This window comes from Massilioclostridium coli, assembly GCF_900095865.1.
Classification (GTDB): domain Bacteria; phylum Bacillota; class Clostridia; order Oscillospirales; family Ruminococcaceae; genus Massilioclostridium; species Massilioclostridium facile.
This window is the reverse complement of the sequence record NZ_FMIZ01000007.1, coordinates 403700-461370: the sequence shown is the minus strand read 5'-3', so window position 1 is coordinate 461370 and position 57671 is coordinate 403700. Positions and strand designations below refer to the sequence as shown.

Genomic DNA, 57671 nt, shown 5'->3' with positions numbered 1-57671 from the left:
ATCCAGTTCAATCACATCTTCCTCCACCAGTTCCTGGATTGAAATTTCTGTAGAGATTCCGTCACGGATTACCTTAGCCGTTGGCATAGATAAAAGGGATAGCTTATCCACCAGTTTTTTTGCATGAAATTCCTGTACAATACCAATTAAAGTATTAAGGGCAATAATCAAAATAAATACCATATTTGACCATGCCCCTACAAATGCCAACGCAATGGCAATAAGTAGGTTAAACAAGTTAAATAAAGTACAAATATTATCTTTTAAAATTTGTCCAGATGTTTTTGTAACTTTTTCCGGTTGGGTATTCTGTCTACCATTCTCTTTTTTGGTTTGAACCTGCCCGGCAGTAAGCCCTGTTGCAGGATTAGGGTAACATAAGTGATCCTGAGGTAACATCTGTATTTCCTCCTATTTTTAAACTGATACCAGTATAAGTGCTACTGTTAACAGTCTAATAAATCAATCTTAAACAATTTATAAACCAGTGTCGTAAAATACCAGCTGTTTTCTAAAATGATGATGGTTTTAATCCATCATTTTCATCTTCCAACAATACAAAAAATCGTTTAATCAAAAGAGGAAAATTCTTTTGATTGCAAACTATTACAATAGCTTTGAAAACAGCATCTAGCATTTTTCTGTTCTGAATAAAGGATTTCAAAGTTTATAAACAAGAACAATGAAAGCAGAGAAATTCGCCAATCATATTTTATTCCATCCCCACAGTATTTTTAGCCATATGTTTCTATCTATACAATAACCCTTCTAAGCAATCCAATTGTGCCATAGTTTGTCCTGTCTAAGTCCTGCTATAATAAAATCACAGGAATCATAGTAGCCAGGTAGTACAAATTGGTATACACTTTTTTATGGTATATAAGATGAATTGACGTACCATTTTTTTATCCACACAAAGGAAATTTGTAAAAAATCCAACTAAAAATCTGGCAATCATACAGGGTATATTCTAAATACTACACCGATTGGCTTAATCAAAAAACATATAATTTCAACCCTGACAATTCCTGTATACATTCGTATTATTTTAAAAATTAATAATAGCAAAGGAGTGAAAAAATAAGTTGTTTCAAAGAAAAGGGATTGATATCTCAAAATGGCAAGGAGATGTTGACTTTTCCAAAGTGAAAGCAGATGGAGTAGAATTTGCTATCCTCAGGGCAGGTTACGGAAAATTAGCTGACCAAAAAGACCCCAAGTTCGAACAAAACTATGCTAGTGCCAAAGCAGTAGGTATGCCAATTGGCGCATATCATTATACCTATGCCATCTCTATGATAGAAGCGGAGCAGGAAGCAAATGTTCTGTTAAACTGGCTAAAAGGAAAACAATTTGAATACCCTATATACTTCGATATCGAAGATACTAGTATCGTTTATCTAGGCAAGGATGTTTTGACCGATATTGTATGTACCTTCTGCGAAAAACTAGAACAGGCAGGATATTTTGTTGGTGTATACGCTAACAAAAACTGGCTAATGAACCATCTAGATTATAATCGTATCAAAAAATATACTATTTGGTTAGCACACTATACTACTGCTACAGACTATCCTAATCCACATGATATGTGGCAGTTCTCCAGTACGCAAAAGGTAAATGGGATTTCTGGAAAAGTAGACATGAACTATTGCTATAAAGATTTTCCAGCAATTATCAAGGCGGGTGGATACAATGGCTTTAGTGCAGGTACATCAGCCCCATCCCAGCCAGCAGGCACACAATACAGTGTCGGGGATGTAGTAACCGTATCCAGCTACTACGCATCTAGCACAGAGACAGACAGCAATAAAGCAGTAATCCCGTCCGATTGGAAAACAGGTACGATTACACGAATTGTAGAAGGCGCACGTAATCCATACTTACTGAATAACGGTAATTTAGGATGGTGTAATGATGGTGACATCAGAGGACGTGGGGACATTACAGGTAGTTCTGCCTCTCAATCTGTTACATACACGGTACAATCCGGTGACACCCTATCCGGCATTGCAGCAAAATACGGGACAAGCTACCAACATTTGGCTAGCATCAATGGTATTTCCAATCCAGATAAAATCTATGTTGGGCAAAAAATCAAAATCAAATAAAATTTCATCTTAAAACAATTCTGTGATAATTTCGCTGTAAAAACACTTCATTAAATATTATGATCTTTTTTAGTACATCATAAACTTTGCTGTTTTACTAGCAAACCAAAAACAGGCTGCCAGAAAATCATCTTGGCAGCCTGTTTTTATGCGATACCTTTTTATAAAAGTATCCTATTCAGTTGTATAAATATAGGAGACTATCTAGAAAGGTCCTCTACTCACTTTATTATATAGCAACACTATTTTACCAGAGCATCCGCTAAAGCTTCCATTGCCGCAGTAGAATCCTCTTTTAAGGTAGAACGGATACTAACAAATTCATCATAAATCGTAATATTTTTCATCCCTTCCAGTAAAGAACGCATAACCTTACCAGCGGAAGGGGCCCAAGAACCATTTTCAATCAGGGCAACTTTACGGTTTTGATAATTTTTTGCTTTGAGGTGGTGTAAGAATTCTTCCATACAAGGGAACACTCCTCCATCATAAGAGCATGCCGCCAATACCAAGCGATCATAACGGAAAGCATCTTCTACTGCTTCTGCCATATCATCACGGGTTAAATCGCACAAGGATACTTTTGGAGCACCTTTTTCTTTTAACATTTCAGCGAATTTTTTAATTGTTTTTGCGGTATTGCCATGGATCGAAGCATATGCAATAAAAATACCTTCGTCTTCTGGACGGTAGCTGCTCCAAATATCATATTTATTTAAGTAATGGGCTAAATTCTCTTTTAAAATAGGACCATGTAATGGGCAGATCATTTGAATATCCAATCTAGCTGCTTTCTTCAGCAGAGCCTGTACTTGCATGCCATATTTTCCTACAATATTGAAGTAATAACGGCGTGCTTCACAATCCCAATCTTCCTCTGTATCCAACGTCCCAAATTTTCCGAAACCATCTGCGGAAAACAAGATTTTTTCGGATTGTTCATAAGTTACCATTACTTCTGGCCAATGAACCATAGGTGCCATGAAGAACTGCAATGTATGGGAACCTACGTTTAAGGTATCTCCTTCTTTTACTGTAATCGCACGTGAAGAAATATCAATAGAAAAAAACTGAGATAACAATTGGAATGTTTTTGCATTTCCCACTACTTGCATATTAGGGTAACGTTCTGCTAACGCCTGAATATTCGCAGCGTGATCTGGTTCCATATGGGAAACCACCAAATAATCAACTGTCCGTCCATTTAAAGCATTTTCCAGGTTTTTGAACCATTCTTCTGTAGCACGCGCATCAACAGTATCCATCACTACAACTTTTTCATCCAAAATTACATAGGAATTATAGGAGATACCATTTGGCACAACATATTGGCTTTCAAATAAGTCAATGGTTTTATCATCTACTCCGATATAAACTACAGTGTCAGTGATTCGTGTATCTTTCATATTGCCCTCCTGTGAAATTTTTATATTTGTTATGCACCCCTTTTTCCCTGTTAAGGCAAAAAAAGGATTCTGTCTTATATTTCCTGTAATAGTATAGCATAAAACCGGATAGAAGTCGATTAAATTTTTTAAAAATAGGGTCACATTCTCTTTTCTTGTCAGTATAAAATAAGATTTTGCAAAAGATCCTATTGATATTGTTATTTTTGTGTCAATTAAAACAAACTATATCTTCCTCAAAATACATCTAAATAAATCCCATCTCTTCAATTCTTATTTAGTCTATTCTTATAACCAAAAAATATCCAATCTTTATAAATAGTATCCTAATAAAATTCACAAATTACAACTTGACATTTTGGTGAAAAAGAGTAAACTAGTTTACTAGGTTAACTAATTAGAGAGGTATCCTATGATATGAAAGAATTAAATTGGATTCAAATGTCGGATTATATGCACACCTTACAGGAGTTTACCCGCTTGGCTGTTTTAAAACAAACGGAATTAACCACCGCATCTGCTGGAGAAATGGATTTATTATCCCGGATTTATCTGCTAAAGTCCCCTGTAACTCCCTTACAGTTAAGCCAGCAGATGAAAATGAAAAAATCTTCAATCAGTCGTATTATCCATCATTTGCTGGAAAAAGAACTTATTATAAAACAAAAAAATGAGTTGGATGGTCGTAGTTATCATCTTATCCTTACACAAAAAGGCCAAGAGCAGTTAAAGCAACATTATGAGCAATTCTTAACCCCTATCTATTTACTGTATCGAAAAATGGGACAAGAACAGTTTTTAGAATTTATTAAAAATATACAAACTGCAACTTGTTTGCTACAAGAATAATATGATTTAGAAAGGACCCTTTTATGACATTTTATCAGCTATTACAGTTGGATCCACTTCCATTTAAAAAATTAATACAGGAAGCGAATAGTCGTCAGGAAAAAAGACGTTATATTTTTGCTTTTATTTTAAAGAATATTTTGGTTGTGCTATTTGCCATTGTGTTTATTGGAGGGGCCAACCTTATTTTTGGAAACGAAAATAGCTCTGTTGCAGTTGTTGTTTTTTGTATTTTATTGATGGTACGATTTGTAGATTTTGGCTATGAAATCAAGTCTTCTTTATTTTCCTTATTTCTTGTATTTTTTATTTTGACAGTTGGTCCAATTCTAGCAAACAGTGCAAATCCATATTGGAAACTATTGATTCATATGATATCCATTTCCTTATTAATGGTTTTAACTTGTTTGCGTCCATCCTACGGCAACCAGTCCATTTATGTTTTTGGATATTTGCTCATCCAAAATTATCCTGTAACCGGACAACTACTACAAATGCGCTGTCTTGAAATAGGAATTGGATTCGTTTTATGTGGGATTATATTTTATTGTAAACACCATAAAAAGCATTACGAAACCCATTTAGGCAATGTTTTTAAAAACTTTTCTCTATTTGATCCTACCTATCAATGGCAAATAAAAGTAGCACTTGGTGTATCCCTAGCAATGTTTATAGGAGATCTTGTCCATGTTCCTAGAACAATGTGGATCGGTTTTGCCGCATTAGCAGTTTTACAAATAGACCCTAAAAGTGTAAAACAACGATTAAAATTACGAGCACCTTCTGCGATTGTGGGAAGCCTTGTATTTGGGGTAATCTGTACTATTTTTCCACAAATCCTATCGATGTTGGGACCAATATCAGGGCTATTGATGGGATTTTGCGCAACCTATCAATGGAAAAACGCATTCAACTGTTTTGGCGCATTATTAGTTGCATCCAGTATTTTTGGATTATGGAATTCGATTTTTCTTCGTATACTGCTAAATATATTTGGAAGCTATTTTGCATTTGGTTTCCATTTACTCTATGATAAAATTATGATGTTATTTTCACAAACGAGAAAAAATCAATTGATATCCCAATAATACTCTCCCCTTTAATATTTGTATCGCCTTTAATCCATAAGTGCAATACAAATATTAAAGGGGTTTTTATTTTTCGTTCAAAATCCTCAAGCCAAAAATCATCTAAACATTTTATTTTCAATACTTTCCATATAAAACAACCCACACCATCATATTTTAATCTGTAAAATGATGGAAAATTCGGCATTGAAAACAAGAAATAGTTTATAATTATATATCTGCCTATCGCTTTAACAAAAAACAGCATTGGTTACCAATAAGTTTAGCCACTTTCGATCCAGCTTCAACAGATTATCAATAAATCATTTGACTTCCTTATATCTGCTACCTTACTATTATACAAATATCCCTTTTATTGAAAGCAAAAAGACCTGAGCACTTCTTAAAAGGCTCAGATCTTTTTTTATTATCTTATTTATTATCCAAGTACACTTAACAATACACCAGCTGCAACGGCAGAACCAATTACACCTGCAACGTTTGGACCCATCGCGTGCATTAACAAGAAGTTGGTTGGATTTGCTTGTTGACCAACTTTTTGGGAGACACGAGCAGCCATTGGAACTGCGGATACACCAGCAGAACCGATTAATGGGTTAACTTTACCTTTGGTTACAATGTACATTACTTTACCAAGCAATACACCGCATGCAGTGCCTAAGCAGAATGCAGCCAATCCAAGGCCTACAATTCCTAATGTTTTACCTGTTAGGAATACGTCTGCTGTAGCGGTTGCACCAACAGTAACACCCAAGAAGATTGTAATAATATTCATTAACTCATTTTGGGCTGTTTTTACTAAACGTTCTACAACGCCACTTTCCTTCATCAGGTTCCCCAACATCAAGCATCCCATCAATGGACCTGCGGAAGGAACTAACAAAGAAACAATTAAAGTTACAATAATCGGGAACAAGATTTTTTCGATTTTGGATACTGGTCGTAATTGTTCCATCACTACCATACGTTCTTTTTTGGTAGTTAAAGCTTTCATAATTGGTGGCTGAATAACCGGTACTAAAGCCATGTAAGAATAAGCTGCTACTGCAATAGAACCTAACAAATGCGGCGCCAACGTTTTCGCAACATAAATTGCGGTAGGACCATCCGCACCACCAATAATAGCGATTGCACCTGCTTCTTCCAGTGTATAGAATGGCAGTGCTGCTGCGACGATAAAGGTAAAGAAGATACCACCCTGAGCAGCTGCACCCAGTAAAAAGCTTTTTGGGTTGGCGATTAAAGGACCAAAGTCGGTCATACATCCAATACCAAGGAAAATTAATGGAGGATATACTCCTAGCTTAACCCCTAGATATAAGATATCCAATAGCCCACCATCGTGTAAAACCTGACCGTAATCTATTGTTGCAGTCTGATAAAATTCAGAATGGAACATTTCAATGCCAGGCAAATTTGTTAACAACATACCAAAAGCAATTGGCAACAAGAGTAATGGCTCAAACTGTTTTGCGATTGCTAGATAAATCAATACGCCGGAAATGACAAACATAATTAAAACTTTCCAGTCCAACTGTGCAAAACCAGAGTCAATCGCCAATTGTTTTAGCGTATCCAGAAAAACTTCCATTTGCTACCTCCATCATTATTTTACTAAAAATTTTGCCTTTTTCTTTATGTTAAAAAGGTCTTGTATTTTCAGTGATACCTGCCAAACGCCATACAGAGCGGTTGGTTACTGTATCTGCTTTACGGATACTTTTAATTGCCACAGGCTGGTCTGTATCCATAGCACATGCTACAGCAGCAGAAATAGCAGCAACTGTTTCCCCGGAAATACCAGCTTGTACTACAGGGGCTGCTGGTTTTGCTGGAACAATTGGTTTTACCGGTGGTTTTGGTGCAGTTTGAGATGGCTTATCAATCTTTTTATTAGTTGCTTTCATAATCGCACCCATAATAGAGATTGCAATAATCAACAAAATCAGGCCCAAAAATACTACAACCAATCCAGTAACGGTAATCGCGATAATGGTTCCCCAATCCATGAATCAACACTCCTTTACTAATTAATAATGAGTAGAGTTTGGTAAAAACTCGAAATCTCTTTCATTATACAACAAAATGGATTTCTTTTCAATATTTTAATGTCTTTTTCTTTCATAATTTTATCATTTTTTATCTTAATGCTATTCATAAAGTAAAAGAATCCTGCAAATTTTTTCATAATTCTTAGCATTTCCATTAAAATAGAATGATATTCTAAGATTCAACCAAAAAGGGACCGAATTTTTTATAAGGTACTGAATAAAAAAGAGATAAAAATTCTGTCCTATCGCTTTTTTCTATCTATGCGTGTCGTTTACAGTTGTTTGTACAAAAACGAAAGATTCTGCTTGTAGAAAATACTCACTCATGCTAAATCCAACTGCGTCATGAGAGGAAGTGCACTTTCAAAAAAATATATCTATGTGCAGAAAAATCCGACACACTGTAAAAGCATACCGAATTTTCTATGGCTTTCGGTTGATAGATTCGTCTTTTTCTCTCATTTACAGGCATTACTGTTATCGCCCATCCTCCCAAAATGACCGCTCATTCCCAAACAAATATCATGCATAGATTTGTGACAAATTCTTTTTTAAATTTATCTGTTTCCCCGTTTCCAATGTCCTCTCTTTTTGAAAATGAGGCAGAACTACCATTTCGGAATAACAAGGAACAAAACACCTTTTAAAAGAAAAATAGATGATCCTCTTTTCAAAAAGAAAGTGGAGTTTCTCTTGAATTTATTTTAGATTTATAACGTTTATTTCACTATGACAAAAATCCTATTTTCAGAATGAAGAGGAGAGTTCTTTCGGCATGACTTCCCTCTCCCTATGGCTAACTATGTTTCCTCGCTTCAGAAACATAGTGGATTTTCCTCTTGTCATATATGTTTCCATTAACTTTTACCGATAATAAAATTGGGTATCAATAAGCTATTATCTTCTTATACCTATGATAGAAAAAACGCTATCCTTAATATAGAGGAGACTTACCAATATATAATAGATGTGGTCCAAACATGTTTCTGCTTCTATTCCTTCCACATCTTTTGGCTACACAATTTTTTCAATATTTCTCCAATATCTTTTTTCAGTTGTGCGTATATCTCTTTCCTTCCATATTTCGGTGCAAATGCTATATAATATTCACAGCGATATTTTGAATGTGCCGTACTTTTTATTTTATTCCTCATTTGTCAAAAACCTCCTCTTGTTGTTTTAGTAATGCAATCACCAAACCACTACTTTATAACCAGGAGGTTTATATTTACTAAATTTTTCCTTCTTCTAGTTATAACTGGAGGTTTATTTTCACGCATAAATACGCCAGTCATGACCACCAGCTAAGCTGATGGCTTGAGTAAGGAAGGGAATAGTACTGGAGAGCATCTAAAGATGTACTGAAATATCTGTCTTTTGCATCACTAGCTCTGCCGCCCATAAACGGGCAATTTTCTTACAACAATAGTTTTTTCGTTACTATAAGATTGCTGTTAGTAACTCGCTTCGTTCAATGCTTAAAGCGAAAGCTTTTGGGCGAGAGCCTCCACCAGCATAGCCGGTGATTTCTATAACAATCAAAAAAGCCAAGTAGCTTTACTACTTGGCTTTTATTTGGTGCGCTGGAAGGGACTCGAACCCCTGACCTACTGGTTCGTAGCCAGTCACTCTATCCAGCTGAGCTACCAGCGCATTTGCGTCTCTCTCATAGCGCTTAATTATAATACCATATACAACGACAAAAGTCAAGCATTTTTTTATTTTTTTAGAGAAAATATTATTTCTCTATCTTTTTGCTAATTTTTATTTTAAATAAAACGTTTTTTTGTTATGCTATCCTCTAGTTTCAAAATACTAAGTTAATATCATGATATTCTTTTCCACAACATAACTGTTGACTTTTAGAACTGTTTTATAATAACAGTACCTCCTTTCTTGACACTTTCCTGGATTTATGGCAGAATAAAAAAGAAAAGGAAGTGATTATTATAAAAAAGCTTGTCATTTTTGATATGGATGGTACGTTAAATCAAACAGAACGATACGCAGTAGAGGCCTTCCATAAAGTGTTTGATGATATGGGAATACACGGAGTTACAGACCAACAAATTATTGACCAATTTGGCGCAATCTCTAAAGATGTATTAACACTGTTTTTAGGTAAAACGCCAACAGAAGAACAATATCAATTTTACCGCAACAAACTATGCGAATATGAAGATGAATTGATGTTACAATATGGCGCTCCTTATCCAGGTGTTCCAGAGATGCTAGACCGTTTACACCAGGCAGGCTATACAATCGCAGTGTGTTCCAACGCTTCTTTACATCATATTGAACATGTATCCCATGCAATTGGCATTACAGAAAAAATAGACCTGATGCAGCCAAGAATTCAATCCAATCCAAAATCTGTTTCATTAAAATACTTACTGGATCAGGAACAGCCTGATTGGGCTTGTATGGTCGGTGACCGTATTTTTGATTTAGAAGCAGCAAAAACGAACCATATTCCTTTTGTTGGATGTTTATATGGATTTGGACCAAATGAACTTTCCAAAGCCGATATTGTCGTAGAACATGCCAGCGAAATTGCCCAGGCAATTGAACAATTACAACAATAATATAACTCATTTTGAATTTTAATAGAATTTAATGCTACATAAAAAAACCGCTGTCCTCAATGAAATGGCTGGACAGCGGTTTTTTAGATACTTTGATTAATCTACTGATTTTAAACTCTCTACCATAGAAATTTTCTTTAATTTTCTGGACATTACCAAGTTTACCAAGATAGAGAACAAAATGGTTAATAAAATGGAATAGATGTAACTCATAAAGTGAACTGTTCGTCCAAACATAACCATATCCACTTCCACTGTTTGAATGACAAACAGATGCAGGAATACGCCAAATACCAACCCTACTGCTACCCCAAGTATCGTTAACAAAGTGGTTTCCCGATAGACATAGGCGCTTACTTCACGGTCATAGAACCCCAGCACTTTTATAGTTGCCAGTTCCCTCTGTCGTTCTGTAATATTAATGTTGGTCAGGTTGTATAGTACGACAAATGCCAATAATCCTGCGCAAATAATCAATACTAAAATAACATAATCAAGGCTTTGAATTGTTTTCGCGAACTGTTGGCTAATATTATCCAAAAACTGTACCGTACTGATATCAGGCTGCTGCAATAAATCCTCCGAAATTTTTTCATGCTCTTGTTCATCATCAGAAGCGCAAATTGCTAAAACCTGATTGTTTGCTGGCAATTCCCCCATTGTGTCTTCATATAGCTCAGGCGCAATATAGATGTAATGGGAAACATAGTTTTCTGTAACACCAGTAATGGTAAACTCCTTTTGCTGATTTTGGCTGTTTTCCAGATGAATTTTATCTCCAACCCCCAGATCAAACAGTTTGGACATTTTTTCTGTAATTACTACAGAATCCTGGTTAAATTCTACTTCTTTTTTCCCAAGACGAGTCTGTAACGTAACCATATCTGTCAATTTATCCGTTTGTTCTGGTATCAATAAATTTACATTTAATGTGGTATTATTCTCAGTAAGCTCCATTGCCTTGCTATAAATGGGAAGATAGGTAGAAAAATACTCCGCATCCTGTAGTTTCTCCCTTGTTTCCTGACTGACTTCATCTTTTAAAGAAATCGTCATATCATAATGATAAATTTTACCATATTGATTGTCTATGACACCGGAAACAGAATCCTTTACACCAAAGCCAGTCAGAAGTAAGGCGGTACATCCCGCTATTCCAATTACTGTCATAAAAAGGCGTTTTTTATACCGGAATAAGTTCCTTGCGGTTACTTTATGGGAAAAGCTGAGATGGGACCAAATAGGTGTAATCCGTTCCAGTAAAATACGCTTTCCGGCCTTAGGCGCCTTGGGAAGCATCAAAGAAGCTGGTGTTTCGGACAAGGAGGAACGGCATGCAAAGAAGGTAGCCCCCAATGTACACAATGCCGCAGCGAAACCTCCTATCAGGGAAAATTTCAGCGAGATTGGAGCAATAATCCCCGGTGCAGTGTATAAAATCCGATAAGAATTCCAACATACAACAGGCAATACCTTCGAACAAACAATAATCCCCACAACACTGCCTAAAACTGTCGCCAAAGCCGCATAAATCAAGTATTTGGACATAATTTTAAGGTTACTATAGCCCAGGGCTTTGTAAGTGCCAATCACTACACGCTCTTCTTCTACCATACGGGTCATCGTTGTTAATGCAACCAGTGCTGCCACCAAGAAAAAGATAATGGGGAATACTTTGGACAACGAGTCAAAACGATCCGCATCGCCTTCAAAGCTGGCAAACCCTACGTTGGTATGGCGGTCCAATACATACCATTCCGGTTCTACAATGCTATCAATTTGCCGCTGTGCCTCGTCCAGTTTTGCTTGAGCCGCCTGAAATTCCGATTGTGCTTTTTCCGCGTTGGCGTTGTATTCTTCCCAACCAGAAGTCAATTCTGCTTCCGCGGATTCAATCTGTCCAGCTCCACTTTCATAAAGTTGTTTTGCCTGATCCAGCTGAGAATTTGCGGAACTCAATTGGTCTTTTGAAGTTTGCAGTTCTTGTTTTGCACCAGAAAACTGTGCATCCGCATCAGCCCGCTGCTTGGCCAACAACTGTTTTCCCTGTTCAATCTGGGCTGTTGCTTGGTCATATTGGTCAACCTGTGTTTGTAATTCCACAATCTTGTTTTCCAAAGAATCCGCTGTTTGTTGCAACTGGGCCGCTAACTCAGTATTACCTGTCTGATTTGCTTGATCTATTTGTTTCTGGATTCCCTCTTTAACCTTTGTTAAAACATCAATAGAACCCCGTGCAACCACAATTTCAGTGGAATGGCTATTAAGTTCTGATTCTGACCGATCCAATTCAGCCTGAGCGTCATCCAACTGTCGATACACTTCATCCTTTGTATCATAAAATTGAAAAACCCCATCAATATATTCCATTTGCCCTTGATAAAGCTGGTCGGAATGATCATCAATCTGTTTTTTGGCGCTTTCCAGATTGTCTTTTTGGGTTTGTAATTCCTGGTCTCCAGATTCTAACTGTTGCCTTGCTTGTGCTAGCTGCGCCTCTGTATCCTGTTTTGTTTGATTAAATTCAGCTTTTTGCTGATCCAATGTTTGCTGTGCTTCCTGTTTGATTTCTTCTAAACGAATCAGCGTCCGTTCTTTCGCCAACTCTTCCACTTTATTCGCTGCTTGTTCCACTAGATCATCGTATTCTTCTGTAAAAGCGGAAAGCTCAGCTGCTCCATTTACTGTCATAAAAATTTCAGTATAGGCTGGCTGGTTAAAATTATCTGAAAGTACGTACATAAATTGATCTAGCGTACCGCTGCCAATATCCGAACTACCTAGGGAAAAAGAAATATAGTAAGGGGATTCCACAATCCCAACAACTTGAAACTCTGTATGATTTAAGACCTCATTTAAATCCTGATCAGGATTGGTGACGGTTATGGTTTTCCCCAATAATTCTTCTGTGGAATACATCGTATTGGTACTAATAACACATTCCCCACCTTTTTCTGGCCAGCGTCCATCCGTCAAAATAGGACGGTTCATGCTATCCTCATCTTGAAAATCCTCTGCAAGGGAATGCACCCGGATGACAGTATCTTTTTGGTCAATTTTACTGTTAACATCCACTGTATAAGCCGGCATCACCTGGTCGATTTCCTCCAAGGATTCCAATGCTTCAATGTCGCCATCTGTAAACCCCATGGTAGAAATTCCATGAAGATCCATCACATGCTGTTCATCAAAATAATGGTCAATCGTCAGCCGCATATCAGGCGCTATACTACGCAAAGACGCATAAAACCCCGCTCCCAATGCCACGATAATAAATATGGCCCAGAAACGGCTCATAGAGCGTGTGATAGAACGGCGTATTTCTTTTGTAAACGCCTTAGTTCTCATCCTACCACTCAATCCTTTCTGCGGAAACTGGATTTGGGTTTAATTGCATGTCCACCACTTTCCCGCTGTTAATTTTAATAATACGGTCAGCCAAAGCGGTAAATGCCTGGTTATGGGTAATGACAATTACGGTTCTGCCAGTGTTCCGACAGGTATCCTGTAACAGTTTTAAAATTGCCTTCCCTGTTTTATAGTCCAATGCCCCCGTTGGTTCATCACACAGTAATAATTTTGGATTTTTTGCCAATGCACGGGCGATAGCAACACGTTGCTGCTCTCCACCGGAAAGTTGCGCTGGAAAGTTATTCATACGGTGCGATAATCCAACTTCTTCTAATACTTGACGGGCATCCAAAGGATTTTTGCAGATTTGGGAAGCCAGCTCTACGTTTTCCAACGCAGTTAAATTCTGCACCAAATTATAAAATTGGAATACAAACCCAATATCATACCTGCGGTATTCAATCAATTGTTTTGGCGTATAATTGCTGATCTGTTTTCCATCTAAGACAATGGTTCCCCCTGTACAAGTATCCATACCGCCCAACATATTTAATACTGTGGTTTTTCCTGCCCCACTAGGGCCAACAATAATGACAAATTCCCCTTTTTCTATTTCAAATGTAATGCCATCTGCTGCGGCTATGGTAGTTTCACCCATTCGATACAGTTTCGTTACCTCTTTAAATGTGACAAATGACATTTTATCCGCTCCTTCAACCTCAAAAACTGAGTTCTTCTTTATGTTATTATAGCATATTAAGGTAATCTATTTATCTTTTTTTCAAAAATAATTCATGAACTCTCGTATATTTCTTTATGAAATTGTAAATTTTTAAACAAAAATTCGTTATATTGTATACTATATAATTACAAAAATGTCGTTTAGAAATTTCATTTTTGATTTTTATTATTAGCTATCATATATAAACCAGCATCAAGACCACTGCTTGAACCGATGAATCGGTAGCTTGCATCCTCTAAAAGGATCTGCTACTGGTTTTACCCCAATAATGGGTGATATTGCATTACATGCACTGCTCTCTGTAAACGGGACAAAAATAGTACTATTTTAAAACTTCGCTATCCTTTTTGTACTGACTTTTCCTTTTCAGTTCACATAAAGTTCTCCCTTATCATTGTTGTATACTCTTTTTCTTTCCCCAGTAAAAATGGGGTTTTTCCACATCAAAAGACACCATAGAAAAAACCCTGAACAAAATTTGTTCAGGGTTTTGGTTTGCAATATTATACTGGATGAACTTTATTTGCTGCATCCAAGTGATCACCATCAATACCATATTTTTTATTGCGGCGGTTTTCAAAGAACTTTGTAGCAACTTGTCCAAACTGAGCATAGCTCAATACGTCTTCTTCTTGTTCTGTCCATTCTGCGCATTCTTTTCTCAATTTATCCAATTCTGGTTCCAACAGATCAGCAGGACGGCAAGTGATAGGTTCTTCCCCGCCACAGATTTTTTCTCTGAATTTTGGATCAATTGGGCATGGAGTTGTACCATATTCACCACGAACCAGACCTTTAAACTCTTTTGTAACCATTTTATAGCGTTCGCCCATGATTACATTGAATACAGCCTGTGTCCCTACAATCTGAGAGGTTGGTGTTACCAGTGGAGGCATACCGGAATCAGCACGCACTCTTGGTACTTCTTTTAATACATCGGTCAATTGATCTTCTTTTCCAGCTTGTTTCAATTGGGATAACAGATTGGATAACATACCACCTGGAACCTGGTAAATCAAAGCATTTACATCGGTAGCCAACATCTTTGGATCCAACAGACCGGAATCCAGGTATTTCTGTCTTAAAGTCATGAAATAATCGCGGATTTCACTCAACAGTACCAAATCCAAGCCGGTATCATATTCTGTGCCCTGGAATGCGGCAACAATGGATTCTGTTGGAGCATGAGAAGTACCCAGCGCCAATGGGGACATTGCAGTATCCACAATATCCACGCCAGCTTCTACTGCTTTCATGATACACATGGAAGCCAAACCAGAAGTATAGTGGGTATGCAGCTGGATTGGAATTTTAACCGCGGATTTTAAATCTTTAACCAAAGAAGCTGCCTCATATGGAGTTAACAGAGCAGCCATATCTTTGATACAGATAGAGTCAGCGCCTTCGGATTCAATCTGTTTTGCATAATTCATATAATACTCATGGGTAAATACTTCACCCAAAGTATAGGAAATTGCAACCTGTGCATGTGCGCCTTCTTTTTTAGCGGCTTTAATTGCGGTTCTCAAGTTTTTAATATCGTTTAACGCATCAAAAATACGAATAATATCAATTCCGTTTGCAATAGAACGTTGTACAAAATATTCCAAAACATCATCCGCATAGTGACGGTAACCTAACATATTCTGGCCACGGAACAACATTTGCAGTTTTGTATTTGGCATTTCACGTCTAATCACACGTAATCTTTCCCATGGGTCTTCATCTAAGAATCTCAAGCAAGCGTCAAAAGTAGCCCCACCCCAAACCTCACAGGAATGGAATCCTACCTTATCCATCTTACCTAAAATAGGAAGCATTTCATCAAGTCTCATACGAGTAGCGATCAAAGACTGGTGGGCATCACGCAAAACGGTTTCTGTAATTTTAACCTTTGCCATTGTTTCCCCTCCTTATTAATTAAGCAATTGTAGCAATAACATCGTTGGAGTTAACAGTGTCTCCTTTATTTACCAGAATAGAAGATACTGTACCGTCAACAGGAGCAACAATTTCATTTTCCATTTTCATTGCTTCCAAAATAACAATAACATCACCAGCTTTTACAGTAGCGCCTTGTGCTACTTTTACATCTAAGATAGTACCTGGCATTGGAGCGTTTACTTCAGCACCTTCTCCTTTTGCTGGTGCAGCTGCTGGAGCTGGAGTTGGTGCAGCCGCTGGAGCTGGTGCAGGAGCAGCAGCTTTTGGAGCTGGAGCTGGTGCAGCACCTGCTGCCACTTCATCAACAGTTACATCATATGCAGTACCATTTACAGTGATATTAAATCTTTTCATTAGAAATTCCTCCATAAATCAAGTTCAAATTTATTCAAAGCCATTCTATTACAGTGGCATGTTACCATGTTTTTTTGGTAATTTAGATACGCGTTTCCCTGCCAACATATCCAAAGCACAAATTACTGTGTTTCTGGTTTCTTCTGGCAAAATTACGTTATCTAAATAGCCATCTTTTGCAGCTTCAAAAGGAGAAGCCAAAGTGTTTTTATATTCTTCTACCAGTTCAGCTCTAGCAGCGGATAGGTTTTTTGCTCCTGCCAGTTTTTCATGCCATAGCAGTTCTACTGATGTTTCTGGTTTTAAAGCGGAAATCGATGCGCCAGCCCAAGCAACTGCAACATCTGCGTTGGAACTTTTACCAGCTAACATGGTATAAGCAGGTCCGTAAGCTTCTCCTGTTACAACACTTACTTTAGCGGTAGTTGCCTCTGCATAAGCATGGGCTAATTTCGCCATTTCACGGATGCTTCCAGCCAATTCTGTCGCCAAGGAAACTTCAAATCCTTTGGTATCTACAAAGGTCACAATTGGTAAGTTAAAGGCATCACAAAAACGCACAAAACGGGCTGCTTTATTTGCACCTGCTGCACAAATTGGAGTGGATTTATCAGTTGCTACCACACCAACTGGATTGCCGGCAATGGTAGCCAAAGCAGTAACCATACAAGCCCCAAACCCAGGCTGTAATTCTACCAGACTATCTACGTCAGCAACAGCATTGATTACTTCTTTTGCGGAACTATTTGCTGTAACAGCAACTTCGTTTGCAGCAAAATCAAAAATTGGAGCGATAGAAAGGTTATTGGATGGTAACATACCAATCACTTTACGCGCAGATTCGATTGCGGCAGCGTCATCAGCAGCTACCAAATGAACCGCACCGGAAGCTTCTGCTGCTTTTGCAGTACCAGCCAAGGCAGCATCTTCCCCATTGGCGGCAGCTGTAAATGGTGCTGTTAAAAAGAATTCTGCTTTTTCAGACATAATCACAACGTCAGCGCTGCATGCGATCATTGCCATATTTCCTGCACAAGTACCTAATACCAAAGAAATTTGAGGAACAACGCCGGAAAGGTTATTTACTGCCAGCATAATTTCGCCATAAGCGCCCAGGGCATCCATCCCCTCGGTTAATTTAGCGCCGTTGGAATCATAAATACCAACTACTGGAGAACCAGTTTTTGCTGCCAAATCATAGATTTTTTTAATTTTTTTAGCGTGGGCTGCTGTAACCGCACCGGACTCTGCTGTAATATCTTGAGAAAACGCATAAACAGGGTTCCCATCAACATAACCATAGCCTGTTACAACACCGCAAGCTTGGCCGTCAGCGGCAGTAGCAAATGCGTCCAGTTCAACAAAACTGCTTTCATCAAACAAAGAGGCTAATCTTTCTTTGGCTGGAGCGGTTTCATTCATTTTTTTCCGGAAATCAGCGAGCTTCTGCATTTTGATTTCTGAACTCATTTTTGTTCCTCCATTCTAAAATTTTCTAACACTATAAATACGAATGGTGGCAATTCTTTTAAAATTCCAATAGAATCTTAATATAAAACGCCATTCTTCGCCATTTTAACTATTAAATATTATACCTTAATGTGATAAAAATAACAAGCCTTTCCCAGAAAAAAAGTAAAAATATCGGGGAAAACCATTTACTCTTTTCTAGTTATAGTAATTTGTAATATTTTATCATTGCACTTATTTTTTCTCCCGTTCAACATTTTTATAAACCGATATGAAATACCAATAAATATAGCTGACCTCACTGATTTAAAATGTATTAAAAAATAACCACTCTAAATCTATTGGTTTTCCTATTACAGTAACTCCTCTTTCCTACCGTATATCGCTCAAACCTTACACAGATTACTATTTTATAACAATATTCCAATATTTATTTAAATTTATAATACCATCTCTTTATAAATTTAAATTTTATCTCGAAAAAATATATATTAACTCAGCAGTTTCAATTTTGCCTTGTTCTTTATTGCGAGTATTGGTTACCATATTATCTAAATTACATAATTAACAGTTAGTCTACAACCGTTTTACCAAATAAAGCAATCGCCATCTTATTTGCTGCATATCACACCTACCAATAAATCAGTAGTCTATACTATTGAGTTTCTTACAAACGATTACAAAGTATTTTTTCAAAACTCCGCTACGAAATAAAAACTTTTTAAGGCTGAGATGACTACATTGGACAGTAAAAAAAGGGATATGGCAAATAAGCCATATCCCCTAACGATTATGGGCGTTTTATTGCGGTGCGTAGTGCTTTCAATTCTTCGGTAGTCAAATCACGATAGGTTCCTGGTTTTAACATGCCAAGCTTGATTGGACCCATTGCGGTACGTTTTAAACGGGCCACCTCTAAACCAACAGCTTCCATCATTTTACGGATTTGCCTGTTTCTCCCTTCCCGGATGATTACCTCTAATACAACACGATTTGGTTCTTTGCTCAATACCAGCACTTGAGCAGGAGCCGTTTTCCTTCCGTCAATTACAACACCTTCTGCTAACTGTGCAGCCTGTTCATCTGTAATATCCGGTCGAACTGTAACACGGTAAGTTTTTGTCACGTGCCGGCTTGGATGCATCATATCATTGGCAAAATTCCCATCATTAGTAAATAGCAACAGCCCTTCGGAATTCACGTCCAAACGCCCAACTGGGTAAAGGCGCTCCTCAATATCATCAATCAAATCAGCAACGCATCTGCGGCCTTTTTCATCCGACATAGTAGTCACATACCCACGGGGCTTATACATCATAATATAGCGATAAGAACGTTTCCGTTCCAAATAGATCTTTTCATCATCAACGGTAACCAAATCTTTATAAGGGTTGGCTTTATCCCCTATACCTGCGGTTCTGCCATTTACTTTTACCCGTTTTTGGGCAATCAATTCTTCCGCTTTCCTACGGGAACAAAACCCGCTTTCCGCAATAATCTTTTGTAGTCTAACCTTTTCCAAACAACTTCCTCCAATTTAACATTTTATCCAAATAAGGCGGAAACCCAATTACAAAACCGCTGCCATTGGGCTTTGCATTTCTCCCAAAAACTCATATCAGGCGGAGTTGTGTCTTGTACTACAGCTCCATTTGCTGTAAGAGGGGTTTCCCCAATCTGTTTGCCATCCAGCCGATAAACAATCGAACCCAATACTTCTCCAGAAGTAATAGGAGCATAATAAAACTGCTTTAAATGGATTTCTGATTCCACTAGGGCCAATTCTTCCTGTGTTAGGTTACATTGGATTGGCTGCGCCGCCAGTTCTACACAGGAAGACATTCCCCCTACCACTGTTGCTTTTGAAAGCTCCGGTATCGGCAATTCCACCAACTGAGAAACGGAAAATCCATAATCCAGCATCTGCTTATGATCCTGCCAATCATTTGGTGCCTTTAATGTGACAGCAATCAACTGGATTCCATCCCGCTCTGCCGCAGATACCAAACATCTGCCAGATTTTTTTGTAAAACCGGTTTTTACACCAATGGCTCCTTGGTATTCTTTTAATAGCCGGTTGTGGTTAGTCATCCAACGAGTATAAGGTGGATTTCCATACTCCACTTTCGCCTTATACGAAGAGCAGATTTCTAAAAAATCAGCATTTTTTAATGCTTCCTGTGCCAACTTTGCCATGTCTGCTGCTGTGGAATAGTGATCATCTTGATCCAATCCAGAAGGGGTAGAAAAATGGGTATTTTCCATCCCTATCTGTTTTGCTCGTTGGTTCATCAATTCTGTAAAGCCTTCGATAGAACCTCCAATATGTACTGCCGCCATATTAGCGGCATCGTTGCCAGACTGCAACAACATCCCATAGGCAAGCGCACGCAAAGAAACCTGGTCTCCGGATTGCAGCCCCATGGAACTTCCTTCCACCTGGATTGCTTTATCATCCACAGTAAAATATTCATCTAAATTTTCCTGTTCCAAGGTGAGCAAAGCCGTCATTATTTTAGTAGTACTTGCCATGGAAAGCTGTTCATTTTCATTTTTAGCATACAACACTCGACCTGTATCCGCAGCAATTAAAATTGCCGCATGGGCGGAAACACTGGGTTGCCCTGCTGATACAGGAAAAGGAAACAAAAACAAGGCAGCAAGTGTCACTGCCAGAAACCGCTTTAATTTTATCATCATATCACCTGCATTTACCAAGTCTTTTTTAGTGTATGCAGGAAATAGATTGTCCTAACTCAAAAACGGATTATTTTTCGTCTGTATCCTCTTTTTTCTTGGAGAACATGCTAGAAAACTTCTCCAGCAAGCCTGGAACAGCCTCAATAATGTGTCCAGCAGTAGAATCGCCATCGCTCATCTGCAATAGCTTAACATCACCTTGGAAAACTACCAAAAATGCTAATGGCTGAATTGAAATCCCGGCACCAGCTCCACCGCCAAATAAGTCTCGGTCCCTTTTGTTTGGAAAATCTGAACCACCTGATCCAAACCCAAAACTTACTTTAGAAACAGGGATAATTACTGTGCCATCCGGTGTGATAATCGGATCTCCAATAATCGTATTGACATCAATCATTTCCCTGATTTTTTCCATGGATGTGCCTAACATTCCCTCGATTGGATGTTGACTCATTTTGAACACCGCCTTTTTCTGTTTGTGATTTTTGTATTGTTTGTTTTAAATATAGCCATAAATAGCGTAAAATAAACGCCAAAGCTGCATACACACGCAAATTTAATTGTCCACTGATCTTTGTCAACGGTTTTTGCTGCCAAAAATCTGGTTCTATCCGTAACGATTTTAACTCAATTTTTAATATGTTTCTGCATACAGCCAGACAGCCACTGACGATACCCCACATTCTTCCGTAAGAAATTGCAGTCTCTGCCGCATCCTCTTCTGCTACCCGAATATAAATCCGTAAATTTGTCACATGGAACCTGCGGATCAACTTTTTGAACGGCTCTGGCAATGGGCGAATAAAATCCAATATCATCTCAATTTTATCCAAAATAGACTGCTTTTCTTTGGAGGGCTTGTCTTGTTTTGATTCATTCTGGTGGGTATTTTTTGTTTCAGGAGAGGAAAGCTGTTTCCCTTTTTGCTTATTGTTTCTTTCATAAAAATCCTTGCTTTGCCCTATATCAGGAGGCTTCCTTTCTTCTTCAGCAAAGCTCGTCTTTTTTTTCTGAACTGTTTCCGCTTGATTTGATGAAGCAGGTTCTTCCTCATCCTCACTGGAAAATAGCTTCTTTTTAAAAAATAGTATTTTTAAAGAAATCTGGTACTCTTCATTTTCCAACCAAAACGACAAAGAAACCTTTATAGACAATAATAGCAGGAGAAACAGCAAAACGCAAAGCAAAATTATTTTCCACATTGCTACCGCCCCCTGTCTCTGAGGTTATATCTGATCTTCTTACTCCTGTTCTACTGTTTCTTCCAGTTGTTTTACAGCTGGAAGATCATCCAACGTTTTCAAATCAAATGTCCGTAAAAACACATCGGTTGTCCGATAAGAAATCGGCCGCCCAGGAAGATCAAGGCGTCCTGCTTCTTCTACCAGACCCTTTTCCACTAAATTATTGACAATCTGCCCGCTATTTACACCACGAACCTGCTCAATAAATCCCTTGGTTACTGGCTGATTATAGGCAATAATAGCCAAAACTTCCATAGAAACCGGAGAAAGTGGCAAATCCCTTTTCACCGCAATTGCCTTTTTAATCTCTTGAGCAAACGCTTTTTTGGTACACAATTGAACATGGTCATCCATCTGTATTAATTCAATGCCACGGTTTTTTCGCTGATATTGCTTTTGCAGCTCTTCCATCTGCTGCCAACAGGCAGCCTTATCAATCCCCAAAATTTCGGCCAACTTGGAAACTGGCATTGGGTCCCCATAGGCAAATAGAATTGCCTCTATCCTTGCCTGATAACTTACCATATGTGTTTGAATATATTGTTCCATCCAATCCTCCTATGGTTTAAGACTGTTGCTGCCTGGTACGGTCAAATAAAACATATTGGTTATCCGAACTTATCCTAATCCGTTTTGATTTAATCAGTTCCAACATGGCCAAAAAGGTTGCCACCATTTCGGAACGTTCTCCGCTGGCAAAAAAGTCCTGGTAGGGCATTTTTCCATTTCGATATAAATGGCGTAGCACATACATAACACGGGAAGTAATTGACACCACTTTATGTTCTACAATCCCGCTAAACGCAGATTTTGGCGGAGGCTTTAGCCGTTTCACCTTATTTAATACCACCTGATACATAAGCCGGATTTCTTCTGGTTCATGGCGGTGGCTATACGATTCTGTTGAAGATTCTAATTTTTCTGGAGTCCTAGAAAAAATCTGCCCCCATAAACTCAATTGAGATAGTTGTTGGGCAGCTAACTTGACCATTTGTAATTCCAACAGCTGGCCTGTTAATTCCCGTTTTAGTTGCTCCTCCTCTTCTTTATCTTCTGGCAACAAAGAACAGGTTTTCATATAAACTAAGCGGGCGGCCATTTCTAAAAACTCACTGGTAACCTCCATATCTGCTGCTTTCATATCGTTAATATAGTTTAAATATTGCTCTAATAAGCTGGAGATTTCAATATCATAAATATTTAATTTATGTTTGCTGATTAAATGCAACAATAAGTCCATTGGACCTTCAAATTTTTCCAGTTTAAATTGTAGTTTTTCCATACAATCCCCGTCTATAGCTTGAACAATATCCGTAACACAATTTCTACAAATCCTGTTAAGTGTATTAACAGGTTAGCAATGACACTTTGCAGCCAGGAAAGAGGTCCCTGCAATGCTCCAACCAAAAGTAATACAACTATAATTATCATACCATAACGCTCATATTTAAGCAATGTAAAATAGGTGCGTTGTGGCAGGAATACCCCTAAAATTTTAAACCCATCATTTGGCGGAATAGGCAACAGGTTAAAGATCATTAAGGTAATATTAATCAATACTGCGCTATAAAAAACTGTGCGTAAAACATACAATACCATACTGCCCGGCATTACCGCATAAGCATAAAAACAAATTTTATAACCAATCATCGCAAAAAATGCCAAGATGAAATTGGACAATGGCCCGGCAAGGGAAACCAGCACAATATCCCGTTTTGGTTTTTTAAAATACCTTGGGTCAATCGGCACTGGTTTCGCCCATCCAACATGGACCAAAAACAGCGCAATTGTACCAAACAAATCAAAATGTTTAAACGGGTTTAAGGTTAAACGCCCGGCATTTTTGGCAGTTGGATCCCCCAACCAGTAAGCGACCAACCCATGGGAAACCTCATGGACAGGAATGGAGGTAAACAATACTAGAGCAAATGCTAGAAGCTGAATTAAATATTCCAATGCTTGTGATTGTGTTAACATGAAAAAACACCCCATAAAGAGATTTGGCACCCTCCAATGGATGAAGAGTGCCAATCAATAAAAACTGAATCATTAGATTGCGCGGTTAACTTTATTAGAACGCAAGCAACGGGTGCAAGCATAAATGTGGCATGGTTTACCATCAACTATAGCTTTTACGCGTTTTACATTCGGTTTCCAAGTTCTGTTTGAACGTCTGTGTGAGTGGGAAACCTTAATTCCGAAAGTGACACCTTTTCCGCAGATATCGCATTTTGCCATGGATTCGCACCTCCTTAGCCTTATCCTTAAATTCATACACAATGAATTTATATTAGCATATTTTGTTTAAAAATGCAAGTATTTTTTTCATTTTTGTTATTACAGCTACAAATTATAGCACATAAAACAATAAATGTCAAATAGAATGGCTGTCAAACCAAATTTTTTCGCTTTCGTGTTTGGTCGGGCGACCCATTAAATCATTCAAAGCTTTCTGGGTATTCTTTCCTTTGTACAATACCTGGTAGAGTTCCTCTGTAATCGGCATATCTACCTGATATGTTTTCGCCAAATCATGGCCGGTTTTGGTGGCAATATAGCCTTCCACTGTCATCCCTACCCGTTCAATTGCCTCCTTGGCGGATAATCCTTTCCCTATCAGGATACCTGCCCGCCGGTTACGGCTGTGCATACTGGTACAGGTAACAATCAAGTCGCCAATTCCAGATAACCCCGCAAAGGTCTCTGGTTTTGCCCCTAAAGCTGTCCCCAATCGGGAAATCTCTGTAATTCCCCTGGTCATCAAAGCGGCTTTTGTATTATCTCCCAAATCCAAACCATCACAAACACCAGCGCAAAGGGCGATGATGTTTTTCAACGCTCCTCCAATCTCTACTCCAATGATATCCTCATTGACATAGATACGCAGGGTATTTGTTGTTAAAGTATCCTGAACCAATTCTGCCGCATGGATATTGGTGGAAGCTGCCACAATCGTCGTTGGCACCCCTCTAGCAATTTCTTCTGCATGGGAAGGTCCGGACAATGCCACAAAATCATGGTTTGGAATTTCTTCGCAGATTACCTGGGATAGACGTTTTAAGGTACCATCTTCAAAGCCTTTCGCAACATTCACTAAAACTGTATCTTTTCCCACCTGTGGAGCGACGGTTTTTGCCACACTCCGCATATAGACAGAAGCAACAGCAAAAATCACGAATTCACTTCCCGCAATGTCCTGGATATCAGTCGTCAAATTAATCTGTGGGTTTACCGGAATCCCTGGCAATAATCTTTTATTTTCTCCATGCTGGCGGATATCCTCAATTTCGCTGGGGACCGCAGACCACAATGTTACATCATGCCCACACTGGTCTGCAGTAACAGCCAAAGAAGTTCCAAAACCTCCTGCACCGATAATTGCTATTTTTGCCATAACAAAAACCTCCCCTTTTCATCATTTAATTCACCTGTTTGAACATTATTATGAAAATTTATTTCATCTTTCCTTTTTGACCGATTTTTGGCTCTTCTCCTGCCAGCAAACGCTTGATATTGCCACGATGGAGATACACTACCAGTCCGCCAATCGCCAAAGAGAACGCCGTATGTAACACAATTGTTGTAATATCATAACCCTGTATAATGCGGGTAACACAAGTTACAATTGGGTAAGCAATCGACGCACTAATAGAAGATATCGAAATAATTTTTGTTCCAATAAATACAATCAAAAAGATAAGGAAGATGATTCCAAAGGTCAACGGGTCAATCATTATTAAAATACCCGAAGTAACCAGAATCCCTTTTCCGCCTTTAAAGCCATAGTAAATCGGGAACACATGCCCTAAAAACGCACATAATCCGGCAATATATCCACCCAAAACAAACTGTGGAACTCCTCCTACCAGCCAAAACAGCAGCCTTGCTATTAGGATAGCAACCATTCCTTTGGTCAAATCTCCAATTAAGGTAAATAAAGCAGGTAATTTTCCAAAAGTACGCAGCATATTGGTCATACCGGCGTTCCCGCTCCCATAGTCACGGATATCCTTATGGTAAAATACTTTTGAAATAACAAGGGCGAAATTAATGCTGCCAATGAAATAAGCAACAATGGCAGACAATACAATTGAAAGGATAAAAAGTGGGGTCATTTCCATAATATTTTATTTATCTCCTCGTTCACGAACTATAAACCGGATTGGTGTCCCCACCAACCCAAAGGTTTCACGGATTTGGTTTTCCAAATAACGCTGATAAGAAAAATGGAATAAATCCGCCCGATTAACAAACGCAACAAAGGTTGGTGGCTTTGTGGAAGGTTGGGTCATATAGTAAATTTTCAAACGTTTTCCCTTATCAGAAGGCGGCTGCACACGGGCAGTACAATACGCCAACAAATCGTTTAACATACCAGTGGAAACCCTCATGCTATTCTGTGATGCTACATTTTGAATCAAAGCGAATAAATCCTGCACCCTTTGCCCTGTTTTAGCGGAAATAAAAATGAATGGTACATAGGACATAAAACTAAAATCATTCTTTAATTTTTTGGTAAACTCATTCATAGTATGGGTATCTTTCTCCAGCGCATCCCATTTATTGATGGCCACGATACAGCCTTTTCCCTGCTCATGGGCATATCCCGCAATTTTTGAGTCCTGTTCCGTAAACCCAACGGTTGCGTCAATCATAATCACACATACATCAGAACGGTCCACTGCCATATGCGCCCGTAATACACTATATTTTTCTATCTGATCCAATACTTTGGATTTTCGCCGGATTCCTGCTGTATCAATAAACACAAATTTTCCATCTTTATTTTCGATTACAGTATCCACAGCATCCCGGGTCGTACCAGCAATATCTGAAACAATCACCCGGTCTTCCCCGGCAATTTTATTGATCAAAGAGGATTTTCCAGCGTTTGGTTTTCCCACTACCGCTACTTTGATTACATCCTCTTCATAATCTTCTTCCATATCTTCTGGCATATGCTCAAACACAGCGTCCAACAAATCTCCAGTTCCATGACCATGGGCAGCGGATACTTGAATTGGTTCTCCTAACCCCAAGTTATAAAACTCATAAAATTCCATAGGAGGTTCCCCAAGAGAATCACATTTGTTCACACAGAGCACAACTGGTTTTCCACTTTTTAACAGCATACTGGCAACATCCTGGTCAGTAGCAGTGACACCGCACCGAAGGTCTGTCACCAAAATAATCACCTGTGCACTTTGAATTGCTAACTCTGCCTGACGACGCATCTGAGATAAAATCACATCATCTGTATTTGGCTCAATACCACCAGTATCAACCAACAAAAATTTTTTGTTTAACCATTCGCATTCCGAATAAATACGGTCCCTGGTAACACCTGGGGTGTCATCTACAATGGACATACGTTGCCCAATCAATTTATTAAACAGTGTGGATTTGCCTACATTTGGCCTTCCCACTACTGCGACAATCGGCATGGACATAATAACACTCCTTTACAAACATTCTCCAGTGATCTTATTAATAAAATCATAACCATCATTGTTGATAAATTCCACCGGAATCTTTAATGCTTCTGATACCTGCTCCGGCGTCATATCATCCAAGAAATGGATATCATCATTATCCAGCATACAGCTTGGCAAAAGCAGGCGATCACCTAATTCTTTCCCTTGCAATTGGTTCACTAAATCTCCACCGGTAATCAACCCTGCTACTACAATTTGATGCCCAAAACAGTCGTTTTTAACAGCATATACATTACAGTTTAAATTATGCCATTTTTGTTTCAGTTCGTCAACCAGGTGGCTGATAAAAGGATAAGCAGCCATTCCAGTAGCAATAGAACAATTTATCTCCTGATCATTTGGTTGTAAATCCTGTATAGCATCATAGAATTCCTGCTTCATATAAGAAATCATTCCAATTCCGTTTTCCAGCTGATCAAATGCGCCATAATATTCTGCCGGAGGAATAGGACGTTTTGCTTTTAAAAAGAATTCATCCGCAGGATAGACAATCCGATCCCCATATTCCTCTAGCCATCGGTTGGAAAAAGATTCGATTAAGTCAATGGTATGAGCCGCAGACTGTTGTGTATATGGAATAAGAGGATATAGTTTGTCACGGTAATCGCTCAACCCCACCGGTACACAGGCAATACTCTGCAATGCAGGAATCAATTTTTCCAAATCAGTTAAAGAACGTTTTAACTCATCGCCATCATTGATCCCTGGGCACAATACCAACTGACAATTTAAAGAAATACCTGCATCCGCTAACTTGTTTAAATAACGAAGAACTTCGCCGGAACGGGGATTCGCCATCATTTTTACACGGAGTTCCGGATTTGTGGTATGGACAGAAACATTAATTGGGCTGATTTTCAGCCGGATAATACGGTCAATTTCTTCTTCCGTGATATTTGTCATGGTAATATAATTGCCAAATAAAAAGCTTAACCGGTCGTCGTCATCTTTGAAATAGAGAGGCTTTCTCATTCCTTTTGGTAACTGGTCAATAAAACAGAAGATACATTTATTTTTACAGCTGCGTTTTTTGTCCATCAAATAGGTTTCAAATTCCAGCCCCAAATCATCATATTCGTTGTTCTTCAATTTTACAAAGCGCTGTGTGCCATCTTTGGCTTGAATCAATAATTTCACTTTCGGGTCTGTTGCGTAAAAACGGTAATCCAGCACATCAGTAATGGTATGACCATTGACCGAAATCAGTTGTTCCCCTGGCTGAATTCCTGCGCGGCTGGCATAACTATTCGGTGTAATACCACTGATTGTCACGCTCATAAAAATCCAAACCTCCCTCTATCTTGATTTTCAACCGGTTTTTTATCCTGATTCCGAGTTTATAACCTGTTGCAATAAAAATAATAATAATTAAAAATACTATTCTTTTCGGAACCAGAATTATACGAAAAGAAAAGGTAGGGAAAGTGTATCTTCCCTACCCCTCTTGTTCAGGCTTATGCCTCTTTTTTAATTACTTCAACGCCTTTGTAGTAACCACAGTTACCACAAACTTTGTGAGGAGCTTTTAACTCTCCACATTGTGGACATTTAGAGAATGCAGGAGCATCCAGTTTCCACACGTTAGAACGTCTTTTATCACGTCTTGCTTTAGAGGTTTTTCTCTTTGGTACCGCCATCTTACAGCACCTCCTTCGCTGCAGTACTATGTTTCTATGTTTGGCCTTATCGGCTTACTGAAACTCTCCACACTTACATTCCGTTATATTTAAGTTCGCACCACAATTACAACATAACCCTTTACAATCTTCTTTACATAAAATTTTGGTTGGCAAGCTTAACGCAACGTCATTTAAAACAAGCTCGTCCAAATCCAAACGTGCGTTTTCCGCTACAATGTAATCATCATTTTGACCCGTCAGTTTCCGAACAATAATATGTTCAAATTCTTCTTCGTAATCAACCTGAAATTCATCCAAGCAACGGTCACACACAAAATTCGCAAGTGTGCTAACTGTCATTTGTAAGGTTACAATCCCAACCTGGTTTGTAATCTCGCCAACAACATGCACTGGATGCGGAAAAGGTTTGTTTTGATCCAACGTATATTCAGAAAGATCTAATTTGTAATCAATTCTTTTATGATCACCAATTACATCAAACAGTTGTCTCAAATCAATAATCATAGTGTCACCCCATAACGATACTAATATAGTATAGTAAAAACCGCTTCAATTGTCAAGTAGTTGCAACAGTTTTTTTAAAAATTTTTTCATATCACCAAAATAATTTGAAAATCAGAATCAAATGGGGAGATATATTTACACAAAAATAGCCCCGTAGCTTATTGCTCTACGGGAACTATTTTTACAGCTTGTGTTATGTTACAAATTGAAATTAAGCAAATTTTGTAACGGATTCTGGCAGTTCAGCACGGTCAGCAGATACAGTGAAGGTAATATTTACATCGGTGCAAATCTTATCGATTTCATCCAACATTTGTCCTAACAGGTCATAATCCCTGCCTACAATCCTTAAAATAGCATCCACATAAATATCAGTAATATCATAGTTACCAGCTAAAATACCAGCAATAAAGCCTTTAAATGCTTGAATATTTGTTACATCATAATGTAATGCGTTCACTAAACGAACTTTATGGTCTAATTCAAATGTATGCTGATCACTGTTGTCAATAAACACGATATCGCCATCGGTTTTTGAAACACATTCACGTACAGCTTCCAATAAGATTTTTGTTTTGCCGGAGCCCTTTTTGCCAAGTATTAATTTAATCATGGTGATTCCTCCCATTTTTATATTATTATAATACAGCACTGATGTGCCAAAATTATGCGTTGATAAAGTTTGTTTTGTACTTTGTATCATATTAGAACCAAGAGGGGGAAACCAACTGATTTGGCATCATCCACACATTTCTTCGCATGTTACAAAGACAAAACTGCTAAATAAAAATTAATCTAATTTTTTCAGCAATTCTTCCTGCATATCTTCATATCCTGGTTTTCCTAACAAGGCAAACATGTTTTTCTTGTAAGCCTCTACACCAGGCTGGTCAAATGGGTTAATACCCAACATATAGCCGGAAATTGCACATGCTTTTTCAAAGAAATAAATTAAATAGCCAAGTTCCTGTTCATTCATTTCAGGCACTTCCAAAATAATGTTTGGAACGCCACCTTCTTCGTGGGCAATTACAGTTCCTTCAAAGGCTTTGTGGTTTACCAAACTCATATTTTGATTTGCCAAGAAGTTTAATCCGTCAAAATTACTAGCATCCTCTTCGATGAATAAATCCTGTTTTGGTTTCTTAATATCCACAACAGTTTCAAACATCACCCGTGAACCATCCTGGATAAATTGTCCTAAACTGTGTAAATCTGTGGAGAAGGTTGCGGATGCTGGGAAAATTCCTTTATGGTCTTTGCCTTCACTTTCACCATACAGCTGTTTGTACCATTCTGCCATCATAGTAAACGCTGGATCATAGCTTACTAGCATTTCCACGCTTTTTCCTTTACGGTAAAGGATATTTCTCAGTACAGCGTAACGGTAACAGTCGTTTTTCTCAATATCACATACTGCATAATCTTCCCGTGCTTTTGCCGCACCTTCCATCAATGCTTTAATATCCGCCCCTGCCACAGCAATTGGCAGCAGGCCCACTGCAGTCAATACAGAAAAACGTCCACCTACATCATCTGGTACTACAAATTCTTCATAGCCTTGAGCATCGGATAATTCTTTTAATTTACCCCTTGCCTTATCTGTGGTAGCGTAAATACGTTTTTTTGCCTCTTCCACGCCATATTTATCTTCCAGATATTTTTTGAAAATACGGAACGCCAGCGCAGGTTCGGTTGTTGTTCCAGATTTGGAAATGATATTTACAGAAACATCTCTTCCTTCACAAATGGACAAAACCTCGTTTAAGTAGGTAGGGCTGATATTATTCCCTACAAAATAAATATCAGGTGTATCTTTTTTCAAGTTATTATAAAAAGGTGATTTTAAAAACTCAATTGCGGCACGTGCCCCCAAATAGGACCCCCCTATGCCGATGACAATCAATACATCAGAATCCTGTTTGATTTTTTCCGCTGCTGCCAAAATCCGGTCAAATTCCTCTTTATCATAATCCACCGGTAAATCAACCCAACCTAAAAAGTCGTTACCAAGACCGGTCTTATTTTTCAGCGTATCATGCGCTGCCTGGAGCTGTGGAATCATTCCAGCCAATTCATGATCAGCAATAAAATTTTTCACATGTTTTGTGTTTAATGTTAAGGCCATTCTTTTGCACCTCTATTTCTTGATTCATGTTTGGTTGTTGCTTCTATTTTACTATAAATTCCCCAAAAAATCAAGTGTAAAATCCAATAATTTTAATTATTTTCATAAAAAATAACGCAATAATTTTATGAAATCCTAACAGATTCTATTTTCTATTTTACAGAAGATTTTGTACTTTTTCAGTCCTCTATTCAGGTTTATGAAAAATAATAGATTAATTGATAGGATATCATATCTTTGTGAAAACAAACTGATGGTATTTTTATGGGTTTGTGAACAATACAAAAAAGCAGGCAAATATTTACTATAATTGCCTGCTAACTACCACTATGAAATTAATTTTAATAGTAGTTTTAGAAAAACAAATGGAAAGTCCAATTGGTTGATTTGGTTTTTCGCGTAAATCGGATATTCCGCCAACACATCACTGTTTAAATAGTAGATGATTTTTCCAACTTCCTGACCCTGCTTTACTGGCGCCTGCAGATCTTCTATTATAGTCACTTCAGAAGTAATATTGGTTTGATCTCCTTTTGATATCACCATAGATACCGTAGAGGGTAATTCTATTTCCACAAGGGATTGCTGACCATTGGACACAGGAATTTCTGGAATTTCCTGCTGACTTAAATCAGGGGTATAGACTTCATAAGACGCAAACCCATAATCCAGCAACGTACTAGCAGATTTAAACCGTTCCTTTGAGGTAGCTGATCCCATAGTAACTGCAATCAAAGTCATACCATTTCTAGTAGCGGTTGCGGACAAACAGGAACCTGCTCCATCGGTTGTTCCCGTTTTTAACCCATTACATCCTTCATAATACCGCACCAGTTTATTGGTATTGGTTAGCCCTGTTTTTCCATCCCGTAAACTGTCCATCCAGATAGAACTGTATTCCTTAATTTTTTCATGTTTGATGAGTTCAGCGGACATAATCGCCACATCTCTGGCAGTGGATAGATGTCCATCGGCATCCAATCCAGTTGCATTTTTAAAAGTAGTATTATTCATCCCTAGTTCTTTCGCGCGTTGGTTCATCTGTTCTACAAATGCTTCTTCTGTTCCACCCATATATTCTGCCAATGCCACAGCCGCGTCATTGGCGGAATTTACAGCAGTCGCTTTCAGCAAATCATGAACACTCATCGTTTCTCCTACTTCCAGCCAAATCTGTGTCCCTCCCATGGAATTAGCATGTTCACTGGTTGTCACCATGTCCTCCATGTGGATAGTTCCCTGCTCTAACCGCTCCATTAACAATAACATCACCATAATTTTGGTAATAGAAGCCGGTGGCATCTGTTCATCCGCATTTTGTTCCATTAAAACTTTTCCGCTGGATGCTTCCATTAAAACATAGGATTTTGCGGGAATATCCCCTATAGACTGTGCCGCAACAACATCTTCCTCCACTCCATCCGCTAATACAGGAATACCAAAAACAGAACAAAAAATGCCTAACGCCAATATTCCAGATAAAATCCGCTTTGTGATTGTCATGATTTCCACCTCAATCTTGCAAATTCTTGTACAACGATTCCATTTATGTATATGGTAATAAAAACAAAAATAGTAGTAGAAAATATTCTTCTATTTTGCATTTCACATTCATATAACTAGAGAAACAGCAGTAAGGAGGAAGATCACATGGAGCGACATGGTCAAGCTACACAATTGCCTTATCCACCAATACGGATAACAAAACAAAATAAATCATATGCCCAGGCAATGCTGGATAATATGGGCGGAAGAGTTTCAGAAATGTCAGCGGTCAGCCTTTATTTTTACAACCATCTGATTACTGAAAAATTTCCAGAAGTAGCGGAACTATTTCATAAAATCAGTGTTACAGAAATGCGACACCTGGAGATATTCGGTAAATTAGCATGTGCCTTGGGTGGGAATCCAAGGCTATGGAGCAGTAAACCCAATGGAAGGCATTATTGGTCCCCATCCTACAACACTTACAGTTTAGAGTTGCCGCAGTTACTCAAAAATGCCATCCAGTCTGAAAAACAAGCGATTGAAAAATATCAACGGCAGTCAGAACAAATTAAAGATTCCAATGTGGTAGAAAACCTACAACGGATTATTTTAGATGAAATGGAACATGTAGAATTACTGACAGCATGCTACCACAGTATCACAAAAGGTTAACCATATCCCATAGCTTACATAATTGATTCAAGGAATTTTGCCTGATATAACAATAAATATCTCACAACCTGTAAAGAAATGAAATCCTTCCTGCAATCAGGAAAAAAATCAAAAGCTTTGGCAAAAATTTTTCTATCTACAGCCTGCTATTCCATATCATTTCCGAAAATTTTTCTCTTTCTATGACAAAACAAGAATCTTATTTCGATCCAGCAGGCAACAAAAAGCCGCTGTCAATGGAACTCCATTCAACAGCGGCTTTTTTCTATTTCTTGTTATTATTTAAAATAATCTACGCCAGCTTTAAATAATTTTTGGTCTTTTTCACCTGGCACATTTTTACATACATTGGAACCAACACGTTCACTATGTCCCATTTTACCAAATACTCGACCATCAACAGAAGTAATTCCTTCAATCGCCAGTACAGAAGTATTTGGGTTAAATCGGATATCATAAGTTGGATTGCCTTCCAAATCCACATACTGGGTTGCAACCTGACCATTTGCGATCATTTCATCCAAAAGGTTTTGTGGCGCAATAAATCTACCTTCTCCATGAGAAATCGCAATACTGTGGATATCATCCACATTGGTATATGCCAGCCAAGGGGACTTGTTGGAAGCGATTCTTGTGCGGACCATCATGGATTGATGACGACCGATGGTATTAAAGGTTAAAGTTGGAGAATCCTCTTTTGGCTCTACAATTTCGCCATAAGGAACCAATCCTAATTTTACCAATGCCTGGAACCCATTACAAATACCTAACATCAAACCATCGCGGTTCTTCAACAGGTTGTGAACTTCTTCTTTAATGGATGGGTTACGGAAGAAAGAAGTGATAAATTTACCAGAACCATCTGGTTCGTCACCGCCGGAGAACCCACCTGGGATCATAATAATCTGAGAATTTTTAATGTGTTCCGTAAAGGTTTTTACTGATTCCTGGATACCCTGACTGCTCAGATTGTTGATGACAAACACCTCGGCTTCCGCACCAGCCTGCTCAAATTGACGTGCTGTATCATATTCGCAGTTTGTCCCTGGGAATACTGGGATCAGCACTCTTGGTTTCGCCACTTTAATAGATGGTGCTGGACGGGTTGTTGCAGCACAGGAAATTGGCTGTACTTTTTCCTGTTTTGTTTCAATTAAAGCTGGGAATACAGATTCCAGTTTCTGTTCATAAGCCTGCTGCAACTCTTCCATGGAAATAGTCACATCGCCACATACAACAGCAGCTTGTTCGGTTACGGTACCAATTACAGTAGTACCATCCACTGGACGGGATAATTCTAATACAAAACCACCATATACTGGATTAAACAACAGATTGTTGTCAATTTCTTTGGTGAATTGGAAACCAAGCTGGTTCCCTAATCCCATTTTCACAACAGCTTCCGCTACGCCGCCAAAGCCCAAAGCCCATGCGGAAACAACGCTGCCATCCGCAATCAAGCTTTCTACTTTTTTGAAAGTATTTTTAATCGAAGTATAATCTGGATTACCCTGTTCATCATAGGTTGGCAGTACAATCGCAACTTGATTACCAGCTTGTTTGAATTCAGGGGAAATCACTTTATTTGAATCCGCAACGGATACCGCAAAGGAAACCAGGGTTGGTGGAACATCAATATCTTCAAACGTACCGCTCATGGAATCCTTACCACCGATTGCGCCATAGCCCAGGTTTACCTGTGCTTTATAAGCACCCAGTAAAGCTGCCATTGGTTTTCCCCAGCGGGATGGATTGTTTTGGGTGCGCTCAAAGTATTCCTGGAAAGTCAGCCAGCATTTTTCTGTAGAACCACCCACCGCGATTGATTTCGCAACAGATTCAATTACCGCATACTGAGCACCGTAATAAGGGTCCTGAGAACTGATATATGGGTTAAAGCCCCATCCCATAATGGAAGCAGTGTTTGTATTGCCTTCTAATACAGGAAGCTTTGCCACCATAGCCTGGGTTTCGGTCATCTGGCGTTTTCCACCATATGGCATCAAAACAGTCCCTGCGCCGATGGTGGAGTCAAACCGTTCCACTAATCCTTTCTGGGAACAAATATTCAAGTCGGACAAGTGGGAAATCCAATCCTGTTTTGTATTCTGTTTATTGTGGACAGGAGCTACTTGGTGTTTTCCAATCTGGATATTGGTGTGTTTTTCTGCACCGTTAGAGTTTAAAAATTCACGGGAAAGGTCTACAATCTGTTTTCCTCTCCAGGTCATTTTCAGACGTGGCTGTTCTGTTACTACCGCAACTTTGGTTGCCATCAGGTTTTCTTTTTGTGCTTCCGCCATAAACGCTTCCACATCAGAAGCAGCTACCACAACGGCCATCCTTTCCTGGGATTCGGAAATTGCTAACTCTGTGCCATCCAAGCCTTCATATTTCTTTGGAACAGCATCCAAATCAATCTGCAATCCGTCAGCCAATTCCCCGATTGCAACTGACACACCACCAGCACCAAAGTCGTTACAACGTTTGATCATGCGGGTTACGGTTGGGTTGCGGAACAAGCGCTGTAATTTTCTTTCTTCTGGAGCGTTCCCCTTCTGTACTTCTGCCCCACAGCTTTCCAAAGAATGTGCTGTGTGGGATTTTGAGGAACCTGTCGCACCACCGCATCCATCACGGCCGGTTTTCCCACCCAATAAAATAATAACATCGGATGGGGATGGAACCAAGCGGATGACATTTTCCGCTGGAGCAGCACCAACAACAGCACCGATTTCCATCCTTTTTGCCACATAGCCTGGATGATATAATTCATGGACATGCCCAGTTGCCAAACCAATCTGGTTCCCGTAAGAACTATACCCATTAGCCGCGGTTGTAACAATTTTACGCTGTGGCAGTTTTCCTTCAATTGTCTGGTCAAATGGAACCAATGGGTCAGCTGCACCAGTTACCCTCATTGCCTGATAAACATAGGAACGTCCAGATAATGGGTCACGGATCGCACCACCCAAACAGGTAGCTGCGCCACCAAATGGTTCAATTTCAGTTGGATGGTTATGGGTTTCATTTTTAAACATCAGCAACCAGTCCTGCTGTTCCCCATCTACATCCACTTTAATTTTTACAGAACAGGCATTGATTTCCTCAGATTCATCCAAGTCAACCAAAATGCCTTCTTTTTTCAGTTTTTTCGCCGCAATGGTTGCCAGATCCATCAAACAGATTGGCTTATTGCTTCGGCCCAGTTCTTCTCTTGTTTTCAGGTAATCCTCATAGGTTTCCTGGATTACAGGATTTTCAATATCAGCCTGGTCAATAATCGTAGAAAAAGTAGTGTGACGGCAATGATCGGACCAATAGGTATCAATCATGCGGATTTCAGTAATAGTAGGGTCACGTTGTTCTGTCTCTGAAAAATATTTCTGGCAAAATTTAATATCATCTAAATCCATTGCCAAACCATAGTTGCTGATAAAATCAGCTAAACCTTGCTCATCCAAAGACCTAAAATCCGTTAATACAGCCACATCGCTTGGCAGGTCATATTTTATATTGAGTGTTTCATAACAATCCAGGGTTGCTTCGCGGCTTTCCACTGGGTTGATGATGTAATGTTTTATCTTATCTAGCTGCGCGTCACTGATGTTACCTTTTACAATATATACTTTAGAGGATTTTACAATAGGACGCACACCTTGAGCGAAAATCTGGATACACTGTTCGCAGGAATCCGCACGCTGGTCAAACTGCCCTGGCAAATACTCAGTAGCGAATACTTTTTCATCCGCTTGCAACTCTGGCAGTTCAGAATAAGTAATATCTACTTGGGGTTCTGAAAAAATAATATCCTTTGCCTGGTGAAAAACTTCTTCCGAAATTTCATCCGCGTCATAACGGTTGATAACACGGATACCTTGCAGTTCCGGCATCCCTAAAACGGATTTTAAGTCGCCAAGCAGACTTTTTGCCTCTACTGCAAATTCTGGTTTTTTCTCAACATAAATACGAAAAACTGACATTAGATACGCTCCTTTATTTTATTGTGACCACCAGTGGAGTTAATCGATCAATTCCCCCACACATTTATCGTCCAATACATCTATAATTTTAACACATTTTATCTGCCCACACAAGTTTTCATCCGTATTTATTCTTACTGGAGTATAATTTTTTGTATATCCTTCCATAATACCATTGTGGAAGGTTTCTACCAATACGGATTCTTGTTTTCCAACCTGGGTTTTTAAAAATTCCAAACGGGTTTCCCCTGTTACTTTTGCCATTAAAGCGGCGCGCCTTGCTTTTTCCGCATTGGATATCTGATCAGGCATTTTCGCCGCCCTGGTCCCTTGGCGGATCGAATAAGGGAACACATGGGCTTTCGCTAATTTGATAAACCGAGCATATTCCAGAGATTGCTGAAATTCTTCATCGGTTTCCCCCGCAAACCCCACCATAATATCCGTTGTAATCGAAGGGTTGTCAAACGCTTTCCGGATAGCTTCCACAATACGAGTATATTCTTTGGTATCATAGTGGCGGTTCATCCGTTTTAAGGTAGCGTCGCACCCACTTTGCAAGGATAAATGGAACTGAGGACAAAATTTTTCCATTTTCGCCATCTCATGGATATCTTCATCGGTTAACAATTCCGGTTCCAAAGAACCCAAACGGACCCTCTCAATTCCTGGAATAGAACAAGCCAATTGGATCGCGTCCAGCAAACGGACATTTTCCAGGTCACGGCCATAGGAGGAAAGGTTGATTCCTACCAACACCACTTCCAAATAACCATTAGCTGCCAAGTCAGTCAATTCCTGTTTTAAATCTTCCATCGTTTTAGAGCGCACTGGCCCTCGGGCAGTTGGAATAATACAATAGCTACAATAACGGTCACACCCATCCTCAATTTTCACAAAGGCTCTGGTGCGTTCCGTGAATTTCTTCACCGCCATTTTTTCAAATGGTTCCTGCCGTTGATGTGGAGTGATTTCAATGACACGCTCCCTTGTTTCCAAAAAGCGCTGTACCAGTTCTACCACTTTACTTCGGTTATAGGAACCTGTAATCACATCTGCCTCCGGTATTTGTTGATCCACATCCGGAAAAGCCTGAGGGAAACATCCTGTTAATACTACCACAGCATCTGGATTGTTCCGTTTAAACCGACGCAATGCCTGCCTTGCCTTCTTATCTCCGGAAGATGTAACTGTACAAGAATTCACAACATATACATCCGCTTCATCATCATAGTGGACTACATCATAGCCATTCTGATAAAATAAATCGGACATAATTTCAGTTTCGTATTGGTTGACCTTGCAACCTAAGGTATAAAAAGCAACTCTCAAATAATCATTCCTTTAACATTTAATAGAAAAAATAGCCTATCATTTTAAAACCAAACCAATTATCCTATAGGATATTGCTATTTACTGCGGTATACTTCGAAAAAATAATCGAAAAACACATAAAATCTACTCATAATTTATGTTTACTGATAGTATTATAGCTGATTTTATTTTTTTTTACAATTAGATAGTTGACTTAAAAATTGAGTGCTGTTATATTGTATTATGGTAATTTTATAAAGTAAAGATGTTTGGAGGTAACCAACATGCAATCAGTAACCATTATGTTAAATACTGTAACTGACGTAAAAACTTTTGTAAATGTAGTATCCAAATATGATTTTGATGTAGATTTGGTATCTGGCAGATACGCAATTGATGGAAAATCGATTATGGGTATTTTTAGTTTGGATTTATCAAAACCAATTAGAGTGGAAGTCCGCAGTGATGACGCTTCCGCATTTTTTGAGGAAATCAAACCTTTTATCAAAGAAGAAGCATAATAAAAATTCATACACAAAAACCCGGTTTATGTCATGGTGCATAAACCGGGTTTTATTTTATCCTCCTTAGAAAGATAAATATATCAATTTATAATTACAGAGGATACCTTATAGTATGGATATCGAAAAGTTTTCTTTTTGGAGAACCATTATATTATCCATCACGAATAAAACCTGTTTTCCCTAAAATATTAAAAACCTACAACGTTATAATCAGCACAGCCAAAAATAATTTTTTCAAAAAATAATATAAAAATCTTCTCCATCTTTCTTAATCAAATTGATACAATAGACAAAAAATCACCCGCAAAGCGGGTGAAAAAAGACTATTATCTTCTTATTTGGATACCTTTGTTTTATGTGGATGTTTTTTTCTCCGTTTTTCTAAATAAGCCATTAATTTTTTGTTTATTAAAATCCCAACTATAGCCAAACCACCAGCAACAGCAAACATAATGATGGAACCCCACAGGTTTTCTTGATAAATAGCTGCTCCTGCATAAGTGGAAGTAATAATAGATGGAATACGAGCAAAGGTAGAAATGAGAAAAAAATGGAGTGGTTTTAAATTCGTTAACGGTACAATATAAGTTAGCAAGTCCTTTGGTGTACCAGGGATAAAAAACAATAGGAAAACCAAAGGCCCTAATTTTTTAGTGTCATGAAGAAAACTCAATTTGTCCAATTTCTCTTGAGAAATAAAAAACTCTACAAACGGTCTGCCTAATAATTTTACTACATAATAAATAATTACTGTGCCAATAAAGATCCCCAACAAACACAAAATCAATCCTGGGATCGCTCCAAACAACAAACCAGATAGTACTTCTACTGGTTCCCCTGGAATAATAGCAAACACAACCTGCGCCGCTTGGATTCCCAACATGATAAACCATCCGGAAATCCCCATATTTTCAACTTCATTTTTGTACATTTCCCGTACGGCAGGGTCTTTTAGTTCCATTACTTTTGGAAATGCCCAAATGGTAAGTAAAACAGCAACCACTAAAAATAAAGTTAAAAACACTGCCTTTAAAATTAATTTATGATTCATTTTCTGACGCAAGGTTACACATCCTTCTTTATTTGCTTTTAACCGCTAAACAATACTAGCCAATTGTTTTTCAAAATACATTAATATGTGTTACAAAGATATATAAATATTCCTATTTTTATCAAAGGCATATAGCCAAATCCATTGAGCAAGTCAATGGGTTTGGCAAAAATAAGATTTGTTGTGATAAATGATTTAATGGTATTTCAATACAAATTATTACTATATTATAATTAAATAAATTGTACCTATCCACAAGCTTTTTGAATTAAGAAGATAATCAAAAATTATTTTATATGCTATGTTTATTATAGCACTGATCCATGAAAAAGCGATAGAAAAACTCTTACAAATTTCTTTCATTTTTAATTGTTTTGATCATATTTTGATATCGTTTTGTTTCCTGAAATACGATCGGGCTTAACCACACTAACGCAATCAGATTTGGTATCGCCATCAACCCATTTAGTGTATCAGAAACAGACCATACCAAAGAAAGATTTTGTACTGCTCCCCATATCATAAACCCTAAAAATACACAACGATATATGAAAATAGCAAATTTTTTGTGAAATAAGTATTCCATACATTTTTCACCATAATATGCCCATCCCAAAATACTGGAAAACGCAAAAAATACCATACAAATTGAAATTAGTCCCTGAGCTGAATCACCTATCACATTAGAAAAAGCAGTTAAGGTTAACGTGGAACCATTCTGTCCACTTAGCCAATCCCCTGAAGTTAACACAACCAAAGCGGTAATGGTACAGCTTACAATCGTATCAAAAAACACTTCAAACATTCCCCACATGCCCTGCTGAGCTGGGCTTTTTGCGTTGGCAGCAGCATGGGCAATGGGAGCAGACCCTAATCCCGCTTCGTTGGAAAAAACCCCTCTGGAAATACCAAAGCGGATTCCCTGCATAAATAAATATCCGGCGCTTCCTCCTAAAATAGAAGATGGGCAAAGAGCATATTGAAAAATTTCCTCAAATGCTTTTGGTATCTGACTTCTATTAAAAAACAGTACAAAAATTGCCAATCCTAAATAGAGAAAGGACATCAGTGGAACTAATTTTTCTGCTAAACTTCCTACTCGTTTGATCCCTCCTATAATAACAATTCCAACCAAAACAGCTAATATTACACCGCTAATCCAAGTTGGAATTCCAAAAGAACATTCTAGCGCCGTAGAGACAGCGTTAGATTGTGTCATATTCCCAATTCCAAACGAAGCAGCCACGCAGAACAGCGCAAATAATATGGCTGGGAATTTATATCCCATACCATATTGAATATAATACATGGGGCCACCAATATATTCCCCTTTTCCGTTTTTCTTTCGGTAATAAACCGCCAGCAATACCTCCGCATATTTGGTCATCATCCCCAAAATAGAACTGACCCACATCCAAAAAATAGCACCTGGACCTCCAGTAACAATCGCGGTGGATACCCCAACAATATTTCCTGTTCCTAATGTGCCAGCCAAAGCGGTTGATACTGCCTGAAAGGGGGTAATTCCTTGTTTTGATTTTGGTTTTTTTTCAAATAAACTTCCAATTGTTTCCCTACACATTCTTCCAAAATAGCGGATTTGAAAAAAACCAGTTCGGACAGAAAAATACAGCCCAATCCCCAATAAAAACAAAAGCATTACCGGACCCCAAACAATCCGACTTAATCCATTATTGATCTGTTCTAAAAGCCCCATATAATCCCCCCTTATCCCATATCTATTTCAGAAAGGGAAAGGGTAGTACAAAATTTAGGCTTTTGCTTATTTAGTATTCCCCTATGAAAAAGAAAAAACTATCTATATTTGATAATATAATAGGCTTGTCACAGCAGTTTATAAAAAATATCCCCGTCAATACGAATATCTGGGGCACCTTAGAATTCTATTCCTTCTCAAAATCTTCTTCAGGCTTTGATTCCATAACATTTTTTTGCAGTGCGACTATTGTATTCTTTCTGGGTTCGCCCTATTTTAAAATTACTTGAAAAAAAACGATTCTTTGATATAATGATATAGGATTTAGAAGTATAGCGGGTAAATTTACAGAAAAAGAGAGACGACATTTTCCCGCTTTACAGAGAATGCTTGAGGAGGAAATACTTTGAATAAAATCCAATCCAATTTTTGTCTTCTTTGCGTAACGCTTTGCTGGTCAACGGAGGTCATTCTGCTTAAAAATATTCCTGCTGAAATTCCATCCATTTCGATTACCGCCATGACTAATTTTATCGGCTGTCTGATTTTAATTGCCATCTTCTTTAAAAAAATCTTCCGGCCCATTACAAAAAAGAATCTTCTGCGTGTGGCTGGGTTAGGCATCTTGAATATGACCTATAACCTGCTGATGCTGTTTGGACTACAATATCTCAATGTTTCCACCGGTATTTTTACCCTGTCCATGACAACGGTTGTTCTTCCTGTTCTTCTTCTGCTCCGACGTCAGAAGATTCGAATCAACACTTGGCTTGGGGTAGGGCTCATATTGATAGGGATTCTGCTGGCGGTCAATCTGCACACTGACTTATCCCAGCTACCTGGAATCGGGATTATGTTGGTGGTATGCCTGCTTCGGGCTTGGTACATTATTAAACTCAACGAAGCGGCAAAAGAGATGGAGCCAATACAGCTGTCCGCCCTTATTTTAGGTGTGGTTGCAGTTCTATCCTTCCTCATATGGCTGTTTATCGAACCACGCACGGTTTTTGCTCTTTCCTACTCCTCCGAGATGCTCTCCAGCATTTTTGTTTACAGTTATTTTATCTGTGCTTTTGCTACCGTCATAAATATTTTTGCACAAAAGCAGGCGTCTGCCCGGACAGCTTCGGTGATCTATTCTCTAGAAATCGTCTTTTCCACCATCTTTTCCGCTACCCTTCCACCGATTCTGGTCGATCGTATTACACTAACACCCTCTTTGATAATTGGTTGCGTTCTGGTAGCACTAGGGGCTTTCCTATCTGAATTTGATGTAACCGCTTTTGTTGTGGCTTGGAAACGGAGGTGGTCCGCATGACACAAACTCAAAAAACACCTTTGGGACGAAAAATTGGTAGATTTCTGTTTTTGGTCCTAATACATATGCTTCTTTCTCTCCCGTTTAAAGTCATGATTATGATTCCCGGATTTACCGATATCCGGCCTGTCACCTGCCTGCAACCTATCTTCGGTCTGTTTTTCGGACAGACGGGGGCACTTGCTTTTGCGGTGGGTAATCTGATTTCTGATGTACTATCCGACAGCTTACAGTGGTCCTGTATTGCCGGTTTCATTGCCAACTACCTGTATGTGGTGATGATCTACAAATTATGGCACATGATTCGCAAAAAAGCCTTTTCCCTGCGTGACAGCCGCGATTTTCTTGCATATATTGTCATAATTCTTATCTCCGCCGTGGTTCTGACCGTTATGATCTCCTTTGGCGTTTATGCTGTTCAGCCTGAAGTAGATCTTGTCACCTTAATCGGCACGATTTTTTGTAACAACACGATTTTTCCGATCATTCTTGGTGCACCGATTATGATCATCATGCAGGAAGAATTCCATCTTCTCGACCTGTGGACTCGGCGCAAAAAAGAAGAGTCCGCAGACGGAAACTCGCCTGCGGAAAAATAATAAAAACAGATGTATATCATAGAAAATGGATCGCTATATTTCACATTTCAGCTCTCCACCCACTATAAAGTGGTGGAGACTTTTTGTTATATGGAGAAAACAGCGGGAAAAATCCCGCTGTTTATTTGAGATAATTAAAAACGAAAATAGGATGGAACACCGTTTTTATATTGTGGTGTATATTCCCCTTGAATCAGAGGTTCAATATATTCACGGATCGAATCAGAAACATCTGTACCGCCTTTGGTAATATATTTTCCTGGAACAGAACGCTGCTGGTTGGCAATCAAGTTAATATCACTAAGTCTGTATTCCAACTGGTATGGTGTATTGGAAATGCGGTGGAAGGTAACCATTTTTCCCGTTTCCCCTTTGGAAGCAGCCAGCACCCCCTCATATCCGGATTGGAAACTCTCATCAATATCCGTCTTAGAGAGTATATGGGCGGCACAACGTTGTAAGGTATTTAATTCGATGGCACGGGTTTTACAATGCAATACTTCTAACATATTGGTTAAAGCCTTTCCAGTACATTCCAACTGGCGGTGCCCAAACGCATCTACCTTTTTACTTGCCAATGAATCACAGATATAAGTACCTGTAGCATCCCGTAATCCTTCGGAAACCGCAATCACAACAGCATATTTCTGTGACATTTTTTCCTTTACATTATCCACAAACTGTTCCACATCAAATGGCCGTTCTGGCAAATAAATTAAATCTGGCCCATCACAGTCTTCCCCACGGGATAAACTGGATGCAGCGGTAAGCCACCCCGCATCACGTCCCATAATTTCCATAATTGTAACTGCTGGAAATGGATAAACTGACGCATCATAAATGACTTCTTTGGTAGCGGCAGCTATGTATTTAGCAGCACTTCCATATCCTGGCGTATGGTCTGTTAAAGGCAAATCATTGTCAATTGTTTTTGGAATACCAATAAAAGTAATATTGCTCCCTATTCTTGCTCCGTAAGAAGATAGTTTTTGGATGGTATCCATGGAATCATTCCCGCCAATATAGAAAAAATGAGAGATATCATATTTTTTTAAAATATCAAAAATTTTCTGGTATGTCTGCTCATCCTTTTCTACTTTAGGTAGTTTATATCGGCAGGACCCCAACGCAGAACTAGGCGTAATTTTTAATAACTGCACTTTGCTATCCGACCCCAACGTTTGGGACAAATTGATAAATTCCTCTTTTAATATGCCTTCAATCCCATGCCGCATGCCATAAATTTTTTCAGCACCCAAATCTTTTGCCGCTTGAAAAACACCAGCTAAACTGGCGTTAATCGCTGAAGTAGGTCCTCCAGATTGCCCTACTACAATGTTTCCAATTTTCATTTTTACGTCTCCTTATAACTTTCAGTGTTATTTATCTTTGTTGTAAAGGGGCTTGCACAACGGCATTGCTGCAATCCGCCCATAAATCCAAATATTATTTGGAGGATGCACCCACATTGCCATTCCTACAATTTTCCCTTTAAGACTGAAATAATCGTTGAATTGCCTGCCGGATATTTTGTACCGGTATCAATTCAATTTGGCTTTCCGCTGGCAATACCAAATTCTTCATACATTGTTTTGGCAATACACAGCGAGTAAAACCAAGCTTTTCTGCTTCTCTCACTCTTTGAACTGCCCCGCTCACAGTACGGATTTCCCCTGTTAATCCAATTTCCCCAAAGGCAATTAACTGGTCATCGAGCGGGATATCTCGCAAACTAGAAATTAACGTCAACGCAATGGCAAGGTCTGCCCCAGGTTCATCTAGTTTCAACCCCCCAATAATATTGATATATGTATCTAGACTTCCAAAAAAGTAGCCCGCTCTTTTCTCTAGTACCGCAATGATCAGTGCCATCCGATTATAATCAAATCCGGTGCATGTCCTACGTGGATTGCCAAAACCGGTTTTGGTTACCAATGCTTGTACTTCTGCCATAATTGGACGGGAACCTTCCATCACCGAAGCAACACAGGTACCGGATACTCCTGTTGGTCGCTCCGATAACAACAGCATAGAAGGATTTAGCACCTCATGCAATCCATCGTTTCCCATTTCAAACACAGCAATCTCATTCGTAGAACCATAACGGTTTTTCGCAGCCCTTAAAATACGGTAAGAAAGGTTATTTTCCCCTTCAAAATATAGTACAGCATCTACAATATGTTCTAGTACTTTTGGCCCCGCGATATTTCCATCTTTATTTACATGCCCTACAATCCAAATGGGAATATCCTCTGATTTCGCCAACCGCATTAAAGCATTGGTACATTCCCGCACTTGGGTGACACTACCTGGAGAGGAAGGAACTGCAGCCATGTTCATGGTTTGGATGGAATCTACCATTACTAAATCAGGTTGCTCCTTCATAATTGTACTGGCAACCGTATCTAAATCCGTTTCCGATACGATATATAAATTAGGGCAATTTACCCCTAACCGGTTTGCCCTTAACTTTAATTGGCGAACGCTTTCTTCTCCAGAAATATATAAAATTTCTAGCTGTTCCCCTAGTCTGCCACAAATCTGCAACAGCAAAGTGGATTTCCCGATTCCAGGGTCCCCTCCTAGTAAGACTAAGGAACCCTTTACAATCCCTCCACCCAATACATGGTCAAGTTCTTGAATCCCTGTATGATAGCGTACCTCATCCGTAACATCAATCTCAGTAATACTGGTAGGCGTAACCGCTGCCGCAGAAGAGATGGTAACCGTACGTTTTCCTGCTGGTTCTGGAGCAGATGTTTGTAATTCAAATGTATTCCAAGCACCACAGTTGGGACATCTTCCATTCCATTTTGGAGTTTGATATCCACATTCAGTGCAACAATATACTTCTTTTGTTTTTGCCAAAATGATCTCCTTTATCTAAATTTACACAGAAGCCTCATAAAAACGGAGGATTCCAGAATATAACGTAAACGCTACCTGTTTTTGATAGGTAGAGTCCAATAATTTTTTCGATTCTTCCGGGTTGGATAAAAACCCACATTCTGCTAACACTGCTACTGGTTTCGCATTCTGAATTAAATATACGCTGGAAGTAATCGGTTTTACCTGCCTGGTATTTTCCGGTTGTAAATTCGCTACAAATGCCTGCTGCAAAGACTCCGCTAACAATTTACTGGAGGCATTTTTTTCTCCATAAAATATCTGAGCCCCAGAATACTGGCTCTGTTCAAATTTATTCTGATGGACGCTGATAAAAATCGCCTGAGGATTATCGTTGGCAATCTCTAACCGCTTTTTGAGGTCAGATCTCTTTTTTTGTCGCAAGCTTTTAGCGGAATCATCATAAATGGACACATCATGGTCTCGGGTCAAAATGACTTCAAACCCTGAGGCACGAAATAAATCTGCCAATTCCAACGAAATATCCAGGTTAATATTTTTTTCCACAGCTTGATACAACCCTTCTGCTCCACCGTCTTCCCCACCATGACCAGGGTCTATGATAATTTGACGCTTTAACTGGGGCGTTGTCCCTACTGTGGTAACCGTCTTAATTTCATGGATACAAAATAAACTGACAAATACAATCAGGCAAACCGAAACAACCACATATTTGCAGGAATGAAACATAGATTCTCACCAGCTTTTCCCTTTTACCTTATATCTATGTCCCGTATTTTTATTTTATGCGTGACAAAAATCCTGATAAATTTTCATCAAGCCTTCCAGCATCAATGTTTTGTCAATTTTATCAATGCAATTAGAATTTTCATAAATCAAGGTAGATAGTCCCCCAGTAGCCACTACAAATGCTTTTTTGCCCAATTCATCATTCATTTTCTGGATTAAGTAAGTTACAGCACCTACATAGCCATAAACTGCACCGGATTGCATACTGGTTATAGTATCCCGTCCAATTACTGTACCAGGTGCCTGAAACTCAATAGTAGGCAGTTTTGCGGTATTCTGAGTTAACGCTTCTATGGAGATTTTAATGCCAGGATAAATGGTCCCGCCCTCATAAGCACCATCTTCTCCTACCAAATCGAAGGTAGTGGCTGTCCCAAAATCCACAATAATCACAGGACCGCCATATTTTTGAAAAGCGGTATAAGCACTGATTAAACGGTCTGCCCCTACTTCCTTTGGATTGTGATAATTGTTTTTCATGTTAATTTGGATATTTTCTCCAACAATTAGGGGATCTTTACCAATATATTTCCGCATTGCGTTGGATACGGAAAACATCACCTGCGGCACAACCGAACCAATGATAATATCCTCAATTTCATCCGTTGTTATCTTATGGATGGAAAAAAACTGCGTCATAAACAATCCAATTTCATCCGATGTTACAGTGCGGTTTGTTACCAAACGAAAATTAGCTTTTAATTGATTGTTTTCAAAAATCCCAAACTCCATATTTGTGTTGCCAATGTCCACTGTTAAAATCATGGTAAATCTCCTAAATTTTGATATTTTGATTATACAATTTATTAGTAATCATGTCAACAATCGTCAAAGGAATAACACACATAATCCAGGCAGAAACCACGAATAATAATACAAGAACGAATGAAAGGAGACCTTTTTATGACACAAAGCGAATTGGAAAAAGAAATTTATAAAACAGCTTCTATGGGGGAACATGCCGCAGAGTCCATGCTGGCATACTCCCAATCTGCTGGAATCAAACGCAGCCTTACTTCCCAATTAAACCAATACCGGAATTTTAAAAGGAAAATTGAATCCGGTAATCAAATCCCCCAAGCCACCTCTTCCATGAAGGATAGAATGTTAAAAATGGGAGTTAAAATGAATTTAATGATGGATTCTACCCCAAGCCATATGGCAAAAATGATGATTCAAGGTAGCAATATGGGAATCATTGATTTACAAAGCGCGTTAAACCATCATCCAGAAGCGCCCAAGGAACAAAAACAATTGGCACAGGATATGATAAGTTTTGAACAGCAGACTATCGAAGCCTATAAAAAATATTTATAGGAGGAAAGCTATGAACACCAATAAATATCATGGAAACCGCACTAGGATTCATCCAGATGAAACAGTGGTACCACTATATGACGAAAGTTTTCCCGCAACTCAGTTTAAAAAAACCAAAAGCGGAAAGACAAAATACAGCCATACAGAAGATAACGCCGTTTATTTAAGGGAATTTTCGATTGAAAACGAAAAATAATCTGTCCTCCATAGTGTTCTCTTCTACACATTGTTTCATACTATGCCATCTGAAACCAGACATTTTCAGATGGCAATACATAAAATTGGTTGTTTTTTCAACAACTTTGTACCTCCGTTTGTTTTTATAAGATTTTATGTTATAATAATACTGTCTATTTTAATAAACAACCCGCCTTTTCACCAGATAATACATTTTTCATAACGGAGGGAAACATGAAAAAAGTATGGAAGTTTTTAACAAGTAGATTATTTGTCATAATTGCTTTATTATTGCTGCAAGTTGCGCTGTTGGCATTTTGTTTGTATTTTGTCAGCGCAAAATACTACTATTATTCTTTGCTCTTAACAGCAATTAGTATCTGTTTAGTGTTGTTAATTATTAACAAAAACGAAAACCCTGCCTATAAAATTGTCTGGATCTGCTTAATCTTTTTGTTTCCAGTGGCAGGAGGGATTTTTTATTTATTATTCCGGAAAGAAAACACTCAAAAACACATTTTAAAGCAAATCCAAAAAAGCAAATATCACATTGAAAAAAAACTGCCTGAAAACCAGGAGATTTTCCAGGAAATCCAACAAAAAAATCCTGTTATCGCAAAACATGTACATTATACTACCCATGTTACCCAAGAACCAGCCTGGAAAAACACCCAAACAGAATATTTAAGCCCTGGTGAAGTAAAATTTAAAGCTTTACTAGAAGAATTGGAACAAGCAGAACAGTTCATTTTTATGGAGTATTTTATCATTGAGCCTGGCTTAATGTGGAACAGCGTATTGGATATTTTAATTGAAAAAGTAAGACAAGGCGTAGAAGTCCGGCTAATGTATGACGATATGGGCTGTATCAATACATTGCCTCCCCATTATGACGAATATCTACGCTCCCAAGGGATTCAAGTAGCTGTATTTAATCCATTCCGTGCAAAATTAAACGGCTTTATGAATAATCGTGATCACCGTAAAATCGCAGTAATTGATGGCAATGTAGGTTTTACCGGTGGGATTAACTTAGCAGATGAATACATCAACGAACATGAACGTTTTGGATATTGGAAAGATGCTTCTGTTATGATCAAAGGCCCCGCTGTAAACAACCTCACCGCAATGTTCCTGCAATTGTGGCAGTATACAACCGGTACTACAAACGAATTCTCCCAATATCAATGTACCAGGCTTTATGAAACAGACGGTTATGTCCAGCCATTTGATGATAATCCTTTGGATGAAGAATTGGTTGGGGAAAAAACCTACTTGAATATCATTAATTCCGCTGAGAAATATATCTATTTAACAACTCCTTATCTAGTACTGGATAACGAGATGCTTTCCATGTTGTGTTTAGCAGCACAAAACGGGGTGGATGTCCGGATTATCACACCACATATCCCGGATAAGCCATATGTTTTCGCAGTAACCCGCTCTTTCTATCAACCGTTAATAGAAGCTGGCGTAAAAATTTATGAGTTTACCCCTGGATTTATCCATTCCAAAACGATTGTAGCTGATGACCAGGTTGCCATTGTAGGAACAACCAACTTTGATTTTCGGAGCTTTTACCTTCATTTCGAATGTGGTATCTGGATGTACCAATCAAAAGCGGTACACCAAGTATATCAGGATTACTGCAATACTTTAAAGCAATCCCAGGAAATTTCTTTGGAAGAATGTAAAAAGACAAAATGGTATATACGGCTACTACGTGCTGTACTTCGCGTATTTGCGCCGTTAATGTAGACAGAAAAGAGGGAAATATAATGCAAAAATCTTATCGGGAAGAATTGGTTGGGGTATTTGGTGACCCTATTGACGAAAATCCAACCGTTATTTTAGAACAAGCTGCTTTTCAGGCGTGCCAGTTAAACTACCGGTATTTAAATATTTTGGTAAAATCAGAGGATCTGGAGCAAGCTATCCTTGGCATGAAAGCAATGCATATGAAAGGGATTAATTTGACTATTCCCCATAAATGCGCTGTACTTCCCTATTTAGATGGTATTTCTAAAGAAGCCTCTATTATCGGGGCTGTCAATACCATTGTAGTAAAGGATGGCAAACTACTTGGGGAAAACACCGATGGAAAAGGCTTCTTAACTTCCTTACAGGAAAATGATATTACCGTTCTTGGTCAAGAAATCATGATATTGGGCGCTGGTGGTGCTGCCCGTGCCATAGCGGTGGAATTAGCGTTAGCGGGTGCGAAAAAAATAACCATTGTCAATCGCAGCCGACAACGTGGTGAGGAACTTACAACTCTAATCCAAGAAAAAACCTCCTGTCAGGCAGAATTTTTGCTATGGAATAAAACAATTTCCATACCAGAAGAAATTAATATTTTAGTCAATGCTACATCAATTGGCTTATTCCCTAATGTGGAACAAAAACCAGATTTAGACGAATCTTCCCTTCGTCCTGATCTGATTGTGTGCGATGTCATCCCAAATCATCCTCGCACCCAGTTGCTCAAAATGGCGGAACAACAAGGCGCAAAAACGATTGATGGTTTAGGCATGTTGGTGAATCAGGGAGCAATTAACTTTCAGTTGTGGACAGGAAAAAAGGCTCCTGTAGAAGTTATGAAACAAGCAATCCAAAAAGAATTTGGTCTGGAGGAATCCCTGTGAAAAAATGCGTAATCGCACCGGATTCTTTTAAAGGCAGTATGACTTCTATTGAGGTTTGCCAAATTATAAAACAAAAGGTAGCAGAATTTTTTCCAGGTTGCCAGACAGTTTGTCTACCAATCGCAGATGGTGGCGAAGGCACTGTGGATTGCTTTTTACAAGCAATGCAAGGAGAAAAGATAATGGTACCAGTACATGGGCCTCATATGGAGGATATTACTGGATTTTATGGTAGATTCCAAGATACCGCAATTATCGAAATGGCTGCCGCTGCTGGCCTACCATTGGCAGAAAGGCATTTGAATCCCTCTGTTACCACTACTTATGGAGTAGGAGAATTGATGTTACATGCGATCCAACATGGTGCAAAACAAATTATCTTAGGCATAGGGGGAAGCTGTACTAATGATGCTGGTTGTGGATGTGCTGCTGCTTTAGGTGCAAAATTCTATCATGGAGCTCAGACTTTCCTTCCAACAGGAAAAAATTTAGGTCAAATCACAAAGATTGATTTGTCAGAGCTCAAATCTCTTTTAAATGGAGTTTCTGTCCTTACTATGTGTGATGTCACAAATCCATTATATGGTCCCAATGGAGCTGCTGTGGTTTACGCACCACAAAAAGGGGCTACTCCTGAAATGGTGAAACTGTTAAACGAACAATTAATACAGTTTGATCATATCCTACAAACTCAACTTGGCTATTCTGTGGCAGCCCTTCCTGGAGCAGGGGCTGCTGGTGGCTTCGGCGCAGGAGCTGTCGCATTTCTTCAAGCAAAATTGCAGTCTGGGATTGATACAGTATTAGAACTTACCAAATTCGAAAAGCAAATTCAATTTGCTGATTTGGTTATCACTGGAGAAGGAAAGCTGGATCAACAAAGCTTACAGGGAAAAGTCATCAGTGGAATCGCCAAACGGACTTTCCCTTATCATATTCCCACCGTTGCTATTGTCGGGGATATTGGAGAAGATATAGCATCTATTTATCAAATGGGAATTTCAGCAGTATTTAGTATCAATCAGGTTGCAATTCCTTTTTCAGAATCTAAAAAACGGAGCAAACAGGATTTAGCTCGTACAACGGAGAATATCTTGCGTTTTCTAAAGGTATTCCATTAAAATAAATGCTTCTTTTTTTATTTTGCTATTGACAATTTTCGCAATAACTGCTATAATATAACAGTTCAATTGAACAAATGCGGCAGTGCTGGAATCGGCAGACAGGCACGTTTGAGGGGCGTGTGTCTTTGACGTACGGGTTCAAGTCCCGTTTGCCGCACCAGGCTGAGTCTGGATGCAATTTGCGTCCAGACTCTTTTTATTAGTGCTTTAGCGAGAAATCCTCCGCTATGCGGGTGAGATTCAAGCTTAAGCAAAGGAACATCCTTTCTGCTATAATGGTGATTGTTCAAGCCACCTAAAAAACAGAAAGGATGTTCCTCATGGCAAATAGTTTAGCACATACAAAATGGATATGCAAGTACCCTATCGTGTTTACCCCGAAATATCGAAAAAAAGTAATTTATAATCAGTTAAGAAAAGATATACGAGAAATCATTAAAGATTTATGTAAATGGAAAGGTATAGAAATCATAGAAGGGAATATGATGCCAGATCATATACACATCTTGGTAAGTATCCCACCGAAAATGAGTGTGTCCAGTTTCATGGGGTATCTCAAAGGGAAAAGCGCAATGATGATTTTTGAGAGACATACAAACTTAAAATACAAGTTTGGAAATAGAAATTTCTGAGCAACTGGATATTATGTGAGTACGGTTGGCATCAATACATCGACTGTGCAAAAGTATATCCGAGAACAGGAGAAACAAGATCAAATCGAAGATAGTTTGAGTCGGAAAGAGTATAGTGACCCTTTTAAGGGTAGCAGGTAATCATACCACTTGTGGCTTGAACAAAGTGAAAGCCAGCGTCATTTAGGCGCTGGCTTGTTTTAAGGCCTTCTAGGCCTTGTTCATGCCACCCCTCTTAGGGGTGGTCATGACTTAAAAAGAGAAGATAAAACTATTTTTTCTTTCTGGAAAGGATCAATGTTATACCAGCGATTGCTATTGTTGCAATACCTGCAATTGGGACAAAGTCTCCTGTTTTTGCTGCATTCGCTTTGGTTGTCGTCGTTTCCTGTCCTGTCTGTACTCCTTCTTCTGTTGGTTTTGTAGATGGTGTTTCTGTTGTTCCACCTTCTACTGCTACTAAGCCATCCATGGCAGCCTGTACATTTGCTACTGCTGTATTTACTTCTTCTTGGCTTGCGTTTTCATCCGCCATTACTTCATTCGCTTTTTCTACTGCTGCTTGAAGTGTTGCATAGCTTTCTTCTGTGTATGCGTTTGCATCCACTTTGCTTGCTTCTGCAAGGACTTCTTCCAGGATGGACTTATCTGCTTTGTATCTCAAGTTCAACATTGCGTTTAACAGGTTGTCCGCTGCTTCATTTACTTCTGCCTGCATAGCGTCTCCATCTTGGTATACTGCCTGTGCCGCTTCTAATGCTGCAGTGAATTCCGCTTTGCCTGTTTCTACATAACGGTCAAGTTCCGCGTTGATTCCGTTTGCTGCTTCGATTAAGGATGCCAATGTTGTTTTATCCCCTGCTACAAAGCCTAGTTTGTGAATTTCGTTCAACAGGGTTTTCCATGCTTGGTTAATTGTTTCTTGGCTTGCATTATGATCTGCTGCTATTGTTTTTGCTTCTTCCAACGCTTTATCAAAGGATTTCTGTACGCTTTCAATAGCATTGTCATATTCTCCACTTGCTTTTGCATTTTCTGCATAAGCAATGACAGAATTTAAAATCCCTTTGTCCACTAATTCAATTTCTGTTACCTGGTATGGAGTTAATACAACTGGTCCCATCATTCCATATTCATCTGGTTTTCTGGTATCAGTTGGATTTGCTACTAAAACTGCATTCAATAAAGTGGAAGCAACTTCTACTGTAATGGTGTTCTCTCCGAATTTTAGATATTTTCCAATATCAATAGTAGTGTCAATCTGACTTACTGGTACCTGTGTTCCATTTACATAAATTTGATAGGAATCCACTACATCCCCTAAACTGATGATAGCTCCTGTGCCTTCTTCCCAGCCTTGTTCCAGGTTAAAGCTGGTTGTATAGGTTCCGATTCCAGATACATTTTCTAAACCAGAGATTTCTGTCCATGGTTTTAATCCGTCTACCGTACCAACATCAATTGTTGTTTTCTTGGTATCTGTTGGGGTATCCCCTTTACTCCAGCTTTCTACAGACAGGTTCCAGCTGGAAAGTTCCATTGGGGCAGCAACTTGTTCTGTCTCGACTAAAACCTTCTTGTTATTACTTAAGGTAACTGTTTCTGTACCAGCTTCATATGATTTTGCCAGTATAGTTTGTCCGTCAAATTCTGTATCCAGGTTTGATTTAGTTACATAGGTAGAATGTTCCTGACCCCAATCTTCATTGGTCAATGCAACCATAATGGAATCGTTTCCAGCGATCGTAACAGGGATGGTAACACTATTACCATTGCGGGTATATTGGCTTACAGGGGTAACTTCACCAGTCCAGGTATTGAGGAAATATGGTATTCCAGAACCTTGTAAGGTTACTTCAGTTGTAACAGGCTGAATCTCTTTTGCAGTTGGATAGTTATCCGCATTGCCATAATTATAAAGGTAATAGAAATCAGTAGAATCTGTTTGGCGATGGACATTGATTACATAATCCTGTTGGCTGTAAGAAACATCTGGTGTAACGCCTAACTGTTCCAATGCCTGTGGGACAGAAGCAGTGTCGGATACTTGGACAACAGAGTCACAAGCCATAATTTCGGATACAATACCAGCAATATCGGCATTTTCACAGAAAGCATCCTGAGAAGGGGCATCTCCAACAATAATGATAGGGAAGCCCTGTTTTGCATAGTTTAACAACTGGTTGGCAGCATCTACAGTTAAAGTTTCCTGCTGATTTAAAATGATAGCTTTATAAGCAGGGCCAGATGCATCCAAACGTCCATTGGAAACAACAGCATTTTCCAGGGATAAGGCAGATGGGCTAACAAAATCATAGGTATAGCCGTTTTGAGTTAACAATTCGTCGTCCTTGTATACCTTTTCCGCTCCTGAAAAATCAATTTTTTCAAAATATCTTTGTGCATAAATTGCTAAATCTACTTTTGATTCGCCTTGGCGCAAGATATATTGATTACGAGCAATATAATCGGTATAACTTTGTGCATGTTTCCAGCTTGGAATACGGTCACCCCAACTATTCGACCAAGAATTTGCACCAAATCCTTCAAACCCAGGCCATTGAGTTCCCGCTACATAACCATTTTCATTACCTTCTCCATCGTATTGTCCGTTATAGGAATGACCGTGGAATACAATCTGGTTGACCCCACCTGCAAATGCCCGCTGAACATGCCACATCTGGTCATCCCAGGTTTGCTGGTAGTTGCCAGCCCCTTCTTCACCATTTCCACGGAACATATTGTAAACAAAACTTCCTAAGTCAATAGAAATATTTTGTTCTGGAGAAGCTTCAATCGAATAAATCTCTTTATCCGTCATATGTACTGCACCGGATTGTAAACGATAAAAGTCGATAATATCTTTACCATATAATGTTTCAGTTTCCGGAATATCCACATACATTGCTGTTTGCGGTAGTTCCAAACTCTTTCCATACGAAGTCTGGTAACGGAGATCTACCCCGTGTTTTTCACAGAATTCGGATAATGGTTTTAGATGGTTTTCGATATACAACTGGGTTAATGTATCTTTATAATCATTTTGTAGGGCATCGCTATTTTTATTAAATTGGAAGTCTGGTTGTGGTTCTCCACTATAATTGCCCTGTGAATCGGTATCATAAACTGCTGGTAAATAGGCAGTGATATCATAATTTTTATATGCTTTAAAATCGTCTAAAAGACCCAAGGTCCAATCGAGATGAGTAGTAAATTCCAAGGAATCAATAAACAAAGCGGAGGCATTTTTAAAATCTTCTCCGTAGTATGGAAGGAGATTATTTTCCCAGTAATCAATAATTGCCTGGGAACCTGCTTTTCCAAAATGGTCTACTTGATAGTTTCCATATTTCTGTTCTCCAGAAGGATGTTGCCACCAGCCAAATAATACATATTCCCCATCATCTTCTGGAGTAAAGTTTACTGTATAGTCGGTTGGGTCATCGCTGTTTTGAACAACCTGGGTTTCCATATTTAATGTTTGAGCGGAATCATAATCTAAAATATTATTTTCCTTATCCACATATTTTGCTACGGTAACAGCCAGTAGAACAGGAGTTCCAGCGTCTAGTTCTGTAGCTACAGGGACTTTTCCGCTGTATGGATTCTCTTTGGTGATACCATCCACATGATTGGCGTCCACTTCCATTTGTGCTCCTGAGTTTGGGTCGTCTAAATCTTTGATAGTAGGTAGAGCCAAAGGCCATGCCGGAGTCATAGTAAAATCAATAGTAAAATCATATTTTCCAGCTACTTGGAGCATATGTTTAATCATTTCATTCCATTGGTCT

At 38.8% G+C, this 57671-nt stretch carries 49 protein-coding genes, 2 tRNA genes and 1 pseudogene (2 of these 52 running past the window's edge); 15 read left to right on the top strand and 37 right to left on the bottom strand.

Annotated elements, in window-relative coordinates; all coding sequences use genetic code 11:
* A protein-coding gene (locus tag BQ2683_RS07540) for a cation-translocating P-type ATPase (RefSeq protein ID WP_069988394.1) crosses the window boundary here: on the bottom strand, positions 1 to 399 show its 5' end (the start). It extends 1977 nt beyond the left edge of the window; only the first 399 of its 2376 coding nucleotides appear in the window; the start codon lies at positions 397 to 399; its stop codon lies off the left edge, out of view.
* Positions 400 to 1085: 686 nt separating this feature from the next.
* On the opposite strand from BQ2683_RS07540, the gene BQ2683_RS07535 reads away from it, so the two are divergent.
* Positions 1086 to 2111: a GH25 family lysozyme gene (locus BQ2683_RS07535; protein ID WP_069988393.1), complete on the top strand. Its 1026-nt coding sequence runs from the start codon at positions 1086 to 1088 to the stop codon at positions 2109 to 2111.
* A gap of 242 nt (positions 2112 to 2353) precedes the next feature.
* Here the strand turns inward: BQ2683_RS07535 and BQ2683_RS07530 are convergent, their stop codons facing one another.
* Positions 2354 to 3517 (bottom strand): FprA family A-type flavoprotein, encoded by a 1164-nt coding sequence (locus tag BQ2683_RS07530; RefSeq protein WP_069988392.1) that lies wholly within the window; start codon positions 3515 to 3517, stop codon positions 2354 to 2356.
* Between the two features lie 417 nt (positions 3518 to 3934).
* On the opposite strand from BQ2683_RS07530, the gene BQ2683_RS07525 reads away from it, so the two are divergent.
* Positions 3935 to 4366, top strand: coding sequence for a MarR family winged helix-turn-helix transcriptional regulator (locus BQ2683_RS07525; RefSeq protein WP_069988391.1), 432 nt, complete (start codon positions 3935 to 3937; stop codon positions 4364 to 4366).
* A 23-nt stretch (positions 4367 to 4389) separates the two neighbouring features.
* Positions 4390 to 5454 carry an FUSC family protein gene (locus BQ2683_RS07520; RefSeq protein WP_069988390.1) on the top strand — a complete coding sequence of 355 codons (1065 nt, stop codon included), beginning with the start codon at positions 4390 to 4392 and terminating at the stop codon, positions 5452 to 5454.
* A gap of 418 nt (positions 5455 to 5872) precedes the next feature.
* Here BQ2683_RS07520 and BQ2683_RS07515 read toward each other — a convergent pair whose 3' ends face one another.
* From BQ2683_RS07515 to BQ2683_RS07505, 4 genes are all read right to left on the bottom strand, one after another.
* Positions 5873 to 7045, bottom strand: a complete 1173-nt coding sequence (locus BQ2683_RS07515; protein WP_069988389.1) for a sodium ion-translocating decarboxylase subunit beta — start codon at positions 7043 to 7045, stop codon at positions 5873 to 5875.
* 49 nt (positions 7046 to 7094) lie between these two features.
* Positions 7095 to 7463: an OadG family transporter subunit gene (locus BQ2683_RS07510; protein WP_069988388.1), complete on the bottom strand. Its 369-nt coding sequence runs from the start codon at positions 7461 to 7463 to the stop codon at positions 7095 to 7097.
* Between the two features lie 1034 nt (positions 7464 to 8497).
* Complete coding sequence (locus BQ2683_RS13380) at positions 8498 to 8659, bottom strand: hypothetical protein (RefSeq protein ID WP_159427360.1); 162 nt, start codon at positions 8657 to 8659, stop codon at positions 8498 to 8500.
* A 422-nt stretch (positions 8660 to 9081) separates the two neighbouring features.
* A tRNA-Arg gene (locus tag BQ2683_RS07505) sits at positions 9082 to 9158 on the bottom strand.
* A 287-nt stretch (positions 9159 to 9445) separates the two neighbouring features.
* On the opposite strand from BQ2683_RS07505, the gene BQ2683_RS07500 reads away from it, so the two are divergent.
* On the top strand, positions 9446 to 10090 hold the full coding sequence (locus BQ2683_RS07500) for an HAD family hydrolase (protein ID WP_141720197.1): 645 nt from the start codon (positions 9446 to 9448) through the stop codon (positions 10088 to 10090).
* Positions 10091 to 10186: 96 nt separating this feature from the next.
* Here BQ2683_RS07500 and BQ2683_RS07495 read toward each other — a convergent pair whose 3' ends face one another.
* The 22 genes from BQ2683_RS07495 to BQ2683_RS07390 all read right to left on the bottom strand — a co-directional run bounded on the left by BQ2683_RS07495 (position 10187) and on the right by BQ2683_RS07390 (position 33165).
* Entirely contained in the window at positions 10187 to 13438 is a 3252-nt protein-coding gene (locus BQ2683_RS07495) for an FtsX-like permease family protein (protein WP_069988386.1), read from the bottom strand.
* Between the two features lies 1 nt (position 13439).
* Positions 13440 to 14141 carry an ABC transporter ATP-binding protein gene (locus BQ2683_RS07490; RefSeq protein WP_069988385.1) on the bottom strand — a complete coding sequence of 234 codons (702 nt, stop codon included), beginning with the start codon at positions 14139 to 14141 and terminating at the stop codon, positions 13440 to 13442.
* A 545-nt stretch (positions 14142 to 14686) separates the two neighbouring features.
* Complete coding sequence (locus BQ2683_RS07485) at positions 14687 to 16084, bottom strand: oxaloacetate decarboxylase subunit alpha (RefSeq protein WP_069988384.1); 1398 nt, start codon at positions 16082 to 16084, stop codon at positions 14687 to 14689.
* Positions 16085 to 16103: 19 nt separating this feature from the next.
* On the bottom strand, positions 16104 to 16481 hold the full coding sequence (locus BQ2683_RS07480) for a biotin/lipoyl-containing protein (RefSeq protein WP_069988383.1): 378 nt from the start codon (positions 16479 to 16481) through the stop codon (positions 16104 to 16106).
* Between the two features lie 48 nt (positions 16482 to 16529).
* On the bottom strand, positions 16530 to 17951 hold the full coding sequence (locus BQ2683_RS07475) for an acyl-CoA carboxylase subunit beta (protein ID WP_083256415.1): 1422 nt from the start codon (positions 17949 to 17951) through the stop codon (positions 16530 to 16532).
* Positions 17952 to 18741: 790 nt separating this feature from the next.
* The gene (locus BQ2683_RS07470; RefSeq protein WP_069988382.1) at positions 18742 to 19473 is read right to left on the bottom strand and encodes a pseudouridine synthase; all 732 of its coding nucleotides are present in this window, start codon (positions 19471 to 19473) and stop codon (positions 18742 to 18744) included.
* Positions 19474 to 19496: 23 nt separating this feature from the next.
* The gene (locus tag BQ2683_RS07465) at positions 19497 to 20648 is read right to left on the bottom strand and encodes a D-alanyl-D-alanine carboxypeptidase family protein (RefSeq protein ID WP_069988381.1); all 1152 of its coding nucleotides are present in this window, start codon (positions 20646 to 20648) and stop codon (positions 19497 to 19499) included.
* Between the two features lie 70 nt (positions 20649 to 20718).
* Positions 20719 to 21105 carry a GerW family sporulation protein gene (gene ytfJ / locus BQ2683_RS07460; RefSeq protein ID WP_069988380.1) on the bottom strand — a complete coding sequence of 129 codons (387 nt, stop codon included), beginning with the start codon at positions 21103 to 21105 and terminating at the stop codon, positions 20719 to 20721.
* Positions 21041 to 21853: a DUF2953 domain-containing protein gene (locus BQ2683_RS07455; protein ID WP_069988379.1), complete on the bottom strand. Its 813-nt coding sequence runs from the start codon at positions 21851 to 21853 to the stop codon at positions 21041 to 21043. The genes ytfJ and BQ2683_RS07455 overlap by 65 nt, the downstream gene beginning before the upstream one ends.
* Positions 21854 to 21892: 39 nt before the next feature.
* Positions 21893 to 22444 carry an SMC-Scp complex subunit ScpB gene (scpB, locus tag BQ2683_RS07450; protein WP_235843901.1) on the bottom strand — a complete coding sequence of 184 codons (552 nt, stop codon included), beginning with the start codon at positions 22442 to 22444 and terminating at the stop codon, positions 21893 to 21895.
* Between the two features lie 16 nt (positions 22445 to 22460).
* Entirely contained in the window at positions 22461 to 23177 is a 717-nt protein-coding gene (locus BQ2683_RS07445; RefSeq protein ID WP_069988378.1) for a segregation and condensation protein A, read from the bottom strand.
* A gap of 11 nt (positions 23178 to 23188) precedes the next feature.
* The gene (locus tag BQ2683_RS07440; protein ID WP_069988377.1) at positions 23189 to 23872 is read right to left on the bottom strand and encodes a site-2 protease family protein; all 684 of its coding nucleotides are present in this window, start codon (positions 23870 to 23872) and stop codon (positions 23189 to 23191) included.
* A 72-nt stretch (positions 23873 to 23944) separates the two neighbouring features.
* Positions 23945 to 24133, bottom strand: coding sequence for a 50S ribosomal protein L28 (gene rpmB, locus BQ2683_RS07435; RefSeq protein WP_069988376.1), 189 nt, complete (start codon positions 24131 to 24133; stop codon positions 23945 to 23947).
* A 136-nt stretch (positions 24134 to 24269) separates the two neighbouring features.
* Entirely contained in the window at positions 24270 to 25289 is a 1020-nt protein-coding gene (locus BQ2683_RS07430) for an NAD(P)H-dependent glycerol-3-phosphate dehydrogenase (protein WP_069988375.1), read from the bottom strand.
* Positions 25290 to 25347: 58 nt separating this feature from the next.
* The gene (plsY, locus tag BQ2683_RS07425) at positions 25348 to 26016 is read right to left on the bottom strand and encodes a glycerol-3-phosphate 1-O-acyltransferase PlsY (RefSeq protein ID WP_083256414.1); all 669 of its coding nucleotides are present in this window, start codon (positions 26014 to 26016) and stop codon (positions 25348 to 25350) included.
* Between the two features lie 6 nt (positions 26017 to 26022).
* Positions 26023 to 27345, bottom strand: coding sequence for a ribosome biogenesis GTPase Der (der, locus tag BQ2683_RS07420; protein ID WP_069988374.1), 1323 nt, complete (start codon positions 27343 to 27345; stop codon positions 26023 to 26025).
* A gap of 12 nt (positions 27346 to 27357) precedes the next feature.
* Complete coding sequence (locus BQ2683_RS07415; RefSeq protein ID WP_069988373.1) at positions 27358 to 28668, bottom strand: DUF512 domain-containing protein; 1311 nt, start codon at positions 28666 to 28668, stop codon at positions 27358 to 27360.
* 176 nt (positions 28669 to 28844) lie between these two features.
* A complete protein-coding gene (gene rpmF / locus BQ2683_RS07410; RefSeq protein WP_069988372.1) occupies positions 28845 to 29027 on the bottom strand; it encodes a 50S ribosomal protein L32 in 183 nt (60 codons plus the stop codon).
* A gap of 54 nt (positions 29028 to 29081) precedes the next feature.
* Complete coding sequence (locus BQ2683_RS07405) at positions 29082 to 29534, bottom strand: YceD family protein (protein ID WP_069988371.1); 453 nt, start codon at positions 29532 to 29534, stop codon at positions 29082 to 29084.
* Between the two features lie 211 nt (positions 29535 to 29745).
* Entirely contained in the window at positions 29746 to 30147 is a 402-nt protein-coding gene (locus tag BQ2683_RS07400; RefSeq protein ID WP_069988370.1) for a hypothetical protein, read from the bottom strand.
* A gap of 177 nt (positions 30148 to 30324) precedes the next feature.
* Positions 30325 to 31662 carry a glucose-6-phosphate isomerase gene (locus BQ2683_RS07395; RefSeq protein ID WP_069988369.1) on the bottom strand — a complete coding sequence of 446 codons (1338 nt, stop codon included), beginning with the start codon at positions 31660 to 31662 and terminating at the stop codon, positions 30325 to 30327.
* A 327-nt stretch (positions 31663 to 31989) separates the two neighbouring features.
* Positions 31990 to 33165 (bottom strand): D-alanyl-D-alanine carboxypeptidase family protein, encoded by a 1176-nt coding sequence (locus tag BQ2683_RS07390; protein WP_069988368.1) that lies wholly within the window; start codon positions 33163 to 33165, stop codon positions 31990 to 31992.
* A 147-nt stretch (positions 33166 to 33312) separates the two neighbouring features.
* Between BQ2683_RS07390 and BQ2683_RS07385 the strand changes: the two genes are divergently transcribed.
* A complete protein-coding gene (locus BQ2683_RS07385; RefSeq protein ID WP_069988367.1) occupies positions 33313 to 33822 on the top strand; it encodes a ferritin-like domain-containing protein in 510 nt (169 codons plus the stop codon).
* A 278-nt stretch (positions 33823 to 34100) separates the two neighbouring features.
* Here the strand turns inward: BQ2683_RS07385 and BQ2683_RS07380 are convergent, their stop codons facing one another.
* Both BQ2683_RS07380 and mtaB read right to left on the bottom strand, forming a co-directional pair.
* Positions 34101 to 37805 (bottom strand): phosphoribosylformylglycinamidine synthase, encoded by a 3705-nt coding sequence (locus tag BQ2683_RS07380; protein WP_069988366.1) that lies wholly within the window; start codon positions 37803 to 37805, stop codon positions 34101 to 34103.
* A gap of 39 nt (positions 37806 to 37844) precedes the next feature.
* Positions 37845 to 39137, bottom strand: coding sequence for a tRNA (N(6)-L-threonylcarbamoyladenosine(37)-C(2))-methylthiotransferase MtaB (mtaB, locus tag BQ2683_RS07375; RefSeq protein ID WP_069988365.1), 1293 nt, complete (start codon positions 39135 to 39137; stop codon positions 37845 to 37847).
* 266 nt (positions 39138 to 39403) lie between these two features.
* Here mtaB and BQ2683_RS07370 point away from each other — a divergent pair, with 266 nt between their 5' ends.
* A complete protein-coding gene (locus BQ2683_RS07370; protein WP_069988364.1) occupies positions 39404 to 39640 on the top strand; it encodes an HPr family phosphocarrier protein in 237 nt (78 codons plus the stop codon).
* A 337-nt stretch (positions 39641 to 39977) separates the two neighbouring features.
* Here the strand turns inward: BQ2683_RS07370 and BQ2683_RS07365 are convergent, their stop codons facing one another.
* Together BQ2683_RS07365 and BQ2683_RS07360 are read right to left on the bottom strand one after the other, a co-directional pair.
* On the bottom strand, positions 39978 to 40706 hold the full coding sequence (locus BQ2683_RS07365; protein ID WP_083256413.1) for a TVP38/TMEM64 family protein: 729 nt from the start codon (positions 40704 to 40706) through the stop codon (positions 39978 to 39980).
* Positions 40707 to 41040: 334 nt separating this feature from the next.
* Entirely contained in the window at positions 41041 to 42411 is a 1371-nt protein-coding gene (locus BQ2683_RS07360) for an alanine/glycine:cation symporter family protein (protein ID WP_069988363.1), read from the bottom strand.
* A gap of 406 nt (positions 42412 to 42817) precedes the next feature.
* Between BQ2683_RS07360 and BQ2683_RS07355 the strand changes: the two genes are divergently transcribed.
* Positions 42818 to 43729 carry a DMT family transporter gene (locus BQ2683_RS07355; protein WP_069988362.1) on the top strand — a complete coding sequence of 304 codons (912 nt, stop codon included), beginning with the start codon at positions 42818 to 42820 and terminating at the stop codon, positions 43727 to 43729.
* Positions 43726 to 44328: a QueT transporter family protein gene (locus tag BQ2683_RS07350; RefSeq protein WP_069988361.1), complete on the top strand. Its 603-nt coding sequence runs from the start codon at positions 43726 to 43728 to the stop codon at positions 44326 to 44328. Before BQ2683_RS07355 ends, BQ2683_RS07350 begins: the two co-directional genes overlap by 4 nt.
* 134 nt (positions 44329 to 44462) lie before the next feature.
* On the opposite strand, the gene BQ2683_RS07345 is transcribed toward BQ2683_RS07350, so the two are convergent.
* The 4 genes from BQ2683_RS07345 to BQ2683_RS07330 all read right to left on the bottom strand — a co-directional run bounded on the left by BQ2683_RS07345 (position 44463) and on the right by BQ2683_RS07330 (position 48750).
* Entirely contained in the window at positions 44463 to 45680 is a 1218-nt protein-coding gene (locus BQ2683_RS07345) for a 6-phosphofructokinase (RefSeq protein WP_069988360.1), read from the bottom strand.
* A 139-nt stretch (positions 45681 to 45819) separates the two neighbouring features.
* Positions 45820 to 47196: a DNA repair protein RadA gene (gene radA / locus BQ2683_RS07340; protein ID WP_187118739.1), complete on the bottom strand. Its 1377-nt coding sequence runs from the start codon at positions 47194 to 47196 to the stop codon at positions 45820 to 45822.
* 21 nt (positions 47197 to 47217) lie between these two features.
* The gene (locus BQ2683_RS07335) at positions 47218 to 47925 is read right to left on the bottom strand and encodes an N-acetylmuramoyl-L-alanine amidase (RefSeq protein ID WP_069988358.1); all 708 of its coding nucleotides are present in this window, start codon (positions 47923 to 47925) and stop codon (positions 47218 to 47220) included.
* A 54-nt stretch (positions 47926 to 47979) separates the two neighbouring features.
* Entirely contained in the window at positions 47980 to 48750 is a 771-nt protein-coding gene (locus BQ2683_RS07330) for a type III pantothenate kinase (protein ID WP_069988357.1), read from the bottom strand.
* A 138-nt stretch (positions 48751 to 48888) separates the two neighbouring features.
* Between BQ2683_RS07330 and BQ2683_RS07325 the strand changes: the two genes are divergently transcribed.
* The 7 genes and pseudogenes from BQ2683_RS07325 to tnpA all read left to right on the top strand — a co-directional run bounded on the left by BQ2683_RS07325 (position 48889) and on the right by tnpA (position 54021).
* Complete coding sequence (locus BQ2683_RS07325) at positions 48889 to 49302, top strand: hypothetical protein (RefSeq protein WP_069988356.1); 414 nt, start codon at positions 48889 to 48891, stop codon at positions 49300 to 49302.
* Between the two features lie 10 nt (positions 49303 to 49312).
* Entirely contained in the window at positions 49313 to 49498 is a 186-nt protein-coding gene (locus tag BQ2683_RS07320) for a hypothetical protein (RefSeq protein ID WP_069988355.1), read from the top strand.
* Positions 49499 to 49713: 215 nt separating this feature from the next.
* On the top strand, positions 49714 to 51237 hold the full coding sequence (cls, locus tag BQ2683_RS07315) for a cardiolipin synthase (RefSeq protein WP_069988354.1): 1524 nt from the start codon (positions 49714 to 49716) through the stop codon (positions 51235 to 51237).
* A gap of 20 nt (positions 51238 to 51257) precedes the next feature.
* On the top strand, positions 51258 to 52124 hold the full coding sequence (gene aroE / locus BQ2683_RS07310; protein ID WP_069988353.1) for a shikimate dehydrogenase: 867 nt from the start codon (positions 51258 to 51260) through the stop codon (positions 52122 to 52124).
* The gene (locus BQ2683_RS07305; RefSeq protein WP_069988352.1) at positions 52121 to 53245 is read left to right on the top strand and encodes a glycerate kinase family protein; all 1125 of its coding nucleotides are present in this window, start codon (positions 52121 to 52123) and stop codon (positions 53243 to 53245) included. Before aroE ends, BQ2683_RS07305 begins: the two co-directional genes overlap by 4 nt.
* 79 nt (positions 53246 to 53324) lie before the next feature.
* Positions 53325 to 53408, top strand: a tRNA-Leu gene (locus BQ2683_RS07300).
* A 151-nt stretch (positions 53409 to 53559) separates the two neighbouring features.
* Positions 53560 to 54021: pseudogene (gene tnpA / locus BQ2683_RS07295) on the top strand (IS200/IS605 family transposase).
* Between the two features lie 130 nt (positions 54022 to 54151).
* On the opposite strand, the gene BQ2683_RS07290 reads toward tnpA, so the two are convergent.
* On the bottom strand, positions 54152 to 57671 hold the 3' portion of the coding sequence (locus BQ2683_RS07290; protein ID WP_069988351.1) for a glycosyl hydrolase. Its footprint extends 302 nt past the window's final position; the window shows 3520 of its 3822 coding nt (coding positions 303-3822); its start codon lies beyond the right edge, outside the window; it ends in the stop codon at positions 54152 to 54154.

Bases quoted from the DNA above. Each gene is read 5' to 3' on its own strand.
- scpB (WP_235843901.1), bottom strand. From the start codon at position 22,444: ATGGAACAATATATTCAAACACATATGGTAAGTTATCAGGCAAGGATA.
- plsY (WP_083256414.1), bottom strand. From the start codon at position 26,016: ATGGAAATGACCCCACTTTTTATCCTTTCAATTGTATTGTCTGCCATT.
- BQ2683_RS07390 (WP_069988368.1), bottom strand. From the start codon at position 33,165: ATGACAATCACAAAGCGGATTTTATCTGGAATATTGGCGTTAGGCATT.
- BQ2683_RS07430 (WP_069988375.1), bottom strand. From the start codon at position 25,289: ATGGCAAAAATAGCAATTATCGGTGCAGGAGGTTTTGGAACTTCTTTG.
- BQ2683_RS07455 (WP_069988379.1), bottom strand. From the start codon at position 21,853: ATGTGGAAAATAATTTTGCTTTGCGTTTTGCTGTTTCTCCTGCTATTA.
- BQ2683_RS07395 (WP_069988369.1), bottom strand. From the start codon at position 31,662: ATGGCCTTAACATTAAACACAAAACATGTGAAAAATTTTATTGCTGAT.
- BQ2683_RS07530 (WP_069988392.1), bottom strand. From the start codon at position 3,517: ATGAAAGATACACGAATCACTGACACTGTAGTTTATATCGGAGTAGAT.
- BQ2683_RS07440 (WP_069988377.1), bottom strand. From the start codon at position 23,872: ATGTTAACACAATCACAAGCATTGGAATATTTAATTCAGCTTCTAGCA.
- rpmF (WP_069988372.1), bottom strand. From the start codon at position 29,027: ATGGCGGTACCAAAGAGAAAAACCTCTAAAGCAAGACGTGATAAAAGA.
- BQ2683_RS07370 (WP_069988364.1), top strand. From the start codon at position 39,404: ATGCAATCAGTAACCATTATGTTAAATACTGTAACTGACGTAAAAACT.
- BQ2683_RS07400 (WP_069988370.1), bottom strand. From the start codon at position 30,147: ATGATTAAATTAATACTTGGCAAAAAGGGCTCCGGCAAAACAAAAATC.
- ytfJ (WP_069988380.1), bottom strand. From the start codon at position 21,105: ATGAGTCAACATCCAATCGAGGGAATGTTAGGCACATCCATGGAAAAA.
- BQ2683_RS13380 (WP_159427360.1), bottom strand. From the start codon at position 8,659: ATGAGGAATAAAATAAAAAGTACGGCACATTCAAAATATCGCTGTGAA.
- BQ2683_RS07320 (WP_069988355.1), top strand. From the start codon at position 49,313: ATGAACACCAATAAATATCATGGAAACCGCACTAGGATTCATCCAGAT.
- BQ2683_RS07330 (WP_069988357.1), bottom strand. From the start codon at position 48,750: ATGATTTTAACAGTGGACATTGGCAACACAAATATGGAGTTTGGGATT.
- BQ2683_RS07445 (WP_069988378.1), bottom strand. From the start codon at position 23,177: ATGGAAAAACTACAATTTAAACTGGAAAAATTTGAAGGTCCAATGGAC.
- rpmB (WP_069988376.1), bottom strand. From the start codon at position 24,133: ATGGCAAAATGCGATATCTGCGGAAAAGGTGTCACTTTCGGAATTAAG.
- aroE (WP_069988353.1), top strand. From the start codon at position 51,258: ATGCAAAAATCTTATCGGGAAGAATTGGTTGGGGTATTTGGTGACCCT.
- BQ2683_RS07520 (WP_069988390.1), top strand. From the start codon at position 4,390: ATGACATTTTATCAGCTATTACAGTTGGATCCACTTCCATTTAAAAAA.
- BQ2683_RS07405 (WP_069988371.1), bottom strand. From the start codon at position 29,534: ATGATTATTGATTTGAGACAACTGTTTGATGTAATTGGTGATCATAAA.
- BQ2683_RS07515 (WP_069988389.1), bottom strand. From the start codon at position 7,045: ATGGAAGTTTTTCTGGATACGCTAAAACAATTGGCGATTGACTCTGGT.
- BQ2683_RS07480 (WP_069988383.1), bottom strand. From the start codon at position 16,481: ATGAAAAGATTTAATATCACTGTAAATGGTACTGCATATGATGTAACT.
- BQ2683_RS07350 (WP_069988361.1), top strand. From the start codon at position 43,726: ATGACACAAACTCAAAAAACACCTTTGGGACGAAAAATTGGTAGATTT.
- der (WP_069988374.1), bottom strand. From the start codon at position 27,345: ATGTCCATGCCGATTGTCGCAGTAGTGGGAAGGCCAAATGTAGGCAAA.
- BQ2683_RS07335 (WP_069988358.1), bottom strand. From the start codon at position 47,925: ATGTTTCATTCCTGCAAATATGTGGTTGTTTCGGTTTGCCTGATTGTA.
- BQ2683_RS07325 (WP_069988356.1), top strand. From the start codon at position 48,889: ATGACACAAAGCGAATTGGAAAAAGAAATTTATAAAACAGCTTCTATG.
- BQ2683_RS07525 (WP_069988391.1), top strand. From the start codon at position 3,935: ATGAAAGAATTAAATTGGATTCAAATGTCGGATTATATGCACACCTTA.
- BQ2683_RS07360 (WP_069988363.1), bottom strand. From the start codon at position 42,411: ATGGGGCTTTTAGAACAGATCAATAATGGATTAAGTCGGATTGTTTGG.
- BQ2683_RS07485 (WP_069988384.1), bottom strand. From the start codon at position 16,084: ATGGCAAAGGTTAAAATTACAGAAACCGTTTTGCGTGATGCCCACCAG.
- BQ2683_RS07385 (WP_069988367.1), top strand. From the start codon at position 33,313: ATGGAGCGACATGGTCAAGCTACACAATTGCCTTATCCACCAATACGG.
- BQ2683_RS07345 (WP_069988360.1), bottom strand. From the start codon at position 45,680: ATGAAAATTGGAAACATTGTAGTAGGGCAATCTGGAGGACCTACTTCA.
- BQ2683_RS07415 (WP_069988373.1), bottom strand. From the start codon at position 28,668: ATGAGCGTGACAATCAGTGGTATTACACCGAATAGTTATGCCAGCCGC.
- cls (WP_069988354.1), top strand. From the start codon at position 49,714: ATGAAAAAAGTATGGAAGTTTTTAACAAGTAGATTATTTGTCATAATT.
- BQ2683_RS07475 (WP_083256415.1), bottom strand. From the start codon at position 17,951: ATGAGTTCAGAAATCAAAATGCAGAAGCTCGCTGATTTCCGGAAAAAA.
- BQ2683_RS07465 (WP_069988381.1), bottom strand. From the start codon at position 20,648: ATGATAAAATTAAAGCGGTTTCTGGCAGTGACACTTGCTGCCTTGTTT.
- BQ2683_RS07490 (WP_069988385.1), bottom strand. From the start codon at position 14,141: ATGTCATTTGTCACATTTAAAGAGGTAACGAAACTGTATCGAATGGGT.
- BQ2683_RS07510 (WP_069988388.1), bottom strand. From the start codon at position 7,463: ATGGATTGGGGAACCATTATCGCGATTACCGTTACTGGATTGGTTGTA.
- BQ2683_RS07380 (WP_069988366.1), bottom strand. From the start codon at position 37,805: ATGTCAGTTTTTCGTATTTATGTTGAGAAAAAACCAGAATTTGCAGTA.
- BQ2683_RS07495 (WP_069988386.1), bottom strand. From the start codon at position 13,438: ATGAGAACTAAGGCGTTTACAAAAGAAATACGCCGTTCTATCACACGC.